The organism is Pseudomonas imperatae (assembly GCF_057128625.1).
In genome coordinates this window covers 118,815-172,999 of record NZ_JBSKHP010000004.1, presented here as the reverse complement: position 1 = coordinate 172,999, position 54,185 = coordinate 118,815, and the positions used below count along the sequence as shown (strand labels likewise).

At 60.2% G+C, this 54,185-nt stretch carries 60 protein-coding genes and 3 pseudogenes (2 of these 63 cut by a window edge); 14 read left to right on the top strand and 49 right to left on the bottom strand.

What is annotated here, in order from left to right; genetic code table 11:
- Window positions 1–451 carry the 3' end of a putative bifunctional diguanylate cyclase/phosphodiesterase gene (locus ACWKWX_RS07190; protein WP_483827348.1) on the top strand. It extends 1,652 nt beyond the left edge of the window, so only the last 451 of its 2,103 coding nucleotides appear in the window; the start codon falls outside the window, past its left edge; the stop codon is at window positions 449–451.
- 49 nt (window positions 452–500) lie between these two features.
- Here ACWKWX_RS07190 and ACWKWX_RS07185 read toward each other — a convergent pair whose 3' ends face one another.
- The 9 genes from ACWKWX_RS07185 to ACWKWX_RS07145 are packed head-to-tail and all read right to left on the bottom strand — an operon-like array spanning window position 501 to window position 8,197.
- A complete protein-coding gene (locus ACWKWX_RS07185) occupies window positions 501–3,380 on the bottom strand; it encodes a conjugative transfer ATPase (RefSeq protein WP_483827347.1) in 2,880 nt (959 codons plus the stop codon).
- Window positions 3,380–3,814: a TIGR03751 family conjugal transfer lipoprotein gene (locus ACWKWX_RS07180; protein WP_195314625.1), complete on the bottom strand. Its 435-nt coding sequence runs from the start codon at window positions 3,812–3,814 to the stop codon at window positions 3,380–3,382. The genes ACWKWX_RS07185 and ACWKWX_RS07180 overlap by 1 nt, the downstream gene beginning before the upstream one ends.
- Window positions 3,795–5,234 (bottom strand): TIGR03752 family integrating conjugative element protein, encoded by a 1,440-nt coding sequence (locus ACWKWX_RS07175; RefSeq protein WP_195314624.1) that lies wholly within the window; start codon window positions 5,232–5,234, stop codon window positions 3,795–3,797. The genes ACWKWX_RS07180 and ACWKWX_RS07175 overlap by 20 nt, the downstream gene beginning before the upstream one ends.
- Window positions 5,224–6,132 (bottom strand): TIGR03749 family integrating conjugative element protein, encoded by a 909-nt coding sequence (locus ACWKWX_RS07170; RefSeq protein WP_483827346.1) that lies wholly within the window; start codon window positions 6,130–6,132, stop codon window positions 5,224–5,226. The genes ACWKWX_RS07175 and ACWKWX_RS07170 overlap by 11 nt, the downstream gene beginning before the upstream one ends.
- Entirely contained in the window at window positions 6,129–6,821 is a 693-nt protein-coding gene (locus ACWKWX_RS07165; RefSeq protein WP_483827345.1) for a PFL_4703 family integrating conjugative element protein, read from the bottom strand. Before ACWKWX_RS07165 ends, ACWKWX_RS07170 begins: the two co-directional genes overlap by 4 nt.
- Entirely contained in the window at window positions 6,818–7,219 is a 402-nt protein-coding gene (locus ACWKWX_RS07160) for a TIGR03750 family conjugal transfer protein (protein ID WP_483827344.1), read from the bottom strand. Before ACWKWX_RS07160 ends, ACWKWX_RS07165 begins: the two co-directional genes overlap by 4 nt.
- 9 nt (window positions 7,220–7,228) lie before the next feature.
- Window positions 7,229–7,594 carry a TIGR03745 family integrating conjugative element membrane protein gene (locus ACWKWX_RS07155; RefSeq protein ID WP_483827343.1) on the bottom strand — a complete coding sequence of 122 codons (366 nt, stop codon included), beginning with the start codon at window positions 7,592–7,594 and terminating at the stop codon, window positions 7,229–7,231.
- 16 nt (window positions 7,595–7,610) lie between these two features.
- Window positions 7,611–7,844, bottom strand: coding sequence for a TIGR03758 family integrating conjugative element protein (locus ACWKWX_RS07150; RefSeq protein WP_023100970.1), 234 nt, complete (start codon window positions 7,842–7,844; stop codon window positions 7,611–7,613).
- Complete coding sequence (locus tag ACWKWX_RS07145; protein WP_483827342.1) at window positions 7,841–8,197, bottom strand: integrative conjugative element protein, RAQPRD family; 357 nt, start codon at window positions 8,195–8,197, stop codon at window positions 7,841–7,843. Before ACWKWX_RS07145 ends, ACWKWX_RS07150 begins: the two co-directional genes overlap by 4 nt.
- Before the next feature lie 334 nt (window positions 8,198–8,531).
- On the opposite strand from ACWKWX_RS07145, the gene ACWKWX_RS07140 reads away from it, so the two are divergent.
- The 3 genes and pseudogenes from ACWKWX_RS07140 (at window position 8,532) to ACWKWX_RS07130 (ending at window position 10,179) form a co-directional block, all read left to right on the top strand.
- Window positions 8,532–8,900, top strand: coding sequence for a helix-turn-helix domain-containing protein (locus ACWKWX_RS07140; RefSeq protein ID WP_483827341.1), 369 nt, complete (start codon window positions 8,532–8,534; stop codon window positions 8,898–8,900).
- A pseudogene (locus ACWKWX_RS07135) lies at window positions 8,897–9,154 on the top strand (hypothetical protein); the annotation flags it as partial. The gene ACWKWX_RS07140 and the pseudogene ACWKWX_RS07135, both read left to right, overlap by 4 nt.
- A gap of 389 nt (window positions 9,155–9,543) precedes the next feature.
- Window positions 9,544–10,179 carry a type II toxin-antitoxin system HipA family toxin gene (locus tag ACWKWX_RS07130; protein ID WP_483827340.1) on the top strand — a complete coding sequence of 212 codons (636 nt, stop codon included), beginning with the start codon at window positions 9,544–9,546 and terminating at the stop codon, window positions 10,177–10,179.
- A 50-nt stretch (window positions 10,180–10,229) separates the two neighbouring features.
- On the opposite strand, the gene csrA is transcribed toward ACWKWX_RS07130, so the two are convergent.
- The 15 genes from csrA to ACWKWX_RS07055 all read right to left on the bottom strand — a co-directional run bounded on the left by csrA (window position 10,230) and on the right by ACWKWX_RS07055 (window position 24,179).
- A complete protein-coding gene (csrA, locus tag ACWKWX_RS07125) occupies window positions 10,230–10,427 on the bottom strand; it encodes a carbon storage regulator CsrA (protein WP_483827339.1) in 198 nt (65 codons plus the stop codon).
- Between the two features lie 496 nt (window positions 10,428–10,923).
- Entirely contained in the window at window positions 10,924–11,970 is a 1,047-nt protein-coding gene (gene ftrA / locus ACWKWX_RS07120; RefSeq protein ID WP_483827338.1) for a transcriptional regulator FtrA, read from the bottom strand.
- 120 nt (window positions 11,971–12,090) lie between these two features.
- Window positions 12,091–13,071 (bottom strand): phytanoyl-CoA dioxygenase family protein, encoded by a 981-nt coding sequence (locus ACWKWX_RS07115; RefSeq protein ID WP_483827337.1) that lies wholly within the window; start codon window positions 13,069–13,071, stop codon window positions 12,091–12,093.
- Between the two features lie 37 nt (window positions 13,072–13,108).
- Entirely contained in the window at window positions 13,109–13,936 is an 828-nt protein-coding gene (gene proC, locus ACWKWX_RS07110) for a pyrroline-5-carboxylate reductase (RefSeq protein ID WP_483827336.1), read from the bottom strand.
- The gene (locus ACWKWX_RS07105) at window positions 13,933–15,087 is read right to left on the bottom strand and encodes a zinc-binding dehydrogenase (RefSeq protein ID WP_483827335.1); all 1,155 of its coding nucleotides are present in this window, start codon (window positions 15,085–15,087) and stop codon (window positions 13,933–13,935) included. The genes proC and ACWKWX_RS07105 overlap by 4 nt, the downstream gene beginning before the upstream one ends.
- Entirely contained in the window at window positions 15,084–15,875 is a 792-nt protein-coding gene (locus tag ACWKWX_RS07100; protein ID WP_483827334.1) for a 2OG-Fe(II)-dependent halogenase WelO5 family protein, read from the bottom strand. The genes ACWKWX_RS07105 and ACWKWX_RS07100 overlap by 4 nt, the downstream gene beginning before the upstream one ends.
- A gap of 51 nt (window positions 15,876–15,926) precedes the next feature.
- Window positions 15,927–16,820 carry a DMT family transporter gene (locus ACWKWX_RS07095; RefSeq protein WP_483827333.1) on the bottom strand — a complete coding sequence of 298 codons (894 nt, stop codon included), beginning with the start codon at window positions 16,818–16,820 and terminating at the stop codon, window positions 15,927–15,929.
- Between the two features lie 261 nt (window positions 16,821–17,081).
- Entirely contained in the window at window positions 17,082–17,831 is a 750-nt protein-coding gene (locus ACWKWX_RS07090; RefSeq protein ID WP_483827332.1) for a TIGR03747 family integrating conjugative element membrane protein, read from the bottom strand.
- On the bottom strand, window positions 17,828–19,996 hold the full coding sequence (traD, locus tag ACWKWX_RS07085; protein WP_483827331.1) for a type IV conjugative transfer system coupling protein TraD: 2,169 nt from the start codon (window positions 19,994–19,996) through the stop codon (window positions 17,828–17,830). Before traD ends, ACWKWX_RS07090 begins: the two co-directional genes overlap by 4 nt.
- 10 nt (window positions 19,997–20,006) lie before the next feature.
- Window positions 20,007–20,558, bottom strand: coding sequence for an integrating conjugative element protein (locus tag ACWKWX_RS07080; protein ID WP_483827330.1), 552 nt, complete (start codon window positions 20,556–20,558; stop codon window positions 20,007–20,009).
- Window positions 20,555–21,085, bottom strand: coding sequence for a transglycosylase SLT domain-containing protein (locus ACWKWX_RS07075; RefSeq protein ID WP_483827435.1), 531 nt, complete (start codon window positions 21,083–21,085; stop codon window positions 20,555–20,557). Before ACWKWX_RS07075 ends, ACWKWX_RS07080 begins: the two co-directional genes overlap by 4 nt.
- Before the next feature lie 38 nt (window positions 21,086–21,123).
- Entirely contained in the window at window positions 21,124–21,864 is a 741-nt protein-coding gene (locus tag ACWKWX_RS07070; protein WP_483827329.1) for a TIGR03759 family integrating conjugative element protein, read from the bottom strand.
- A 9-nt stretch (window positions 21,865–21,873) separates the two neighbouring features.
- Window positions 21,874–22,521, bottom strand: a complete 648-nt coding sequence (locus ACWKWX_RS07065; RefSeq protein ID WP_483827328.1) for a hypothetical protein — start codon at window positions 22,519–22,521, stop codon at window positions 21,874–21,876.
- The gene (gene pilL2, locus ACWKWX_RS07060) at window positions 22,518–23,102 is read right to left on the bottom strand and encodes a PFGI-1 class ICE element type IV pilus protein PilL2 (protein ID WP_483827327.1); all 585 of its coding nucleotides are present in this window, start codon (window positions 23,100–23,102) and stop codon (window positions 22,518–22,520) included. Before pilL2 ends, ACWKWX_RS07065 begins: the two co-directional genes overlap by 4 nt.
- A 90-nt stretch (window positions 23,103–23,192) precedes the next feature.
- The gene (locus ACWKWX_RS07055) at window positions 23,193–24,179 is read right to left on the bottom strand and encodes a LysR family transcriptional regulator (protein WP_483827326.1); all 987 of its coding nucleotides are present in this window, start codon (window positions 24,177–24,179) and stop codon (window positions 23,193–23,195) included.
- Window positions 24,180–24,274: 95 nt separating this feature from the next.
- Here ACWKWX_RS07055 and ACWKWX_RS07050 point away from each other — a divergent pair, with 95 nt between their 5' ends.
- The 3 genes and pseudogenes from ACWKWX_RS07050 (at window position 24,275) to ACWKWX_RS07040 (ending at window position 26,433) form a co-directional block, all read left to right on the top strand.
- Window positions 24,275–24,907 carry an alanyl-tRNA editing protein gene (locus tag ACWKWX_RS07050; protein ID WP_483827325.1) on the top strand — a complete coding sequence of 211 codons (633 nt, stop codon included), beginning with the start codon at window positions 24,275–24,277 and terminating at the stop codon, window positions 24,905–24,907.
- Between the two features lie 101 nt (window positions 24,908–25,008).
- Window positions 25,009–25,778: pseudogene (locus tag ACWKWX_RS07045) on the top strand (2OG-Fe(II) oxygenase).
- A 1-nt stretch (window position 25,779) separates the two neighbouring features.
- Window positions 25,780–26,433: a LysE family translocator gene (locus ACWKWX_RS07040; RefSeq protein WP_483827324.1), complete on the top strand. Its 654-nt coding sequence runs from the start codon at window positions 25,780–25,782 to the stop codon at window positions 26,431–26,433.
- Window positions 26,434–26,547: 114 nt separating this feature from the next.
- Here ACWKWX_RS07040 and ACWKWX_RS07035 read toward each other — a convergent pair whose 3' ends face one another.
- Together ACWKWX_RS07035 and ACWKWX_RS07030 are read right to left on the bottom strand one after the other, a co-directional pair.
- Entirely contained in the window at window positions 26,548–27,180 is a 633-nt protein-coding gene (locus ACWKWX_RS07035; RefSeq protein WP_483827323.1) for a LysE/ArgO family amino acid transporter, read from the bottom strand.
- Window positions 27,181–27,192: 12 nt separating this feature from the next.
- Window positions 27,193–28,011 (bottom strand): 2OG-Fe(II) oxygenase family protein, encoded by an 819-nt coding sequence (locus ACWKWX_RS07030; RefSeq protein ID WP_483827322.1) that lies wholly within the window; start codon window positions 28,009–28,011, stop codon window positions 27,193–27,195.
- A gap of 233 nt (window positions 28,012–28,244) precedes the next feature.
- Between ACWKWX_RS07030 and ACWKWX_RS07025 the strand changes: the two genes are divergently transcribed.
- Window positions 28,245–28,934, top strand: coding sequence for an NBR1-Ig-like domain-containing protein (locus ACWKWX_RS07025; RefSeq protein ID WP_483827321.1), 690 nt, complete (start codon window positions 28,245–28,247; stop codon window positions 28,932–28,934).
- A 147-nt stretch (window positions 28,935–29,081) separates the two neighbouring features.
- Here the strand turns inward: ACWKWX_RS07025 and ACWKWX_RS07020 are convergent, their stop codons facing one another.
- From ACWKWX_RS07020 to ACWKWX_RS06925, 20 genes are all read right to left on the bottom strand, one after another.
- Window positions 29,082–29,750: a hypothetical protein gene (locus ACWKWX_RS07020; RefSeq protein ID WP_483827320.1), complete on the bottom strand. Its 669-nt coding sequence runs from the start codon at window positions 29,748–29,750 to the stop codon at window positions 29,082–29,084.
- Window positions 29,751–29,870: 120 nt separating this feature from the next.
- Window positions 29,871–32,144 carry a DEAD/DEAH box helicase family protein gene (locus tag ACWKWX_RS07015; protein WP_483827319.1) on the bottom strand — a complete coding sequence of 758 codons (2,274 nt, stop codon included), beginning with the start codon at window positions 32,142–32,144 and terminating at the stop codon, window positions 29,871–29,873.
- Window positions 32,145–32,246: 102 nt separating this feature from the next.
- Window positions 32,247–32,492: a plasmid related protein gene (locus ACWKWX_RS07010; RefSeq protein WP_483827434.1), complete on the bottom strand. Its 246-nt coding sequence runs from the start codon at window positions 32,490–32,492 to the stop codon at window positions 32,247–32,249.
- A gap of 191 nt (window positions 32,493–32,683) precedes the next feature.
- Window positions 32,684–32,989 (bottom strand): hypothetical protein, encoded by a 306-nt coding sequence (locus tag ACWKWX_RS07005; RefSeq protein ID WP_483827318.1) that lies wholly within the window; start codon window positions 32,987–32,989, stop codon window positions 32,684–32,686.
- A gap of 89 nt (window positions 32,990–33,078) precedes the next feature.
- Window positions 33,079–33,405: a methyltransferase gene (locus tag ACWKWX_RS07000; protein ID WP_483827317.1), complete on the bottom strand. Its 327-nt coding sequence runs from the start codon at window positions 33,403–33,405 to the stop codon at window positions 33,079–33,081.
- An 82-nt stretch (window positions 33,406–33,487) separates the two neighbouring features.
- On the bottom strand, window positions 33,488–34,594 hold the full coding sequence (locus tag ACWKWX_RS06995; RefSeq protein WP_483827316.1) for a DUF6094 domain-containing protein: 1,107 nt from the start codon (window positions 34,592–34,594) through the stop codon (window positions 33,488–33,490).
- 66 nt (window positions 34,595–34,660) lie between these two features.
- Entirely contained in the window at window positions 34,661–35,311 is a 651-nt protein-coding gene (locus ACWKWX_RS06990) for a hypothetical protein (RefSeq protein ID WP_483827315.1), read from the bottom strand.
- 137 nt (window positions 35,312–35,448) lie between these two features.
- Window positions 35,449–36,276 (bottom strand): DUF932 domain-containing protein, encoded by an 828-nt coding sequence (locus ACWKWX_RS06985; protein WP_483827314.1) that lies wholly within the window; start codon window positions 36,274–36,276, stop codon window positions 35,449–35,451.
- 231 nt (window positions 36,277–36,507) lie between these two features.
- Window positions 36,508–36,849 carry a hypothetical protein gene (locus tag ACWKWX_RS06980; RefSeq protein ID WP_483827313.1) on the bottom strand — a complete coding sequence of 114 codons (342 nt, stop codon included), beginning with the start codon at window positions 36,847–36,849 and terminating at the stop codon, window positions 36,508–36,510.
- A 77-nt stretch (window positions 36,850–36,926) separates the two neighbouring features.
- A complete protein-coding gene (locus tag ACWKWX_RS06975; RefSeq protein WP_483827312.1) occupies window positions 36,927–37,538 on the bottom strand; it encodes a DUF3275 family protein in 612 nt (203 codons plus the stop codon).
- A 106-nt stretch (window positions 37,539–37,644) separates the two neighbouring features.
- Complete coding sequence (locus ACWKWX_RS06970) at window positions 37,645–38,193, bottom strand: STY4534 family ICE replication protein (protein ID WP_483827311.1); 549 nt, start codon at window positions 38,191–38,193, stop codon at window positions 37,645–37,647.
- Between the two features lie 499 nt (window positions 38,194–38,692).
- Complete coding sequence (locus ACWKWX_RS06965) at window positions 38,693–39,034, bottom strand: hypothetical protein (protein ID WP_483827310.1); 342 nt, start codon at window positions 39,032–39,034, stop codon at window positions 38,693–38,695.
- A gap of 303 nt (window positions 39,035–39,337) precedes the next feature.
- Complete coding sequence (locus ACWKWX_RS06960) at window positions 39,338–40,150, bottom strand: GTPase (protein WP_483827309.1); 813 nt, start codon at window positions 40,148–40,150, stop codon at window positions 39,338–39,340.
- Between the two features lie 253 nt (window positions 40,151–40,403).
- Window positions 40,404–41,543, bottom strand: coding sequence for a hypothetical protein (locus ACWKWX_RS06955; protein WP_483827308.1), 1,140 nt, complete (start codon window positions 41,541–41,543; stop codon window positions 40,404–40,406).
- On the bottom strand, window positions 41,533–42,246 hold the full coding sequence (locus ACWKWX_RS06950) for a DUF5983 family protein (protein WP_483827307.1): 714 nt from the start codon (window positions 42,244–42,246) through the stop codon (window positions 41,533–41,535). Before ACWKWX_RS06950 ends, ACWKWX_RS06955 begins: the two co-directional genes overlap by 11 nt.
- Before the next feature lie 87 nt (window positions 42,247–42,333).
- Window positions 42,334–43,008 carry a hypothetical protein gene (locus tag ACWKWX_RS06945; protein WP_483827306.1) on the bottom strand — a complete coding sequence of 225 codons (675 nt, stop codon included), beginning with the start codon at window positions 43,006–43,008 and terminating at the stop codon, window positions 42,334–42,336.
- Between the two features lie 137 nt (window positions 43,009–43,145).
- Entirely contained in the window at window positions 43,146–43,538 is a 393-nt protein-coding gene (locus ACWKWX_RS06940) for a hypothetical protein (RefSeq protein ID WP_483827433.1), read from the bottom strand.
- Between the two features lie 31 nt (window positions 43,539–43,569).
- A complete protein-coding gene (locus ACWKWX_RS06935) occupies window positions 43,570–43,794 on the bottom strand; it encodes a hypothetical protein (protein ID WP_483827305.1) in 225 nt (74 codons plus the stop codon).
- A 342-nt stretch (window positions 43,795–44,136) separates the two neighbouring features.
- On the bottom strand, window positions 44,137–44,694 hold the full coding sequence (locus tag ACWKWX_RS06930) for a hypothetical protein (protein WP_483827304.1): 558 nt from the start codon (window positions 44,692–44,694) through the stop codon (window positions 44,137–44,139).
- 321 nt (window positions 44,695–45,015) lie between these two features.
- The gene (locus ACWKWX_RS06925) at window positions 45,016–46,581 is read right to left on the bottom strand and encodes an ATP-binding protein (RefSeq protein ID WP_483827303.1); all 1,566 of its coding nucleotides are present in this window, start codon (window positions 46,579–46,581) and stop codon (window positions 45,016–45,018) included.
- 404 nt (window positions 46,582–46,985) lie between these two features.
- Between ACWKWX_RS06925 and ACWKWX_RS06920 the strand changes: the two genes are divergently transcribed.
- From ACWKWX_RS06920 to ACWKWX_RS06895, 6 genes are all read left to right on the top strand, one after another.
- A complete protein-coding gene (locus ACWKWX_RS06920) occupies window positions 46,986–47,264 on the top strand; it encodes a type II toxin-antitoxin system TacA family antitoxin (RefSeq protein WP_200560351.1) in 279 nt (92 codons plus the stop codon).
- Window positions 47,264–47,791, top strand: a complete 528-nt coding sequence (locus ACWKWX_RS06915) for a GNAT family N-acetyltransferase (RefSeq protein ID WP_200560352.1) — start codon at window positions 47,264–47,266, stop codon at window positions 47,789–47,791. The genes ACWKWX_RS06920 and ACWKWX_RS06915 overlap by 1 nt, the downstream gene beginning before the upstream one ends.
- A gap of 129 nt (window positions 47,792–47,920) precedes the next feature.
- Window positions 47,921–48,757, top strand: a complete 837-nt coding sequence (locus ACWKWX_RS06910) for an AraC family transcriptional regulator (protein ID WP_195314585.1) — start codon at window positions 47,921–47,923, stop codon at window positions 48,755–48,757.
- A 378-nt stretch (window positions 48,758–49,135) separates the two neighbouring features.
- Window positions 49,136–49,786, top strand: a complete 651-nt coding sequence (locus ACWKWX_RS06905; RefSeq protein WP_234471841.1) for an AzlC family ABC transporter permease — start codon at window positions 49,136–49,138, stop codon at window positions 49,784–49,786.
- The gene (locus ACWKWX_RS06900; protein WP_195314583.1) at window positions 49,783–50,094 is read left to right on the top strand and encodes an AzlD domain-containing protein; all 312 of its coding nucleotides are present in this window, start codon (window positions 49,783–49,785) and stop codon (window positions 50,092–50,094) included. Before ACWKWX_RS06905 ends, ACWKWX_RS06900 begins: the two co-directional genes overlap by 4 nt.
- A gap of 24 nt (window positions 50,095–50,118) precedes the next feature.
- Window positions 50,119–51,276 (top strand): hypothetical protein, encoded by a 1,158-nt coding sequence (locus ACWKWX_RS06895; protein ID WP_229044368.1) that lies wholly within the window; start codon window positions 50,119–50,121, stop codon window positions 51,274–51,276.
- A 49-nt stretch (window positions 51,277–51,325) separates the two neighbouring features.
- Here the strand turns inward: ACWKWX_RS06895 and ACWKWX_RS06890 are convergent.
- The 3 genes and pseudogenes from ACWKWX_RS06890 to ACWKWX_RS06880 form a co-directional block, all read right to left on the bottom strand.
- A pseudogene (locus ACWKWX_RS06890) lies at window positions 51,326–51,697 on the bottom strand (DNA cytosine methyltransferase); the annotation flags it as partial.
- A gap of 946 nt (window positions 51,698–52,643) precedes the next feature.
- Window positions 52,644–53,693 (bottom strand): tyrosine-type recombinase/integrase, encoded by a 1,050-nt coding sequence (locus tag ACWKWX_RS06885; RefSeq protein WP_483827302.1) that lies wholly within the window; start codon window positions 53,691–53,693, stop codon window positions 52,644–52,646.
- Window positions 53,686–54,185, bottom strand: partial view of a tyrosine-type recombinase/integrase gene (locus tag ACWKWX_RS06880; protein WP_483827301.1) — the 3' portion only. Its footprint extends 496 nt past the window's final position; 500 of the gene's 996 nt are visible here — the last part of the coding sequence; its start codon lies beyond the right edge, outside the window; it ends in the stop codon at window positions 53,686–53,688. Before ACWKWX_RS06880 ends, ACWKWX_RS06885 begins: the two co-directional genes overlap by 8 nt.

Sequence of the window (54,185 nt, the reverse complement as noted above, 5' to 3'; positions counted from 1 at the left end):
ACTGGAACCGCATCGGTTGCTACTGGAAATTACCGAGTCGACGGCCATGCGTGACGTCGACAGCAGTCAGGCCATCCTTCAGAAACTCCATGACATTGGCGTTCGCATTTCTATCGATGATTTTGGGACAGGCTATTCCAGCCTGTTGTACCTCAAGCGCTTGCCGGCGACGGAACTCAAGATCGATCGCTGCTTCGTGCATGACCTTGCCTGCGGCACAGAGGATGCTGCCATCGTATCGGCCATCGTCGCCCTGGGGCAGAGGCTTGATCTTCGGGTGGTTGCCGAAGGCGTGGAGACGGCCGAGCAGCAGGAATTCCTGACCAGTCTCGGCTGCGATACCCTTCAGGGGTATCTGCTGGCGTACCCGATGCAGGCGGATGAGGTGATTACTCTGTCGAACAACGGCGAACTGTCTGACGGCAGGCCTGCGGCCCCAGATGAAATGTGAACTGGTCTGATCGGCAGGGCCAATCCGAAGCCACCGGGCAGTTCGCCGTTCAGTCCAGTGCGTCCAGGGGTAAAGAGTTGATACCGCGCGCCCGGTCGATTTTTTCCGCGACCTTGAAGGCGGCATCGAGTTCGCTGATGCCGAACTGCTGCATCAACTGGTAGCGCTCGGCTTTCTCTTCGGGCTCGGTCATGGCGAGCGCCAGGTACAGGCTCGGTGGCACGGCGCGGAACAGCAGTTCCATCGATTTGGACAGGATCACCCCTTCGGTGAATTTTCCGGCTTCTTTCCTCGCCGAGAGCATCAGCGCTTTCTGCGATGGATTGAGCTCGCGGAAGCGGGCGATCTTCTCCACTTCGTCGGGCGGCATGCTGAGGCATACCCACCATTCGATCATGTTGAGCATGGGCTCCGCCGCCTTCGGCAGGTCGTCGAGATTCTGTGTCGCGAGCCAGTACCAGGCCCCCAGCTTCCTCCACATTTTCGTGATTTTGACAACGTAGGGAGCAAGCAGCGGGTTCTTGGTGATGATGTGGCCTTCGTCTGTCACGTTGATGATGGGGCGGCCGAGGAACTGATCACGTTCGGCGATGTTGTTCACCGTGTTGATCAGGCTGATGTAGGCGATGGAGAGCTGCGCGTTGTAGCCCTCCCGCGCGAAGGTCGCAAGATCAACGATGGTGATGTCGGCCTCCGGCCACGGTGTGCCGGGCCTATCGAACATTTCTCCATCGATCCCCTGGCAGAACATGTCCATCGCATCCGCCATTTCCAGCAGGCGCGTGCGGCGCGTTTCGGGCAAGGTGGGATCGCGGCCGCGCTCGCGCAGCGCATCGCGCACGTCGCGCGTCAACACCGTACGCTTCTCCGACACGCAGCGCTGCGCGGCCTCCAGGATGCATTGACGGATCAGGCTGCGATCGGCCCGCGTCATTCGAGCCTCTTCCTTGTCCTCACCGCCTGTGATCATCAGCCGGGCGGTAATTTCCAGTTCGCCCAGCACGTCACGCTGCTCGTCGCCTTCCGTCGATTCCTCTTCTCCAGTGTCCTCGTCCAGCGCATCAGCATCAAGCGTCTGCACCTGGCTCGGCGTATCGACAAGACGCCATGCGTCGGCGAACGGCGCGAGGCTTACGCCGGCACCTGGCGACAGCTTGACACGATGCACGGTGAGGCCCAGCCGCGCCGCAAAATCACCGAACAGGCCGAAGCTGTTCCCGGCCTCCACGATGAACATCCGCGGCCGGTAGATCGCGGTGACCTGGTTGAGGATGTTGTTAAGGGTCGCGCTCTTGCCCGAGCCCGTGGGCCCGAACAGGAACAGGTGCGCATTCATCTGCCGATCGAGCCGGTTCAGGGGATCGAACGTGACAGTGCCGCCGCCACGGTTGAAGAATGTGATGCCCGGATGGCCGGTTCCCTGGCTGCGTCCCCAGACCGGCGCCAGATTGGCCGCATGCTGGGCAAACATCAGCTGGGTGTACCACTGCCGCTTGTCCTTGCCGGGGTCGTAGACGCAGGGAAGCCAGCGCAGGTAGCTGTTGAGCGGCGCAACTTCGTCTTCCTCGCGCACCGGCTGCAGGCCGGCATTGAGCAGGACATTGCCGAGTTGCAGGCCGCGCATATCGAGATCGGCGAGGTCGCGGCCACGCAGGTAGAACGCCAGCGAAGCGCGATAGAGCTTGTGCGAGCTGCCGATCAGCCCGCGCGCCTGCTGCACGTCCTTCAGCGCCTGTTCCGATGCCAGGGTTTCGCCGACCGCTTTCTTCGCCAGATGGTTCAGATGGGCTTCGAGAATGTCCTGCGGGGTGATCACCAGCGTGAGGCACATGGTCGTGTCCTCGGGCATCTGGTCGAACAGGGCATTGATGGCGTCGCCGCCTTTGCGGGTTTCGCCGGTCAGATGGCCGGTTGCCGGCGGCGTGCGCAAGCGGTCAAGCACGATGGTGCGATGGGGCATGCCGTCGAAGAACCAGAGGCCGTTGTCGACATCGGATCTCGGCTGGCCGAAAAACAGCCGCTGCGCGAAATCGGTGCCGCTGGCAAGTTCCAGTTCGTCTTCTCCGGTCGCTTCCGGATAGGAAGCCAGGCGATAGAACCGTTCACGGTCTTCGTCTGTCGGGCCCAGCAAGCTTGGTCCAGGATTGAACCAGGGCAGCAACCAGGCATGGATGGCAGCGGCATCGAGGCGGTGCGCCTGCACGCCGGCATTGGCGAGGCCGCCGGCCAGGCGTTCGCAGACGACATTCAGCGCCTGCTCGGGCGATTGCCCGCGTCGGGCCGGCGTATTGCCGACGCGCCGGTAGACGACCAGCCGAACGCGCCGCGTCTGCCCGCGCCAGGGCAGCCGTGTGACCGTGCGGTCCTCGAACAGCCCTCCCTGCCTGGAGACGGCGCGCAGATGGTGGCCGAAGAAGCGCAGGTAGAACTCCGTGAACGCGCTTTCCTTGGCCCGGGGCTGAAGGTAGTTTTCAAGGGTGGAAAGATAGCGGTTCCAGTCGGCGTCATCCTGGGCATACAACTGGAGCACCCAGGGGGACTCGTCCAGTTCATCGAAACTGTCCTGGATCGCGTTTTCCAGCGCATCACGGACCTGTGCCAGCCATGAGGATTCCCGGCCTTCCGTACCGATCGGCATCAGCTCGAAGAATGCGGCGACAGAAGCTCCGTCCTCCAGCAGCATGCACCTGGACTCCGGCAGATACTCTACCCACGGCAGCAGATCGGCAAAGGACGGCGAAACGTCGTACAGCGCCTGCTCGTCGGCCAGCGTCGCGGACCTGCGCCTGGTGTCCCGCTTGCCGGGTTCAGGGATGCCGTGCGCCTGCAACTGCGCGAGGTAGCGCTCCCATGCGTCCGGTGGAGCATCTGGCGAGGAGCCATCGGTATCGGGCGACGAAGCATGGCGCTTGAAGAACGGCCAGTCCATCAGTAATCCTCGGTCCGTTCGCCCGGCATGGCGTATTGCACGCGCTGGTACAGCGGGAAGACGGTGGTGTAGCCGGGGACAGGCACCGGATCGGTGCCCGCGAGATGGGGAAACACGTACATCACCAGATCGGGATTCGGCAGGCGTTGGAACTGCCGGTAGATTTCGTTTTGCGCCGTGCGGGTGTAGCTGGCATTGACCGCCGGCGCGGCCTTCACATCGACTTCGGTCAGCGGGCGGCGCAGCGACTGTCTTGCATCGAGCAGCTGCCGGGCGGTCTGGCCGCCGCGGGCGTTGCCGCCGGTTTCCTCGTTCCAGATATCCAGCATGCTCTGCCCATCGTGAGGCAGCAGCTTTTCTTTGCTGGTCGAGCAACCGCCAAGCGCCACGGCGATGACCAGCACCGCCAGGCCGTTAATCCAGATCCTGTGCATCAGAAGCACCTCCGAGACGATGATCGACCTTGCGCCCCTTCGGGTCGTAATCGATGGTGAGGGGTTGTTCGAGATGAACCGCGACTTTGGCGCCGGGCTTGACGTACACGGCTGCGAACGCCTGGCCATAGAGCTTGTTCACCCACTGCGACATGTCCTGGACGCCACCGGCCAGGATGCGGCCCATCGCTTCGTTGCCGGAAATGCCGACCGTGCCAAGCGAGCCGTTGTTGTTGGCGACCACCGCCACGCTGCCGTTGTCCGACTTGATCAGCGACGCCGCACCCGCTCCGGCCGCGGTGATCAGCGCCTGGGTGCCCAGGTATTGCTGGGCGTTGCTGCGCCGTTCACCGCTCACGCAGGGAATGCCGTAGGGATCGCTGATCCAGCCGAGGCCATCCTGCGTGCTGTTGCCATTGGCGTTGCTGTTCTGCTGGCGGTTGCCGCCACGCTCGCCGTCCTCCGGCACCGTGCGGATGGTGCCGTCATGGAACACGAAGGTGACCGAGCGGATCTGCCCGCGCACGCAAGAGAGCGTCCAGTCGCCCGACGCCGTGCCGCTGACGACCGCGCCGGCGACATCGGGAATATCGATGCCGTTCGCAGTCAGGTTGTCCGGGCCGATCAGAACTTTGAAGGGATACGGATCGTTCACCGTCCCGTCGATCGGGACGCGCCCGATCAACGCCGTCATCGAAATCGAACCCATCAGCGTCGCGTTGGTCGGTACGGTATAGACCGGCCTGGCGGTGGAAATGCCGGCCGCCTTGGCTCCGGCATCCGCGACCGTCTCCCGGGTGGTGTCCAACGTCTTCTGTGCCGGGCCGAAGCTGTTCGGGAATGTGAAGCTCCCCGCTGTGCCGGGGCTGCGGCTTTTGCCATCGCTGCGCGCATCTTCCGGCTCGATCCAGCGCACGCCATCGGTTCCGAGCCCGGCGCCATCGCCAGGTTCAAGGCCAAGACCGACAGGCAGATCGGCATGGCCGTTCTTGCCGCTCAGGTTTTCGAACTGGCGCTGCAGGTCCTGCAGCAGGCCCTGGGTTTGCTGGCGTTCGCTGGCGACCTGTTCGCGGTCATTCTTCAGCTGATTGCGCTCGGTCTCCAGGGCGCTCTGGATACGGCGATCGATGGCGCCCTCGCGCTGACGCAGGCGTTCGTTCTCCGCCTTCTGGGTCTTGTTGTCCGTCAGCGCCGTCTGCAGTTCGGTGCGCAACTGCCGGACCTGACCGACCAGGGTGGCCACCGTATCCCGCGGCGTGTCGCCTTCGATGCCAAGTGCTCTCGCTTCTTCCGGTGTGAGCTGGGTTCCGCCGTCCCGGCCAGGCTGACTACCTCCGCCGGAAAACAGCTTGACGCCGACGAACACCAGCAGCAGCGCCATCGGGATCATCAACCACTTGAGCAGGCCATTACCTTTCATGACGGCCTCCATCCTTGCGGGCCGGTGTTTGGGGTTCCGGCAGGTTCAGTGCGGCATTGACCGGACTGATCGTCGGCAGCAGCGATTCGGCCAGACCGTGCCCCTTCGTCACCAGATAGACGACCGAGGTGTCATCGGGGGTGCCGGCCGGACCCAGCGTGTTGTGCTGGAACGCCCCGGTCATGAAGTCGCCTTGCAGGTCGCGAGGGTCGAGAGAGAGCCAGCGCTTCGAGGTGTTGTTCAGCCGTACCGCCGTGACCCACAGGCCATCGAGCCGCCAGGCAGCGAGCGCACGCGCACGCACCGGCAGGGTCGGCAGCAAGGTATCCAGCGGCAGGTTGCGTTTCAGATTGACGCGCGTGATGCCGGACACCGGCTCGACAGTACGCAGCGGCGCATAAAGGTTCTGGGCCGCATAGCGCGTCAGCACCACGGGAACGGGCGTCTCGCGAGCCGTGCGGGACACCGCTTCCTGCGTGCCGTTTTCGTCGCTCTTTGCCGCCGCCGCGAGGTCGCCGTAACGGGTCGGCGCGCCTTCGGCTTCGACGATGCGCACCGGCTCCAGCGGCGCTTGGCCGGCCGGTGCAGGTTCGGCTTCAATGTCCAGCAGGATCAAGGCGCCGCTGTCAGCGTCCTGCAATTGCAGCCGGGTGGGCTCGATCGGCTCGCTGGCCCGCAGGTAGATCGCGCCGCCGGCGCTCTGGACACGCAGGCGGCCGGCCAGCGATGCGGGGACGCCGACGCGGACATTGCGGTCGATGAAGACGACGCGCTCCTGGTCCACATGCAGGGACACCGCCAGCGGTAGCCGCTCCCAGCGCAGGATTTCCAGCGCCTGGGCCGTGATCGGCAAACTCGTGGTCACCAGCAGTCCAAGGGCATAAAGGACATGTTTCATGGCGTCTCTCCCAAAGCGCCGCCGGGCCCGCCGGATGTCGTACCGGTCGGTGTCACGAGGTCGGGGGTGGTGATGCGCTCCGGCGCACCGTTGTAGCAGTCGATGGCCAGACCGAATGGGTTGCGTTCCGGATCGAGGTCCGAGCGCACGACCTTGAGGGGGTAGCGCACCAAGGCGCGTTTGACCTGTTCGGAGCCGTAGTATTCGTCCGCGGTGACGTCGAGCGTGACGATCCAGTCGCGGTCCGAGACCGCCTTTACCCGCAGCGTGGGGTCTTCGCCGTAGCCTCGTCCGGGGATCTCGTAGATCCCGCGTACCCGCTGACGCAGCTCGCCGGCCGTGCGGCGATACTCGTAGTCGTGGCGCAGGAAGCTCTGGCAGGATGGCGTGAAGTACGGTGACAGCACATGGATGTTGCGGGCGTAGTCTTCATCACCGTTGACGGGCCAGCGCTGGAGTTGCTGCCAGATATAAAACGAGAAGGAATAAACTGACTCTGGCGGCACCTCCCACCATTTCCGGGTGCTGCCCGAGCGCAGGTCCGGTGGCACGTGGATGGTCAGGTCGCGCGGTGCGTTCCACCAGCCGACCCCCATCACCAGGGCTACCAGGAGCAAAGCGCCCGCGCCGAGGCGCAGGGTCTTGATGTGCGCCTGCAGGTGGGTGATCTCGTTCTTGAAGCGGCTCACGAGGTGGCCCTCCGCCGTGTGGTCCAGTAACCCGAACGGGTCACCAGGTCGCGGCCGCCGATGAACTGGGCCAGGCCCGGATGCCGTTGCGCGATCCACCATTGGATTTGCCGGTACAGCCAGGTGTCGGGCCTGCCGCGCTTCTGGCGGCGCAGCATGCCGCCGCCAGCGAAGACGCCGACGGCGATGCCGAGCACGATGGCGGTGGGCGCGATGGCGATCATCGAGAAGACGAACGCCAGCGGAATCCCCACGGACAGGCCGGCCGCGCCCGACAGGCCGGCGCACACCCACAACTCATCCGCCGTGAGGCCGCGCACGACCACGGGATGGCGATTGAGGCGATGCGGCAGGAACGCTACCGTTCCGTCAGGCCGGACGTCCTGATGCTCAGGCATGTTCGACCCTCACAGAACGCCGGTGGCTTCGGTGAGCAGCCAGATGCCGACGACCAGGAGAACGGCGCCAACTGCAACGGTCAGGCCGAACTGTCCCCACGTTTTGCGGCCTGTGTGGATTTCGGCATACGTGCCGTAGGCGTGGTAGCACACGCCCACGAACATCGACGCGACCACCAGCAAGGCGATCAGCATCACGATGTCGTAGCCGTAGTTGCGCAGCGTATCCATGATGCCCGAGCCCGTGCCGCGCGACGGGTCTTCAAGCGTGGGCAGGCCCTGGGCCTGGGCGAGTGAACTCAGCATGGCAAACGCCGGCAGGGACGCCAGGACTGCGATGCGCGTGGAGCGGAAGGGATGCGAAACCGGGTTCATGATGTGAGCCTTTGCGTTACGAGAGGAGGAAAAAAGTCAGCACGACGTACATCGCGACAAAACGCACCGCGACGCCGAGGAACTGACGCTGGGAAATCCGCTGCTCCGACCAGCCGACATAGGCAGTGCGCAGCGCCCACACGCCCCACAGCAGCAGGACTGCGAACACCGCGCCGACCAGCACGACGGATACGGCGGATGGGGTGAAGCCGCCGTTGGCCTGGAAGGCGGTGATCTGGCTGGCATTCATTTCTTCGGCTCCTGTTCGGAGTCCTGTCGGTAATCGCCCTGCAACGCCGCGGGGTCGCGCGGCTGGGCGCGCTGCGGCGTCAGGTAGTCGTTGATGCCGGCCCGCATGCGCTGCAGGTCAGCGGCAAGGCGCGTGTAGTCGAAGTGATAGCGGGCGCGCTCCTGCGATGCGGTCGCCGCGGACTGCTTCGCGAGGCGATCGAGCAGGTCCAACTGGCGAACGACTGCCGCCAGATGTTCCTTCTCATTGCTGTCGTCGGCCGCGGTCGCCGGCAGAGCCGTCGACAGGCCGGCAAGCAGCAGCGCCGCGAGCGCGCTGCGCCTTGCAAGTGCCGAGCGGTTGGACCGTGCCATCGTGCTTTCCCCGTTGATGCGTAATGGCTTTATGCTGAGGCGGAGAGCGCGTGAAAGCCGCAAACAATGGGAACTGGCGACTCACCACATTCTTGGGATGCCGGGGTGTGCGTGCGTCTGGAGGCGCACATGAGGTATCGGCTACGGTCGGTTCTGGGTGCTCTGCAAGGTGTCGGAGCGCGGCGGGGGGATCGAATGCGGCTTGTACGCTCGCGTTGGAAACAGGCACGCAGGAAACGCATAAAAGCATCCTGATGAGGGTGCTAATCTGGCAATTTCGCTCTGTTGGGAGCGGTTATTGAAAGTTTTGGCAAGGAGTGCAATAATCTATCTCATGAAGACAGATAACGAAGATAGGCGCTCCCATGAGAGCGATAAATTAGATGTGCCACTGCCGTTGCCTGTCGAGCGTGCGATCCGCAAGCTCGGCAGCGACGTCGCGCTGGCGCGCAGGCGCCGCCGGATTTCGCAGGCCTCGCTGGCCGAGCGGATGGGCGCATCCGTGTCTACCGTCCGGCGCATGGAAAAAGGCGATGTGCGCGTGCCTATCCACTTCTTCGCCCGCGCCCTGCATGTCTTCGGCGAGATACAGGCTCTGGCCGGGCTGCTGGATACCGCGCGCGACGACATCGGCCTGACCTTGATGGACGAACACCTTCCCAAACGCGTGCGCAGCAAGCCGCCGACATCGGGGGCACTATGAAATCCGCAGTTTCGATACGCCAGCAGATCCAGGTCTGCATCGGCAAGGCCAGCACGCCTGTCGGCACCCTCGCCTATGTCAAGCAGGGGCGCCGCGAAAACACCACCTTTGCCTACGACCAGGGCTGGCTGGCCAACCCGGACGGATTCAACGTGTCCGCCGACCTTGCGTTCCATTCAGGCTATCAGCCCCGCCGCGCGCCGTCAGCGCACGATTCGGTCTTTCACTTCGCCATTGCCGATACGGCGCCGGACGCGTGGGGACGCCGGGTCATCGCGCGGGACCACGCCAAGCGCCGCAAGGACAACGCAGCACTCGCACCGCTGACCGAGCTGAACTACCTGCTGGCGGTCGACGACTTCAGCCGGGTGGGCGCGTTGCGTCTGCGCGATCAGGATGGGCGCTATTGCAGGACGGTCGATGAAGGCCGGCGCAGTACGCCGCCGCTTCTGGAGCTGCAGCGTATCTACCAGGCCAGCCGCGCGGTCGAGCAGGGCCAGGAAAGCACCGAGGATCTGCGCTACCTGCAGGGCAAGGGCACCTCGCTTGGCGGCATGCGTCCCAAGAGCACGGTGGTCGATGAGGATGGCGCGCTGGCGATCGGAAAATTCCCGAGTGTGGGGGATGCGCGCAGCGTGGCGAGGTGCTGGCCCTGTGCCTGGCGCAGCGCGCCGGCATCGATGCCGCGCCTGCCCGCATCGTCGAGATCGAGGGCACGCCGGTCGCGGTCATTCGCCGCTTCGATCGCGATGGGGTCGATGGACGTATTCCGTACCAGTCCGCTGCATCCCTGCTCCAGGCCTCACGAGAAGAGGACCGGAGCTATACCGAGATCGCCGACGCCATCCGTTCCGTGGGACATTCACCAACTGCGGACGTGCAGCAATTGTGGCGGCGGCTGGTCTTCAACCTGCTGATCACCAATGTGGATGACCACCTGCAGAACCATGGTTTTCTGCACGTCGAAAAGGGGCTTTGGCGGTTGGCGCCGGCCTTCGACATCAATCCCTTCCCTGATAAGGATCGGGAATCGAAGACCTGGCTGTCGGAGCAGGATGGACCGATCACCGACCTTGAGATGCTGCTGGCCCGAAGCGCCTATTTCTCATTGAGCAGGAACGATGCGCTGGCTGTGCTGGCGGAGGTGCATGCCGCCGTGCTGGATTGGCGGCAGGTTGCGCGGAGTGCGGCGGTGGGACTGCGCTTGAACGAGCTGGATGACTTCGCGCCGGCGTTCGAGCATGAACAGATGTCGCTTGCGAAAGCATTGCTCGGCTGATTCAGTCTGGAGGATATGGGCGCGAGCAGAAGCGCCCGTTTTCGCTGCGTCTAGTAAGGGTACTTGCCCGAGAAATTCAAAGCACTTCCGGGATGAATTCGCTCGTAGATTTCTTGCCGATGAACATCCACTTCCCTCGGCGCGGTCGTTCCGAATTTAACTTGCTGGCCGTTGATGCCAAGAACGGTGACAGTGATGTCGTCGCCGATATGGATGGTCTCGCCAATGCGGCGCGTCAAAATGAGCATATGGCCCTCCTTGCTGGCGATTTATGCTGCTTTTCGGAAAATCCGTCTGCGACCGAAAGAAAAAGCCCGCCAATGAAAGCGCGGGCGGGGGGCTCTGGTGTTGGTCGCTGTTCCACTCCGGGCTCCCTTGTTTTGAAGTACCGGGTGGAATTTCATCATGGCAGAAGTATTTGGTTTTTCATAAATGTTTTCACAGATCAATAAGTGGAAATTGATCGTTATAGCCGATCAATTTTTCCGATGAAAGTTGAATCGGTTCTATACGCAAACGACGCGACTACAAATACTTCTTGAAGTTACCGGCTGCGCTGTCTGTCCATGAGCGCCGTGCTAGACAGCAAGATGAGCAAGAGGCTACGCTCACTGGTGGCGTCAGGCAGATCACCCATGGCGGCACTGCCAGAAGCATCTACGATGCTTTGGCGCGAACTCCAAGGATCTGCGTCACCTGGAGGACAAGGGCTGCTATTTGACGACTGGATGTCGATCTTGTCAGTCAAAAAGAAACCGCCAATGGATCTCTTCTCACCAACTGCTCATATGAGGCCCCGATTTCTTTCCGTGAAGAAACACCAGAATATAGCTTTTGATAATTTCGGGGACTGGTGTTCAATACGTTCCTGAAGTGATGTCGCATGGTCGGTAGGCTACCAAAGCCGCTGCGTTCAGCAATTTCTTCCAGAGAGAATTCGTCTTGTTCGAGGAGGTCGCAAGCGATACGAAGACGCTCCCTTAGAAGCCAGGTGCTGGGCGGCATTCCAGTCAATGCTTCGAACCGTCGCTGGAAGGTTCGAAGGCTCATGCCCGCCTGCGCGGCGAGATCTTCAACCAGGTGGGTTTGGCTCAGATTTGCCCGCATCATTTCGATAAGGCTTCCTATGCGGCTTGCTTCATAAGCCTTGGGAACCGGCTGGGGAATGAACTGGGATTGCCCGCCTTCCCGATGCGGGGGCATAATGAGTCCTCTGGCCACTGTGTTGGCACGTTTCACTCCAAAATCCTGCCGGACGATATGAATGCACAAGTCCATACCCGCTGCGCTGCCGGCCGCAGTAAGCACGTCGCCTCTATCCACGTACAGGACATCCGGGTCGAACTCGATCAGAGGAAATTTCCGTGCGATCGTATCGACGAAACGCCAATGAGTCGTTGCTTTGCCATTATCCAAAAGTCCCGCCTCAGCGAGAACGACAACGCCCGAACAGAGGGATGCGATGCGCGCTCCGCACTGATGAGCCTCTTGCACAGCTTCAACGACGTGGCGATCGACGGGAGAGGAAATATCGGGCCAGCCTGGCACCACGATGAGGTCGGCAGTCTTGAGCGCATCCAATCCATGTTTGATGAAAACGGGTAAGCCGCCGCTGGAACGGATGGTGCCTGGACGAACCGCCGCGCACCCGAAAGTGTACCAGTCATCACAGAAATCCGGTCGCGGAAGCCCGAACACCTCGTAGGCGATCCCGAATTCGAAGGCCAGCAATTCGTCTGCAATCAGGCAGACGACGTTGGGTCTCGCTCTTCTCGCATGCTTACCGCTCATACTGCCACCCTCTTTGAGAATATCCCCAGCTTGACTGTTCTGCATTGTCCAGAACTGATTTTGCGATCTTAACGGTTGTCGCGCCGCGAGGAAACGCAGCGCGACGCTGCGACACGCAGATCAAGCGGTCTCGATACGTTCGGTCTTAACGGCCGAGCGGTCCAGCCTGCCCCATCTGTCGACCGGTTTCCACTCCTCCTCGAACTTGCGGTTGCCGATGGTACGAGCCATTCCCGGAAGGAATACCTTCATCTGGCCACCGTGAGGATTGGTGTTGCCATACCAGCGCTTATCCAGCGGATCGCTGGCTAACTGGTATCGGGTGTCGGATGTAAGGCGGCAGCGATTGACGCGGGAGCGATTATCGAGAGAAGCATGCACGAGCCGAACATCGAAGCACAGAATATCACCCGCGCTGAAGGCGGATGTGAGCCAGCGCCCACCGATCGACTCCTGGACGGCCAGCGGGTTCTCGCTCAGCCAACCGACCTGGTCCTTGTCCGCATCCTTGCCCCAGTATTCCGTCAGCTTAGGCGATTTATGGCTTTTTTCCAGCAGTACGATCGGCCCTTCGTCGAGAGCGACGTCGCCGATCGGAATCCAGGTCGTCCAAACATTGCTGGTGCCCCCCGAAACATAGATATTGTCGGAATGAATCCCCGTTCCCTCACCTGGACGGACGAAACGGGGCCACTTGAAGTCGAAGGTTCGGACCTTTCCCCCCAGAAGCTTCTCGTAGATCCCCATGATACTTGAGTCCTGCGTCAGTTCCTCATAGGCGACGCCCCGCCTAACACTCTCCGTGAAGGCAATGAGATTGACGTTCCCAATGAAGCTATACTCTTGGAGTGTCGCATCCATGACGTCATGGTTGACGCCGTCAATCTCGCCAATGATGGCGTACTTGAGCAGTATTTCCCTGCGCGCCCGCAGGACCTTCTCGCGGTCGACGAGACCGCGGAAGAGCAGATAGCCATCTTCGGCCATTCGTTCCCGCAGGTTCGCTTCGTTCCCGACGATATCGGTCGAATCCCGCAGGTCGCCGAAGCGGGCCGGATCGGCGTCCAGTTTCATGCCCCTGCAATACAGTTCCTGTTCCATCGCTATGTCCTCTTGGTTGAATTAAGCCTTTCCCGGGTCACACGGTATTTCGCCGCATGCCGAGTTCCATCGTCTTGGAATGCCCGGCCCTGACGGCCTCCAGCACCGCGGTGCGGACACCACCCTCTTCGAGTTTGGCTATGCACACGGCAGTGAGCCCGCCGGGGCTGGTCACGCGCTGTCGAACCAAGTGAGCATCGTGGTTCTGGTGCCTGATGAGTTCGCAGCTTCCCTTCAGGGATTGCAGAACGAGCCGCCCCGCCATGTATCTCGGCAAACCAAGGAAGACGGCGGCATCGACAAGGGACTCCATGAACAGCCCCATAAACGCCGGGGCGGCGCCGCTGATCGGAGTTGCAAGGTCGATATGATCCTCATGAGAGACCTCGATCGAGATGCCCACCGCCTCCCAGAACTGACGTGCGAATTCCATGAAGTCTTCCGGCGTTTCCTCGCTAGCCGTCCACAAGGTAACGCCTTCGCCGATCTCGGAGGAGATGTTGGGGATCGCTCGCACGAGACAGGGCTCGGGGAAGTGGTGCCGGAGCGCCTGCATGCCGACGCCTGCGAGCGTGCTGATCAACAGCTTGCCGCTCAGGGAGATGCGTGACATCTTCTCGGCTACGTCAGGAAGATCCCGCGGCTTTATGCAAAGGCAGAGGACGTCATTGCTTTCGGCAAGGTCCTCGACGCAATCATCACGACGTACGTCAAATCGTTCCTTGATCTGCTCTGCACGAACTAGTGTCTTGCCCACGACGCTGATGTGGGTGGGCGGGAACCGTCTGCTTTGAATAAGCCCGGCCAGTATCGAGCTACTCATGGCGCCCGCCCCGACAAAACCGATTCGGTGAAAAGCGGTCATGGACTTGCCTCCACAGACGATATTGCGATGACGGCCTTCACCACACGCCGCTGCCGCACGGCTTGCAGAGCGTCTTCTACCTTCTCTAGAGGGTAGACCGAGACCATAACCTCTTCGAACTGGATGCCCGGATCGCCGGCGGAAAGGGCGCTGAGGAGGTCGAGTGCCTTGTGAAAATGGTGGTATTCGATCCCCCAGGTTCCTCGGATTTCGAGGTGCTTTCTATTGATGTCACGATGGGGGTTGAGCGGTATTTCACCCGAATCCGAGTAGTGACCCACGATCACATATCTACCGCCATCCCGAATCATCGCAGTCCCTTCTGGAATGGCAGCGGCAACGCCGGTCGCCTCGATGACGACATCTGCCAGACGACCGGACGTTTTACCAAGCAGGTGCCTGCTGGCCGGCATACCTCCATCGGAGAGGTCGATGACCCGGAAACCCAACCTGCTTGCGGCGTTCAGCCGGATCGCCGCCATGTCGCAGAGGATCACATCGGCTCCGGCTCGGCGCGCCGCAAGGGCGGCGCAGATGCCCACAGGCCCGGCGCCTTGGACGACGACCAGGTCACCCAATGTGACTTGGCCGCGCTCGAGTGCATGGATGGCGGTCGGCATGGCACATCCGCCGGCCATGAACGTGAGCGGAGCCAACTTGTCAGGCAGATGCGTAATGGCGACATCGTTTTGCAGCAGAATGATTTCGGACCATCCGCCCAGAGGTCCTTCCCCGGAGGTGTGCGTGACGCCGTAGACCCTTCGGGATGGACACCGCGTTGGTGTCTTTGCTACCAGGCATTGCCAGCATCTGTGGCATGTACGATGCACATCCAGGAACGTTATGATTTCTCCTGGAAGGATCGGCCGGCCGGTTACGGAGACGACCCTTCCGCCGACCTCCTCGACCACGCCGACCGAAAAGTGGCCGGGAATAATCGGGAAGGGAATGCCATCGAGACGCCCTTCCTGAATATGGACGTCGGTTCCGCAAACCTCAGAGTAAAGTGTGCGCATGATTACTTCGCCTGGCGCCGGCCGCGGAGTGGGGAATCGCCGGATTTCGAGCGGAGCCTTCGGAGCAGGCATGACCGCGGCCCGGAATGTCGAGCCGACGGCTTCTGCCTTGTTCAACACAAGCTGTTCCATCATGACCAGAGCACCAGTTCGTCGGATTGCGTCCGGCCGATTGCCGAGGTGAACGCGACACGTTCGCCTTCCGTGGGTTCGACGTAGTGGAAGTTGCGGGTATTGAATATGACGACATCGCCGACATCGGGTTCGAAGATTGCTTCCTCTATGCCTTCGACGACAAGGCGGTTGTACCCATAGATTCCCTCCTTCATTCCCTCGTCCGAGGGTTGCCACTGCCGATTGAAGACATGAGTTCTGCCGCTTTGCGGATGAGAGACGCGCAGGTAGAGATTCCAGACTAGTTGCTGCTGGACGGCCGCGACCTCCCATTCCGGTTGCTCGCCGGGTGCGAAATCGACGTGTAGGAGAGTCCCTTTTTCGATGCGCCGGGTGAGGCCTGCATAATATGGCTGGCCGGCACTGTTCGTTGCGACTCCTACAGCTTTTCCCACGTGTTGTTTCAACAATTTGGTGAAGCGTTGGAGTGGATTGAACGAGTTTTCGAATATGCGCTGCTGAGTCTGAAGCAGAGCTTTGTTCTTCTCGAAATATTCGTGTTTCGAGATGCTGTTATATTCGAAGACCGTATTGCCAATGCGGTTGATGATGGGTTCGACGCCCCGATAGGAGCCGAATCCTTCTTTGACAGCGCCTTGGACCAGCGCTTCGCATTCACCAGGGGACGCGAAATTCCTGACGCGAATATAAGGGATCTGACCGCTGAACAGTCGGCACAAGGCGCCGCCGTTCAGCTTGTCTTCGGCGAGTGTGTTCCAGTTGATACGAGGCTGTATGCTGATGTTCATGGGGCAGTTCCTTTCGCTCAAGTTGCGGGCATTGATGGTCCTTTGATTGATTCAGGTAATCAGGTGCTTCCGACGGATCGCGATCAAGCCCGGCATGGACATGCCGAGCGCCATAGAAATCAGGCCGCCAATCTGGACGATGCTTATCGGTTCATTCAGAAGGAGATGGCCGGCTATGGTGGTGATGATCGGAACGCTGGGCATGAGCAGGGACGCCCTTTGCGGCCCGATCTTCTGAACGATGTACGTGTATAGAAAGATTGCCGCGGCGCCGGCCAGAATGCCTTGTGTGAACGCTTGGAAAAGAAGTTCCGTAAGAGGTGCGGCGCCAAAGCCCGTCTGCATGCCAGCATGAGCGACGAACGAGGGCAAACACGATGCGAGCGAAACGGCAGCCGTTCCAAGAACGGGATCTACCTGCCAGCGTTTGATCAGAACCCCATAAAGGGAAAACATCAGGCCCTGGATCACGAAGAGCGCGGTCCCCACCGGAGAAAGGCCCTTCACCAGGAAGGTGTTGTATATGAAGAGAAGAATTCCGAACGTGATCAGCGCCGTACTGATGACCGATGCGGAGTCCGGTTTCCCTCCCAAAAGAAGCAGCGGCAGAAGAAACGAGAAGAGCACGATCGAACCAGGACCCACGGTCGCAACATATCCGGCCGATGTCAGGGATATACCGGTGTTGATCACCAGAAGGTAGGGGAAGCCCGCGAGCACTGAGAGGGTGACGATTTTCACGAACCCAAGTCTCGCGATGCTTTTTCTGGTTTTCGCCAGGCAGACATAGGGAATGAAAAGCGCTCCTGCTGTATAGAAGCGCAAGACTGTCAGACCGGCGGGCGTGATGTTTCCTGCAAGGCTCGCGCGTGCGGCCAGGAATTGCAGGGCGTAGATCAGGACGAGGAATACCCCCGCCCATACGACATGTCGTTCGTTGGACATTGGAAACCCACTATTCTTTTCTGAAGACTCGGCTGTTGGGCTAGCTCAATGAGCCATTGCAGCCTGCATGATCGATTATCCGGAAGGTTCGATCATCAAAAAAGTGGCATAGATGCCAATGAGCGTAAAAGATATGCCAAAGTGGTCATTGAAAATGGTGTTGCTGGTTCAACTGGAACAAAAGATAAACGATTGCTAATGAGGTCAGGATTTCCCGCTTTCTATAAATTGCGGATACCGGCTATCCGGTGGCCAAAGCCCTCAAAGGTATTTTTTGAAGCTCCCGGCTGCGATGTCCGTCGCCAATCCCAGCAGTACCGCACTGGGTAGCAGGATGAGCAAGGGGCTGACACTCAAGGGTAGCGCCAGGTAGATCACCCATGGCAGCACGGCCAGCGGCATCAGCGATGCTTTGGCGCGATGATAGATGAAGCCGGATTCGCGCCCGGCACCGAAACGGCGGATGTCGCGGCGCACCAGGCCGTCGAGCAGCCCCACGAAGGCGGCCATCAGGAATAGCGGCAACGTCAGCACCAGCACCATCAGGCGCACGAGGAAGACCAGGGTCGTGAACGCCGCAGCGATCAGGTAGCTCTCTATCCAGACATATGCCTGGCTGATGTAGTACCGGAAATCGCGCGTTCCGCTGTGGCTGGGGGCGCTGGCCTGGTTCGCGGCGTTGCGCATCCACTCCAGTAAGCCGGTCTTGACGAAGATCCATTCGTAGGCCTGTTCGACCAGCCAATGCGCGGTGCGGCCCGGTTCCTGCACCAGAGCGCTGCGGGTGAAGTGACCGGAGAACTGGGCCAGTTCATAGTCGAGCATGCCCTGTGCGTGCCGCCATCCTTGGTCTGGCCAGAACAGGTGCATGCCCACGCATTCGATGACGATGCAAAGGAGCAGCGAGCCGCACAGAACGCCGAACAGGCGAAACGGCATCGTGATGATGCTGGCGATCAGACCTTGCTGGCGGTTCTGCTGGCGTTGCGCGGTGGCGGCCGGATCGCTCATACAACCGCCTCGCCATCGGCCGCGGCCGCGGTGATGTGCCGGAAGTCGTCCAGCAGGTCGTCCGGCAGCGGTTCATCCTGCAGTCCGGGAAGCCCTTGGTTTTCCCACCAGTCGCCAGCCTCCACGTAGTGCTGACGCATGTACCCCGCCAACTGTTGCAGATCCCTGGGCATCGCCTCGTCGGGGTCCGGCGCCGGCAACGGCATGCGCACCTTCCAGAGGTTTCCGCCTTCCAGCAATGCGAAGGCCTGTCCTTTCGGTAACGCCACGACGTGCGCCGGCTCGATCAACGGCACGCTGGTGGTCGTGATCCTGTCCTGGGTGTTGCTGGTGAAATCCGTCTGCCCGCGAATATCCGAACTGTCGGTAGCGCCGCTCATCAGGGACGTGGTGTAGACCTCGACCTTTGGAAGCTGCTTGGTCAGCAACTCTGCCGTGGCTGTTTCGCGCACGCGCAACATGAAGAGATTATTGAAGTTACCGACCACCTGGCCAGCCTTGGCACGGTTGCCGATCCTCGCTTCGATATCACTGAGGGTCTGGGTGTAGGCCGTGACTTGCAGGCCGGCGCCGCCGCCCTTGTTGACCATGGGGATGAATTCATCGCCCATGAGTTCGTTGAATTCGTCGGCATGGACGTTGATCGGTAATTTCACGCCGGAGGCCGCACCGGGAAGCCCGTCATCGATCCCGAATTTGTAGATGTGTCCGGCCACGGATACCAGATCGCTGAACATCGAGTTGCCGACCGCTGCGGCGACCTCGGCATCCGACAGCGCATCCAGGCCAACGTAGACGACCGCCCTCTTGCGGATGATCTGCATCCAGTCGAAGATCGGCCGCGGATCGTTCAGGTCGGAATAGTTGGGCGCGAGCAGCTGCGCAGTTTTGCCGGTCGTGAGCTTTTCAAGCAACGGCAACAACGACGCGACGATCTTGTCGAAATAGGTGCGGTCATAGCGCACTGCCGAACGCAGGCCATCGAGCACGGGATCGTACACGCGCACCTGGGAGAGATATTGCTCCAGCGCCACCACGCGCTTCTCCCTGCCCATCATGTGACGGGGCGTGTTCTTGTCGTTGATGCGGCCTTCGAGCTGGACGATGACCTCCCACGCCTTCGGCTCATGGCTGGCGAAATAGTGTTGGGCGTATTCGATGAACAGCGCATCGATGTTCACCACATGGCGCTGGATCAGCAGATAGTCAGGCCGCTGCCCCAGTTCCACCAGGGCCCTTGCGATGATGTTGACGAAGCGCCATGCGAATTCGCGGAATGCCGCACTGTTGCCTTCGCCCGAAAGCTGCCCTGCGATGCGGGTCGCCACTTCACTGATGCGGCCGAAGCGCCCCACGGCGTTGTAGCGCGCCGAAATGTCGGGCCATCCGAGATGAAACACATAGAACTCGCCCTCACGCCCGGCGCGTTTGGCCTCGACATACATCCTCTTCAAAAGGTCTGCGTCACCCTTGGGGTCGAAAACGATCACGACCTCATGCTCGCCGACGGCGTTCCTGCGGCGGATGTCCTGCGTGATGAACAACTCGGCCAGCCGGGTCTTGCCGACGCGCGTGGTGCCCAGCACAAGCGAGTGGCCGACCCGTTCGCCAAGCGGCAGGGTGACGTCGATCTCATGCGGCTCGATGCCGTGGAGGCGTGGCATGCCTCCCACTGGCGGCAGCGGCCGCGCGGGATTCAATGGGTTGTCCCATGCAACCACCCGGGCGAGCTTCGAAAGCGGGAACGGTGCGAACTCCAGGCGCTCTTCAACGCGCCGGGCAAGGCGGTAGATCGGTGTCGGCTCGACGTAGCGCCGGAATTCTGGCCGATAGGTCTGCATCAGCCGGTGCGTGTGGCGCTGGTCCCAACGAAAGCCGCGGCCGATGAACAGGCGCTGCCGGCTGACCGGCACCTGGCGACTGGTCATGACATAGCGAGGCAAGCGGCGGATATTGCGGCGGTATCGCAGGATGGTCATCGCCTCGCGCAGGCGGATGCCGCCAAACACGAGGAATGCCAGAGCGCTGCCGAATCCCAGTAGCGGGCTTAACGCGAGCGACCATGGTGCCACCATGCACACCAACGCGGCGCCGGCGCAAACCGCAACGGTGTATAGCTCCACCGCTGGCCGCAGCAGAACTTCGACCGCATGAGGCTGGGCCATGACAGCTTGCTCACTGCTCGATGCCGCTGGCGGTGATCAGGACCGGGTAGTGCCGCAGTCCGAGCCGCTGAGCGAGGTCGTCACCCGATACGGGGGACAAGGTGAGCTCGGGCGCCAGCTTGCGCAGTCCCGCCAGAGCCTCCGCCGATCCGACATTGACCACGAGACCGATGGCGCTGATTTCGGTCAACGCCGCCCTGCGCTCAAGCAGCCAGGCGCGTGAGCGTTCGTCATCACCGATGAGGAAGACCGGCGTTAGGCCCGGAGCCTGGATCACCCGGCGAGGCTCATCGCCGGGCGACAACCGCTCCGAGCGCACGGGCAGCATATCGGCTTCGCTGAAGGTCTTGCCTCCGGACGGCGGCACGTCGATCCGTGGCGGACCCGGTTGATCCCTGCGTGGCGGCAGGTCCAGCGCCTGGTAGTAAGGCAGAGCGGACGTGCCTCCATGGTCCTCGACCACGATGAGAGGCGGCTGGCCCGCAGCTAGGGCAGGCAGACCAGCGGCGCACAACAGAGCGCAAAGAATCGGCCTCACGGTGACGACGAAGGCAGGTTTCATGGTGTATTCCTCCTTGTGGAAGCGTCAGCACGGGAAGGACCGACCACGCGCGCCAGGTGCTGGCTGACGCTGCGCCGGTAGCGCGCAGCGGGTGCGCCGCCGGCTGGGCGGTGATAGCGGCCGATGGCGACCAACCAGTCCTCGCCGGGCGTGTGTTGTTCACGCAGGATTTCGGCCGCGATGGCGAGGTTGCGGTATGGATCGAGCAGATCGCAGGGACGGCTGTAGCGGTGCTTCTGGTAGCCTAGGTTGATTTGAGCCAGGCCGGCATCGATGCGGGTTGGCGGAACTTCGCGCAGCGCCTTGCGCAGCCCTTCGCAGGCCGCGGCGTGGCTGCTGAAGCGACGGGCCGCGCCAGCCACGTTCAGGGTCCAGGGCCAGGGAACCAGCCGGCCGCCACGCTGCAGGCCGCTTTCCTGCAATGCCACTGCATACAGGACCGGGGACGGAATATCGGCGCGTTGCGCTGCGAGCTGGTAGGCAGGTGGCGGTATCTCCTGGGCTTTGGCCTGGGCGGTTCCGACCATGAAGCCGGCCAGCAGCGCGAGCAGGCGTGCGTAGCGGTTCACTGCCGTTGCCATTGATCGCCAACCTGCCGCACGACGGCTGGCAGATCTCCCTGCAGACCCAGTGACAACCAGCGGCCTGCGTCATGGTTGAGGGTGATGGAGCCGTTGCGAACACGTGAGGGGTCGATACGTGCCCGCTTCGCCCAGTCGCGGATGCGGGCATCATCCTGGCGGCTTCCGACCATGTAGAGATCGAATTCGGTTCCCGAGGCCTGCAATTGCTGGACAAGCTGACCGCACGGGGCGCATTCGTCCTTGACGAATACGGCCATACGGCGCGCTTCGCTTGATGCGGCACTCGCACTGGAAGCGGTGTTGGCTCCCGGCAGATTGACGCGCTGCATGCCCGGATGCAGGCGTTGCCAGGCGGCGTCGTAGGCGCGCTGGTATGCCAGTGTTTTCTCGACGCGGCGTGCCTCGACCTGCACTTGCAATTCGGCGTAGCGGCGTCGTTCGTCGTCCGAACGCGCCTCGATACCTAGTGCTGTCAACGGGTCGAGATTGGGCGAGAAGATGCCCAGAGGCCCCCGCATCACTTCCCGGTAGCGCGTCCATTCCTCCGGGCGAAGTCCCCAGTCGCGTGCGTTCTGTTCATCGCTATTGGCCGTAATTGCCGGCTGTTCCTGGCTGGGAACAACCGGAGTAGTGGCTGTTCGTGCGTTCTGCGCCGTTGCCGCGGAGACGGCGCCGACGGTCAAGCTGGTCGCCAACGCAAGCGAAATGATCCTGCGGTTCATCTGGCCCTCCTATGGCGCGACCACGCGAAGAACCTGGCCGCCGTTCTGGAACACCGCGGTGTGGTCTTCGATGGTTTCCAGCCGCCAGCCGGCCTCCGTTTCGCCGGGCCGCAGAACGCCTGTCAGGGGCGATGCAGCGGCGCCCGTAGGCAGGATCGACAAAAAGCGTTCGCCGCCGCGCATTTCGAGGCCGATGACCTTGAATGGAGGCACTGCCGCTTTGGGCTTGGTGGCCTGGTTCTTCCGCGTCCGGGCTGGGGTGGGAGCGACCTGGGCGGCTTTCGACAGTCGGGCCTCCAACTGCTCGATGCGGCTATGCAATGGAGAGAGGCTTTCGGCCGTCAGCCGTTCGCCAAGCGCCTGCTCGATCCTGGAAACCCGTTGCTCGATGGCCTGGCGCTCGGTTTCAAACTGCGCGGTCGTCAACGTGCTGGGCTGTTGACGCTGCGCTTCGAGCTGCTGCCCCAGTTCTGCCAGCCTGGCTTCCAGGGCAGCGACTTGCGTACTTTGTGCGCTGCCGCCGGCCTGTGTGGCGAGGTTGGACAGCACCATATGATTTACCACAGCTCCCGCGCTGATCAGCAAGACCCAGGTGATGGTGGCCACGCGCAGCAGCGGTACGCGCGAGCGGCGGCCGGAGCCGGGGATGATGGTCATGGCCGGACCTCCGTGGTGAGCGGGCGTTTTTCAACGTGACCGGCCGCCTTCGAAGCAGAGTGTGCGGCCGGTTGGCTCAGGGCAGATGCTGGCTGGGGAGCGCGGGTGAAGCAGACGCGGCGGGCGCCATCGTCGACTTTCAGATCCCACGCGGGGCCTGCCAGCGTCAGCAGGGCATCGCGCAGAAGCATCGGCCCCAACCGATAGTGGGATGCCGGCAACGGCAGCGAATTGAGAGAGGTGATGTCGCCCACCGAGCAGAGCTGGTAGCCAGAGCGCAGCAGGACGTGGCGCAACGCATCGCCCACGGTCGCTGTGCGCGTATCGGGTATGGCGACATCGACCACCTGCAACAGCAGGTCCTGCTGTGCCGATGCCGGAGCCAGTTCGACCAGGGTGTAGCGGCCATAGCGAACGACAGGAATGAATTCCGGCTTCTGTTTTGCCGGTGCGATCGTCGGCTTCGCGATGGGTGCGGCCTTCTGCGGAGGCGTCGTCGTGGCGCAGCCGGCCATCAGTGCGGCTGCGATCAGCAGGCCGCAGCCCGCCAGATGGCGATGGAAGTGGCTGAATGGTTGCATGTGTCGGTTCTCTGAAGCGTTGAACCGTCACAATCGCCGTTCATGGCCGGGGCATCAGCAAACAAAGGGAACTGCTTGCTCCCCCTATTTCTATTTGTCGACCTCCGGCGACTCGTATGGCGAAGCTGCGGACACTGCCCTTCGCGCCGGTCTGCTCAGGGTCGGCTCTCCACTTAGGCGTTCTGCCATGAAGTCAATGAAAGCGCTGAGTTTCGGGGGGAGATGCCGGTTCGGCGGATACAGAATCCAAGCCTCGCCGCAGTAGTTTGTTTTAAATTCCCACTCCGGGAGCACCTGAACAATTTGACCCTGTTGTAGTGCGTGCCGTGCGGTGAAGTATGGCAGGCTTCCGATACCAAGATGATGCAGAACGGCGTCGAGTCGGGCCCCTGTGTGGTTGACCGCGTAGCGGCCATGTACGCTGACGCTTACCCGCTTGTCGCCACGCAGGAACTTCCAGCGAGAATCGCCAGGCTCTTCACCCAAAAAGATACAGGTGTGCGCCTTCAGGTCATGTGGATGCGCAGGCATGCCGTGGTTGGCTAGGTACTCCGGCGTCGCGCATAGCATATGGTCAATGTCGAGGAGCCGTCGGCCCATCAACCCCGGAGAGGGGCGGTCAGTAATTCGGATCGCCAGGTCCACCTCGTCGTCGATGAGGTCCACATAGCGGTCATTGAGTTGCAGTTGCACATCGATCTTTGGAAAGCGCGCCAGGAAGTCTGGGATGTGCGGGTGGATAACGAAGCGGCCCACTGCCTTAGGAACGCTGACCCGTACCAGCCCTTGGGGTTCAGGACTGAACTGCCCGGAGACCTCCATCACCGCCTGCGCGGCGCTCACCATGTCCAGGCATCGGGCATGAACCTCATGTCCGCCTTCACTCAGTCGCAGCTTGCGAGTCGTGCGCTGCAGCAACCGCGTACCTAGCGCTTTCTCAAGGCGAGCCACTGATCGGCTGATTGCTGAAGGTGCCGCCCCCAGTTGGCGTGCCGTTTCGGAAAAGCTGCCTGTCTCGACCACCTTGACGAAAACGGCCATCTCACCCATCAGGGCGATCATCTTATTTGTGCTCATGAGGCAAAGATTATTTGTGTTTGCATTGGATTATCGCAGCCCTCTCTATTTAATACAATCGGGAACATAAGTCGAGATAAAACGAACATCACAAAATGACGCGAAGACTCTATTGGGAAAGCAACGCCACGGAATCCGAAGTCGAGGTTTTGCATTGCGAGCAATTGGCTGACGGCGAATATGGCGTGCGCTTGAATGCCACACCGTTTCATCCGCAAGGCGGCGGGCAGCCTGCTGATGTGGGTTCGATCGGGAATGCGGAAGTGTTCCAGGTCGAAGTGTCCAACGGCGAAATCATCCACTACACCCGTCAGGCGGTTGCGCTTGGCGTGACCAGCGCCAGGGTGGATGCGGAGCAGCGTCAACTGCATTCCAGATTGCACTCCGCGGGTCATTTGATAGGCCACGCGCTGGAGCCGCTCGCTTGGAGACCCATCAAGGCACACCACTGGCCCGGGGAGGCACGTGTGGTCTTCAAACCTGCGGACGGCGCGCAGACTGTCGATGTGGCCGCAGTGCAAGGCCGGTGTGACGACCTGATTGCAAGCAATCTGCCGTGCAGAGTCCAAGTGGACGAAAGCCAGTTCCGGCAAGTCGGATTCGGTCATCTGCCGCCCTACGGGTGTGGCGGGACCCATGTCGAAACTACGGCGGATTTGAATCGTCTTCGGGTTCTATCGGTTCATGTAAAGAAAGGCCAACTGATCGTTCAGTACGACATTCAATGACGCAGTAACAGCCTCCCCCGGAGCGGGAGAGGCTTCCGGTGCCAGTGAGCCTTGCTGGCCTACGGCCTGCGACGAGGCATGAAAACAATCGGGGGGGAAATATGGTGATCGAACTGGAGCGCCTGGAATACGGTGCGATCGAGAGACTTGTCCGTGGAGACGCCCTGGCCATCTGCGTACGCAATTTCATCGATAAGGATATTGCCGCCAAGCTGCCGGGCAGATTATGGGGCATGGCTTTCAGAAGTACCTGAATGCACCCAGCATCGGTCGGATCGGGATGGCCTTCTACGAGGCAGAGAACCAGCCACCTCTCATGGCCGATTACTTCGAGAGTGTCTTCGACAATATCGACGAATTGAGAAAACGCTGTACACCTTATGTTTCTCCAGTCGACCTGCTCAGGTGCGTATTGGATGAAGTGTGGCCGGCGGGTGCCCAACTCGAAACGCTGTATGGCCGCAAGATGTACGTCGGACTGTCGCGTGTCGTCAAACCAGGCGTGACCTTCCTTGCGCATCACGACATCTTTGCCAAGGATGCGCCGGACAGCTTCCAGGCTCACAGTCTGCAGGCGCAGATGGCGGCAAACATTTATCTGTCCATGCCCAGCGAGGGGGGCGCTCTGCAGATATGGGATCAGCAACTGTCCCCCGAAGCCTTCGATCAGATGCGCGGCGATAGCTATGGTATTGACCCCGCGCTGCTGGGCGAAGCGACACTGGAGGTACGGCCAAATTCCGGCGACTTGATCCTCTTTAACTCTCGCTGCATGCACGCCGTGACGACGGGGTTAGACAACGTTCGACTCAGCCTGTCGTGCTTCGTCGGCTACCGTGGCCCAGCCATGCCACTGTCTTTCTGGAGCTGACATGGAGCTCGATTACTTGCGGGAGTTTCTTGCCCTTGCTGCCATCCATTTTCTCGCGGTCGTGGCTCCGGGGCCGGATTTCGCTGTCACGATCAGGCAGAGCGTCCGTTTCGGACGCCATGCCGGCATCGGCACCGCCGTTGGCATCGGTGCGGGCATATCTGTGCATGTGATCTACACCCTGCTGGGGGTCGGCGCGCTGATGCATGCCACACCCTGGCTGTTGAGGGTGGCAGAGTTGGTGGGCGGAGCCTACCTGCTTTACCTTGGTGTCATGTTCATCCGACAAGCGGGTAAGCACACAGCCGACCTGCCCTTGGATTCCGGTGACGGGACAACACGGAGCTTTCGTCAGTCGTTCACGTTGGGGTTCCTGACCAATGCGACCAACCCCAAGGCGACGCTGTTTTTCCTGGCGGTGTTCACGACGGTGGTGAGCGCTTCGACGCCGCTGCGCATTCAGATGCTCTATGGCGGCTGGATGTGCTTCGTCAATGCTGCCTGGTTTGTACTGGTCAGCCTGGTATTCACCAGCCCTCGCATCCGCGAGCGATTCCTGCGCATCGGTCATTGGTTTGAGCGGTTCATGGGGCTGCTGCTAATCGCCTTTTCGATGCGGCTGCTGTGGGAAATCGCTGGCGTGTTCCTCACCTAATGAGGGAAAAGCCATGCTCCGTTTCGATGCGAAGTAATAGAATCGCGGGCACGGCTGCGCTGGATTCCATGTTGCCGAATTAGGAAATGAATCAATCCAAATCAAGCTGATTTGTCACAGCAGGCGTATGAAGTCCTGTATCAGCCCGAAGGTCAGGTACGCCATCAGTAGTGCGATTCCAGCGTCGAGCCAGCGCCAGGCTTGTGGCGACTGGAAAAGACCGGTCAGCTTCTTGCTGCCAGCGGCCAACAGCACGAACCAGATGAATGAAGCGGCCATCGTACCTGCCGAGAACGCCGATTGCTGATCGACAGGCTTAGCCGCACCCATCGAGCCGATAAGCACCACGGTATCCAGCCACGCATAGGGGTTTGCAAAGCTGAGGATGAAAGCTGTGCGCAGCAGGTGGCGCTGCGTGCAGGTGCCGGCATCCGCGAGGCGTGGCATGGACTGATTGCGGATACAGGCGACCAACCGCTGTCCGCCGAACCAGACCAGGTAGAGCGCGCCGGACAACAACAGCACCGCTACGATACGGGGATGGCTATCGAGCAGCGTGCCGACACCCGACACGCCGATGGCAATGAGAATGGCGTCGGCAATCACACAGATGGCAACGACGCCCCAAATAGCGCCCCCGCTGACACCCTGGCGGATGACCAGGGTGTCCTTGGGGCCGGGAGCTGAAAACAGAGCAACCCCCAGCAGCAGCCCTTCGAAAAACAGCGAATATACGAATGAACTCATCTGGCCCTCGTGTCAGGCGGTTTTCGCTGCAACAGCAATTGGAAGATTGCCGAAGCCAGTGTGATGAGCATTCATCGCCGCGGAGAGGTCGATCGGTTTCCTGCGGCGAAAGCCGATAAGCGCATCTGCGCTGCTGGGATTGGCGAAATACACGAGCGAGCTTCGCTGAACGGGTTGGCTCGGCGTCAGGACGGCATGGTAGGTTGCTGGAATAGCGCAGTCGGATAGCTGCGTCAGCAATGAACCCGAGAGGACGGCCAGTTCGTTTTCCAGCAGGCGAACCGGCTCCAGAGCGCTGCCTCGCAAGATGACCAGACCATCGCGGTTGGGCCGGATGAATGTGAGTAGATGCCCGTCCTCGTGCGGGTCTTGTGCAAATTTCCGTTCATGCGGTGGCGGGTTCTGGCCGTACACGCACAGTTGCAGGTACGAACTGTCGCGGATGGAAGCCAGCGACGGTGCACCGAACTCGTGGCATATCCCCTTGATGACGCCCTGAGCCAACTCGCTGATTTCACTTTCATAGGCTGCGGCTGCTCGCAGATAGGGACTTTGGCTGAAGGGATGATCCTGGCGCCTGCCGCTGTGAGCGTGCCAGTAGCAAAAGCGTTCACACAGATCGGGATTGTCCCTGACATGGGCATATTCGGAACCGAACGGCAGGAAGCCATCGGTATCCGCGGCGAAGCTGTAAGTCTCCTTTGTCTCTTGTGCTATGCCAGTAAATCCATCCAGCAGCAGCGAATAGTTGTCTCGCATTGCCGCCGTCATCGGGATGATCCCGAAGCCAGTTCGTGCAATCGCTTCAGCGCAATTCTTGATATGAGGCATAAGGGTTACCTGTCCGTCTGGTTCATGGGTACGGCCACTCGGTTACTGCCATCAGGCTTCATGCGTACAACATGCTCGCTTGGCGATATCGCTGTTTATTTGGCAATCATCTGGCCGAAGACAGATTGCCTTATGAATTGAATACTGGCCGATGATTGGTTTACTGTGGCACTCAGACTGTCCTTTTTAGTGGACAATGCGCAGTGGTCGGGAGCGCGGCCACGGGGAACGAGATGAAATCAAAGAGAGAAACGCTGCGCGCGCTGATCGCGCGACGTGGCCGGGAGCTTGGCAAATCCATGACCGCGATTGCCAAGGAAGCCGGGCTGTCCCGGACTTACCTGTACGGACTGGCGGGTGGCGCATCGCAGGACCCCTCCGTGCGAACGCTGGTCAAGCTGGCCAAGGCCATCCAGGTCTCGCCGCTGCTGCTCTTCCGCTACTACGCCGATCTTGGCGGTGCGCCCTCGGCCGGCGCGCCATTGGCACCGACCAACCGTGCGGTGGGCTTGAGAGATCGGGGCGACATTGCGGTGTTCAACGCCGATGTGACGACGCCCGACCATGCCATCGTCCTGCCTGGCGAGGCCTTCCATAAGATATGGGAGATCCAGAACGTGGGCCGCAAACCCTGGCATGGGCGCAGGCTGGTACGTGTGGATGGTGAGTACGTGATCGCTCGCCGCGAACCAGGCAAGACCGACCTTCAGGTGGTCCTGAATGCCCATCTCACCAGCCTGTACCAAGAGGTTGCCATTCCGGACACGCTGCCAGGACAGCCCGTGCGTATCAGCATTGAATTTGCGGCACCGAAAGAGAGCTGCACCGTGGCATCGATCTGGCGGATCGAGGACAGCGAAGGCAATCCCTGTTATGGGCCGTCCTTCATCTTGCATGTGGTGGTGACGGTCATGGCGCGATGACGTCTACCACTGGTTCATGCCCGCATGACTTCAAGAGGATTTCTGTTTTGGGTTGTGTTCGAGGACGCGTGATGCTGTGGCTCTCTGCCACAACCAAGAAAAAGGCCCCCAAGTGGGGCCTGAAGAAGTGGATGAGCACCTGCTGGATCAATCCTCACGGACAGAACCCAGTTTTCGTGCGGCCGAAAGGATGGCGTCCTGCTCTGTCGCATCGAAGCAGACGAATGGCTCTTCGTATCTGGCTTCTTCGGCCAGATCTTTGGCCTTGTCGTAGTGAACACCCAGGTCAAATTCCGCCCGGGTGATCCTGACGGTGAAGATTGGCATGTCAGACATGCCCGAGGCGTTGACGCAGGCGACCGCGATTCGCATCTCGAATTCAGCGTGATCCGAAGGAGCAGCCGATACGGCCACAGTGGCTTGGGCTTCAAGATCATCGCCTTCATCTATATCCATGCGTTCGCGCATTTCTGATATGAACGCTTCGGGGGCCATCAGGCCATAACGCGCCAGGCGGACGGGGATGTCTTCCGCGTCGAGGTTTCCGTCCTCGATGCGCTGCCGCATGAAGGTGGCAATCCCGGCTTCCAGTGCCTCATTGTCGGCTGCCGAGGGCGAAAGGGAAGCGTCGATTGACCAGGCGTCCACTTCCGCGGCGGTCTCGCCGGTCAACATACCTTCGCCGATGGCGCGTTCGCACATGCCGCGCATGCGTTCCAGCATTTCCGATACCGACTCGCCGTTGAGCAGATAGGCCACGTCCAGCGTCAGGCGGGCGTTGATGATTTCGGGCGTAGCTGGGGTGTTGGTGTTCATGGAAATCTCCTTGGGATGAGAAAGAACACAGCCATGCCCACGAAAAACGCGGGCATGGCTGCAAGGTGGAAGAAACGAGAAAGCCGGCGGCCCGATGGGACGCCGGCATGGAGAGTTGAATCAGGCGGCGACAAGTTGCCTTGCCATCGCCACTTCTACGGAATCGCCGTCCGTGTTGAGGGCATCCAGGCCAGACTCCGGCACGTCTCCCGACGTGCTCTGCGAGACGAGGATCTTCTTCGCCATCAACGACAGGCATGTCATCTGCGACGTGGCTGCGTAGCCGAGATAGATGACCTTCACGGGCAGCTTCTGGCCGATCCGCCATGACCGACGCGAGGCTTGCTGGAGCGTATACACGTTCCAGCCAGACTGCATGAACACGATCGTTGGGAACTCCAGCAGATCCAGCCCTGTTTTGACCAGTTCGGGATTGGTCAGCAGCACATCGATGCCTCGGTCCAGTTGCTCTGCAATCCAGTCTTCGCGCCGCGAGGTGTCCACGCTTGCGCGCAGCACCGCAACCTTCAGACCTTCCTGCTCCAGTAGAACCTTCAGCCTCGACGTGGTGTCCCGCGTCCCGGTATAGACGGTATAGGCCAGGACCTTGCGGCCCTCGGCTTTCTCTGCCTTGCAGATGTCGATCAGCTCACGCTCTTTCGGCGTGATTTCCAGCTCGTTGAACTGCGACGGTGTGAACGCCAGCAGCTCGCGCGTGCGGGGATGCGTCACCGTCTCGGGACGGAAGCACGTGTCCGGCCAGGCCAGAAGCACGTTGAGGACCACACCAAGAAGCGTCGTATCCCGCTTACGCAGGGCTTCCTTGAGAGCTGCAGTCAGACGTCCGGCCAGATCACGATAGGCGCTGGCCTGATCGGCTTCCATCGCGACCTCACGAAACTCCTCCTCGTAGGGAGGAAGCACGTTGCCGCCAATGTCCCTGAGTTTCAGGAACACGGTGAACGGCAGCACGCAGCGCAGGATGCCTTTCGGCCCGAAGCCCGGCGCTTTGACGGTGCGCACCGTGATCTTGGTGCCCCTGGCCGTCTTGTGCGCGGTTCCGGTGCTCTCGGAATAGATGTCCTTCAAAACGCCGTGTTCGCGCATGAAGGCCATCGCAGCCGACGTCATGCTGCCGGTCCTGGAGGGCCGGTAGCCGTCTTCGATCATCCGCCCGGTCAGCGTCCGGAACAACAGCGCGAACAAATCGTCCGCGTAGCCGCCCATCAGCGTTCCGGTCAGCAACAGGGTCCTGCGAGCCTTCGCGGCAAGCACGCCCATCGCCTGTCCCTGTGCGGAGCCCGACCCCTTGTATTCATGGCCTTCGTCACACACGAGGAGATCGAAAAAGCCCTGTGGAAGATAGCGTTTAATGAACTCACTGGCTTGATAGCCACCTTCACCAAAGCCAAATTCCATGGAGGCCATTGCACGTTCCATGCGCTGAGCCTGCCGGTCGCTGAAGACAAGATCGCCGTTCTCGTCCATCAGGTTGATGAACTCGAACAGGTTGTCGCCCAGGATAGATACCAGGAACGACTCGCCGAACTTTTTCATCAGCCGCTGGGCCGTGGCTTCGCCGATGGTGGGAATACGCTTGAGCGCCTTGATCACAGCCGAGGACTGGTCGGTTGCCGAAAGCGAACGAGGACGTATCAGGGTCCATAGCGCAGATGCGCACTGGCTGCACTTGCGCCGCGACTCTTCGGCTTCGAGCTCGACCGTGTTGACGGGCTCTCCATCGAGATCGGTGATGACGTGACCGCAATGTGGGCATGCTCCGACGAAACCGCCGGGAATGCGGCGACGGGTGAACACGGGTTTCCAGTGGAAGCCCATGCGCATCCTGACCCTGCCGAGTACGAAGAACTCCTGGCCGCTGGCCGGTACGCCGAGTTGCTCGCGCAGCTTCAGCAGCTTGACCAGCGTGTCGGGGCCGTTGAGCACCCACACCTTCGCGCCAGGAATGGTTTCGAGGATTTCCCGGCGCCACTTGTAGACAAGGTGCGGCGGTGACAGGACCAGAGTGCGACGGTAGCCTTCGGCGTTGAGCACGGCGGCGACGGCAATTGCCATCAGCGTCTTGCCCGTTCCCATTTCTGCGTTGATGATCGCGGCGCGTTCACCGCGGTCGACCAGCAACTCGCTGACGGCGTGGATGACTTCGGCCTGAGCCGGAAACGGCAGCCGCTTGAGACGTGACAGAACCTGTTGCCGGTGCGGGCGCGCTTGTCCGGTGTAGACCGGAGGGTTGGCGCGGTTGAGGCTGTCCAGCAGCTCGTCACCGAATTCGGAAACGAAGTCGTTGAGGCTGATGGTCAGCGGCGAGGATTCCGCTTCAAGCAGGTCGCCCTGCACGGCGGAATCGGGGATGGTTTCAAGATCGAGGGACATGGTGATGCTCCAAAGAAAACGGGGCATGCACCTCCCCCTGCGGGGCGATGGACATGCCCCAGGGTGGGAAGATGAAAAGCGGCGACAGCCGCCGGATGAAGATCAGTATTCGTTAGGCAAAAGCAGCGTGGTGACGCTGCGATTCCACTCGGTGATGATCCAGAGGTTCAGGTCAGGCTCGACCTGGTAAGACGAAAACAGGCGATCCTCACCGGTGCGCAAGGCGGTGTCATTGGACTGCCAGTCGCTATCGGAGAGATCGCCCCAATCGGCAGTGAGATGGCGCGTGAGATATCGGCCTGGATTGAGCCGGCCCTGTTGGGCCAGTTCATCGACGCCGGAGGTCATGACCAGTTGCCCGGTCAGGAATCGGGGTTGCGGAACAACGCTGAGGAAAAGCGCTTCATGTGCCATGGTGGTGACTCCAAATGAAATGAAGGGCCATGGCACCCGATCGGGGTGATTGGCCCCGGTGGGTGGATGATGCGGACGACAGAAATTACTGGGCTGTCGCGGTGGAGGAACGACGCTTTCGCGCGTCAGGATTCGGATGGCAGCAGGACATGCGTCGCGCTGCGATCTGCCTCGGTGAAGATGCGAATGTTCAGTTCGCGGGTGACCGCATAGAGCGAGTCGAGACGCGCGTTGGATTTCAATGCGGCATTGTTTTCCTGCCACTTGTCGTCCGTCACATCGCCCCAGTCGCCGCGGATGTGGCGCTGGAAGTAAGGCATCGGATCGAGCCTGCCTTCCCGCATCAGGCGGTCTACGCCTTCGCTGAAAATCAATGCGCCGATCGGGAACAGCAAACGGCGGTGATCACGAGGTTTCGTGTCGGAGGTCATGGTGTTTCTCCTGCATGTTGAGGAGGGTCATGACACCCCGTTGGGGCAGCATGACCCCGTTGAGTGGAAAAGGCTGAAGATGCAAGTCGTCAGTGCGGCTCGTTCTCCTCGGGCAGTTGGATCACGGTCTGGCTGTGATCCTTGCTGGTGGTCACCAACAAGGACAGCCGCGGTGTCACCTGGTAGCGCGAGGTCAGAGTTCCTTCTGATCGAAGAGCTGCATCGTTCGCGCGACGTTCGGTGTGATCCAGATCGCCCCAGTCACCACGCAGGTGGCGATGTAGGAAACGATGGGGATCAACCAGCCCCTTGCTGTCCAGCCATTGCACCCTGGCGCTGAGCGTCAGGGCACCGCTGGAGAACAGAGGGATGGAAGCCGGCGTGGTGCGCTGGCGTGAGAACAGTTTGAAGGACATGGTTGTAGCTCTCCTGTTGCGTTGATGAAAACCGAAGCCAGCGCCTGGTCCAGGCGTTGGTTTTCGGGGGATGGATGAAGAATCAGCGGATGGTCAGCACTTCTCCCCGAGTGGGGGAGCCGGGCGTCATGTCCCATGCGCGAATGACCGGCACGAACTTGTCGGTGAGGATGCGCGTTTCGGCGATCGAGCCGTCGTCGCGTTCGTTGTATTCGACAGCGGCGGACTTCTCTTTGTGGGTATCGCCTTTGACGACCATCACCTTGCCGGTTCTGGAACGGACCACACCTGAAATCGCACCGGCGGCGAGCGCCAGGGCGAGATGCCAGTGAGACAAGGCACGGGCCGGCGGCCGCAGCGATTGCTGCGAAGCGCCGAGATGCGTATCGAGGGAAGGCCACAACCCTTGAAGGCGATGAACTTCGGCCGCGAATTGCTCCGGCTCCATGGTGACGCGATAGAACTGCTCCGGCTCGGCCTGTGCGGCCGGGACGGAATACGGGAGGAACGGCCATTCGACCGGCAGTTCTTCCGCTTCGATATCACCTGCGCCGATCTGCAGCAGCCGGTTGCGGATGGCTTTGGCATCGCTTGCCAGATCGCGCTGGCGTGAGCGGGTGCCGAAGATCACCACCTGCCTGAACTGCTGTTCGACCGCACGGTAGATGCGCAGTCCGGTGAAATGGCGTGTCAGCCAACCCACCAGTTCGGCGTCGAGCGTGTAGCTGGGAATGATGAAGACCAGTACGCCACCGTATTGCAGCAGCGGCAAGACACGCTGATAGAACAGCTTCTCCAGCCTGGCGCGGCCCTGTCCCTGGTAGCCGATGTTGCCATCGGCATCCCTGGACAGATCCCCATAGGGAGGATTGAGCCACATCAGTCCAAAGCTCTGCCGGCTAATCAGCGTATCCATCAGGTCGCTGTGCAGGCAATGGTCGACAAGACCTCGGGCATGTCTGGCGCGCTCTTCGTCGAATTCGACGGCATAAGCTGACACCAGATCACGGCCAAGCGCATGTGCGGCTTCCGCGATGGCAACGCCTTCGCCCGCGCAAGGATCGATGATGGTGACTTGACCGGCGGCCGGCGCCAGCGCGTTGAGCGCCCGCTCCAGCGTGGGTTCGTCGGTTGGGTAGTACCCGTTTTTCGCAAAATTCCGGGCAAGCCGGGGGAACATGAGAGCCATGTGAATCTCCTGATTCTGGTTGGGAAAAATGAGGGGCATGCAGCTTGCGCATGCCCTTGCGAGACTTCAGGCGACGCGCCGCAAAGGCATGCCGGAAGCCAGTTCATGCGCCGTGGCGCTGAGGGTTCCGTTGCGGATCAGATCGCCGAGTGTCTTCGTGAGCACAGGAACATCCAGCGCCAGGCGGTGCCCTTCCAGTGGCCCGTAAGCCATGGGAAGACGCGCCAGCATGGATTGCTCCATCAGCAGGTCCAGCACGATGTCGCGCCAGTGATCGAGGAGTGGCAGAGGGCACGTTTCCTGTACCAGTGTCCACAAACGATCAAGCCGATGGTCTGAGTCCCTGGGAAGCAGCATCAGCGCGCTGGCGTTGGCCTTGTCGGGCTTGACGCAGCGCTGGTCGAAGAGCCACAGGTTGACCATCGAACCGAACAGGGTGCGGCGGAAAAGGCGCGTGGAGCGCTTCTCCAGCCTGTCGACGTTTCCGATGAAAACCGGAATGGAGCCGCCTGCATCGGTGATGAGGTGGAACTGATCCAGGCCATCGTCGTCACGACCCAGCGTGAGCCGGGCCAGAAACTGTTGAATGGCCGTATCGCGTGCCCAGATGGACAGGAAGATCAGGTCGCCGCTTTCGTCGCCGATGTAGCCGTCGGCCATCAGGTCGGAGCATTCATCAATGCGAAGAAGCGGTTGCGAAGATGTTGTATCGGGCATGGTCGTGTCCTTTGGAAGGTCCAGGGACAGCACCAGCCCGTGAGGCTGATACAGCCCCTGGGGGTGAGGAATGCTCCGTCAGGAGCGGTGGGAGAAAACCGCGAGCATTGCCCGAAATGGGCACAGTCCGCGTCAGATCAGTTTTTCAGTTGCCGCAGGCCTTCGGCCAGCAGCCACAGCGCCCGATTGAGACGGACGTTCTGATCGATGCCTTGCACAGGGCGCGTGCGTTGATGGCGGCCATTGGCAGTCCGACCGGACAGACCTCCTTTGACGAGGTTTTCCTGCACCCGGTTGAACACCGACCACAGATCCGGCCGGTTGTCATCGAACCGGCGCGTTGCCAGAACCTGGCTTTCAGTTATCGGCAGCACCTTGGTGTCGCTGTCATACTTGAGCGTCAGGGCCGAGCGTGCAAAGACTTCCGCCTCGCCATCATCGAGCGTAACCGCTCGCATGGCTTCGCGGGAATCCTGCACCTGGTCGAAGCCGCTCAGGACCTCATAGGCGCCTTCGATTACGTGGTCCGTGACATTGCCCTTGTGAGGCACACGAACGTCTCCGACGATATCGCCGTACACCAGACCGTTCTGGCACACGAAACGGAACATGCCGGCCAGCATCTGGTAGCTGCTGGTGCCATCATGTGAATTGAGCAGGATGATCTCATTCGCCTCTTTGCCGTTGATCTGGCTTGCATGGCGAAGGCGGAGCATGTGTTTCGTGAACTCGCGACGGTCTTCATGACGCACGCGGGTCTGGCACACCATGAAGGGCTCGAACCCTTCATTGCGTAGCTTCGCCAGAACGGCGGAGGTCGGTATGTAGCTATACCGTTCGGAGCGGCTTTCGTGCGGTGTATCCGCAAAGATGGAAGGAGCGACTGCGCGGATCTGGTCATCCGACAGGGGATGATCGGCACGCAGGATCGGGGAACGTGATGCGAAACGAGATGCGAGTTGCATGTCTATCTCCTTGAGGATTGGGCAAGCGACATCGACGGCTGGCACAAGGCCAGGCGCGCACGCGCGCATGGAAAACCTGCGATGCAGGGTCAGTCCGAAGACTGGTGGACGGGAATTTCAGACGACTGGAACGGCGGATACCGAACGCGCTGTGCGTCTGTGATCGTGGTCCGCGCGTAGAGCACGCTCCACAGGGCGGTGAATGCCCGATCATGGAAAAACGTGAGCCTTTCAGAGCCCCAGTTCAATGAAGGAACCATCCGCCTGATGCCTGGTGACACGGTTGCCGACATTCCTTTCGGCGTCGGATTGCGCCTCTCTGAACAGGCTCTCGGGCACGATGATCTGAAAATACCGCAAGACCTCGCGGTAGTAGTCCAGGTCATGACCGAAAGGATCGGTCTCGTGCAGATTGCTGTACAGGAAGTGGTCGTCCTCGACCTGCATGGCGTCGTCGATCAACTCGACAGGCTTTTCGATGGTCAGGAAAAAATATTGCATCGGCCGGTCCCAGCCGAGCACAACGATGATGGGAAATCCCTTGTGGGATGTCTCGAAGCAGTGCCGACTCATGATGAAGCTCCTCGTTTGAAATCATCGGGAGCCCACCCATCGGGGAAGCGGCCCGATGGGTGAAAGATCAAGGCCAATCAGGCGCTGGCGAGGTGCCAGTCCTGGGACAGAGGTTCAAACCGATAGCCCATCGCATCGAGACGGTCGCGCTGCTGACGCAGGACGCGGCGGTCGACGGTTGCGTCGAGTTTCACGATTTCGCCCAACGGCCAGAGCATGCCGAACAGTGCCGCGTCGTCATCTTCAGCCGAAGCGTCGGAGGGCGATGCTGCCGCTGGTTCGCTGCCGAACGGCGTGGTATCGACCAGTGGATCGCGCGTGCTGCGGGCCTTGGTCCTGGCCGGAGGCCTGGCGGCGGCCGCTGGAGCCTGCGCTTCCTCATCAATGGGATCGATTTCCTGCGGGCTCAGCCGCTGGGCTTCGTCCTTGCTCAGGCGATCGCTGTTCGAGAGGGTCATCCCGCCCAGGTGGGCGCGGATTTCGATGACCATCCGCCCACTGGTGTTGTAGGTGGAAGGTCGGATTTCGGCGATAACGAAATCACCGTCGTATTTGCCTTCGTCGTACTGGTCCAGCTCGGCATTCTTGATGACGAACTCACCAATGCTGGTCGAAAGGCGGCCGACATTGAAGTCGCCATTCCTGCCGTGGATTGTCTTGATGGCCAACTGGCCCGGAAGGGTGATCATGGAGTGCTCCTGGTGAAGAAAGGACGACCGGGCTCCGCCGACAGCGCTGTGTCAGGGATGCTCGGCTGATGAAAAGAACAAGGCCCCTGTAAGGGGGCCTTGCGGATCAGAACGACTCGGCCAGTGCCGGTGCTTGCGCATCGGCGGCTTCGTCTGCAGGTTCGTTGACCGGCTCGGAGGTTTCCGGAACCGGCGCTTCCTGCAGCGCAGGAGCAGGCGCAGCGGATTGCTCCGCAGCATCCTGTTCGGACTCGGCCGGCTTGGGCTCGGCCTTGTACTTCAGGACGCCATCGACCTTGATCCAGCTGACGAACAGCAGGCGGGCCTTCAGGCTGACGCCCTGTTCGCCGGCGCGCTTCCCCTTGGAATAGGTGAAGGTGTCGGTCCACAGGTCGCCCAGGCGGAATCCGATCATCACTTTCTTCTCCGCCTCGACGGCATCGATGCAACGACGAATGAGGTGCTGGGCGTCGGTGCCCGAAACGCGCGTATCGAAACGCACGTACGAGACATCGTTGCTTGGACCATTGAGCGCTGCGATATCGCAGGCCAGGAACGGTTCACCTTTCTTCGGCTTCACTTCGCGGATGCGATTGAGGTAGCCGAGGCCGGTGATGTGCAAGTCAAAAAAGGACTTTTCGGTGGAAGTGGTCATGGTGATCTCCAGACTTGAGGACAAGAAAGCGGAGACACACCGACCCCATACGGGAGGTGTGTAACCCCCGCGTGGGTTGATGGATCGTAAGATCCGGCAACAACTAGGTTGGCATCACCGCCGATTGCTCGACGGTCGTTCGCGCTGGGATGCCGAGTGCGAACTGGTGTGATCACGCGGACGGAACCGCGCCGTAGCCTTGAAGATCGTGGCTACCTGGGCATGTTGCTGACCGTGGTCAGCGCAACATGGCTGTAGCGTGGCATCTGCTTCTCTGGACGACCATCCGGAATGGGTACTGGCCTGTCGCCTTATTGTTCGGCCGCTGAACGTGAGTCGTGCGCGCATGCCGATTGCCGCGTAGAGCGCACGGCGTAACCCGGTTGTATGCTGGTTCTCAACAGCGGCGGAGCCTGGTGTGCGGTGTCGGGGTGCTGAAAAAAGAAGCCCCCGAGGCGGGGGCTTTCTGGGTGATAAGCGATGGAGCAAGTGCCAATCCCTATGAACCGCAACCGGCCGGGCAGCAACCCAGCTCGATTCCGTGTGTGCAGTAGCCATTCTGTGCGTTCCAGTTCCGGGTTTCCCGCCTTTCGACAGGTGTTGCGTAGTCCCATTCCTGTGCTATCTGCAGAGCCTGCGCGCGCTGGCATTCAGGCAGGAGATCAATGTGTTTTTCGATCTGTGAACTGAAGCGTTCGACGTAGTAGTCATGAGACAGTCCGCAGCCGTTGTTGGCTTGCACGGCGAACTTCTCGCAGACAGCCCGCCACGCGGTTTCATCGAACGCGGGATGGGTCTCCCCGATGGGCTGTGAGGATGTGCTGCAAGTAATTTCTGACATGACGGATACCTCAAAGTTGAAGAAAAAAGGCCCTCCATCCGAGCGGATGGAAGGCTTGTAGGGGGCAAGTCGTCGCCAGGCTGCGGCGTCAGCCGTAATACCGCTGGGCTTCCTGCCATGGAACGAAGCGCGCATCACGGCCAGTCGAGAGCGGAAGCGGTAAGCTCCCGGCCTCTTCCTTCGAGAAGCGTGTCGCCTGGTCGAGCAAGACCCAACCGAACTCGTTGGACCAGAAGCCAGCACTGTCGCTGACGGCCGACTCGTTGGGTGAATAAACCACCCAGGAGTCGCTTGCCTTGGACGTCACGCCGACACCGCCTGGCGTCGCCGTGAAGCCTTGGCGTCGATCACGCTCACGTCGATCAGGCGCCAGCGCCCGTCATCGATCAGATGCTCCAGCACTTCGCCGAGCATGTCGAAATACACCTCGTCGTGCCGATCGACCAGTTCGCCATCGCGATGCAGCTCCACCACGTAGGTGTCGCCCGCGCGGTCATAGAGGATCGTCACCCGGCCCTCGAACTTCCCGGTCGAAACCGCGAAGCTGATCGCCGGAGGCGTCTCGATGATCCGGGACGGCTTTGGATCGACCCAGGTGAAGTCACGGGCGCCCGCATCGACCAGCATGTGGGTGATCCGCCGGAAGCCATCGGGCGCCAGCATTTCCTCCAACTGCTGGATGAGCTGGCCCAGTTCCAGGCACTGTGGCGCGGGGATGGGCAGCTTGGCCGGTGCGGAACCAAGGACATGCGTTTTGACGGTGTAGGGGATGCCGTCAGACGTCATCTCCGTACGCTCTTCCGGGGTATCCGCACGCAGACCGTCGAACCGGCGCCGCGCGTAGGGTTGAACATGCACCTTGGCACCTTCGTCGGGGACGGAAGTCACCAGGCTGGGATCAAGCACCGCGAACTCGGTAGGTTTGACCTTGACGATGATGGCATCGCCGGTGGTCGCGACCACTTTGCCGTCGAAGGCATCGGGGTCGATAGAGAAGCCGAATGCCGACACTTGCGGCTGATCGTCGAATACGCGGTACTTGAAACCTCGCGCATTACGCGGCACGTGAGCTGCGACAAGCGAGGGCATCAGGGACTTGATGAGGGAACGATCCATGGGGAACTCCTTGAGAAAAGGCAAGGGATTCCCGCCACAAGGGAGGGCGTCCCTTGTGGGTTGAGTGATTGGCGCGGAATGCGCCGGTAGAGCAGACCAACCAGTGCAACGAGGCACCGCAGTCTTGAAGGTCTCGACTGCCTGGGCATGCAGCCGGCAACGCCAGCAAACATGTCGTCAGGTTGATCTATGGACGTGCGAATTGTTAGCGCCTATCGGAGCTGCCTCTTCACCGTATTACGTCATGGCGGGATCACGGATCGTCGCGTCGCAGGTGCTTGCGACGAATCTGCATCCAGGGGAACATCAAGCTCGCGACAAACCCGCCAATGACGCCGGTCGTCAGAAATCGGATCTCGCTATCCCAGGGCTGTGGCAACGCCATGCTCAACACCAGGCAGCCGAGAGAAATCGCGCTGAATGATGCGATCCACCGCCACCGGGTTCTGAGCAGGCCACCTGCCAGGGCGTCCAGCAGGCTGAGCTCGGCGAACGTTTCTCCGGAGGCTATTTCCGTAATGCGCCCGCGGAGCACGTCCAGGTCGATATCCGGGCTGTTCCCTGAATGGCGCTCCTGCTGCTGAAGTGCGTCGGTAATCATGTGAGGCGACGGCAGGTTGTCTGGCCAGGTGCTCGCGGGGGTGACGCCATAGGCTGTCAAAAGTGTGTGGGTCAGTTTCGGCAGCGTTAGACGCTTTGCCAGGCGGCCGTCCAACACACACCACATCTCCTCCCTTCCAGCGACGGCCAGGCGGTAGAGCGCCAGCCGGCCGGCGGCAGGGTAATCTACAGTGGTCACCATCGCAGGCATCTCGACTGCACCGCTGGAGCGCAGGAAGTGGACGCGGTTCTTGCCTTCGTGGGCGAACCACAATCCCAGCGGAGCAATCTCAAACACGATGGCCTGGTCGCGGTCTCCTGGTGCTGAGCGTTCATCTCGCGCCAAATAATCGGCAAGTTCGGTGGCGGAGAGTTTTGAGGAATATGCCTGTCGCCACCGCCAGGATTCGCCCAGCAACCTATCGAGCGGAACGCGAGCGCGCTGGCTGCGGACCGATTGCTGTAAATCCAGAAAAGGCACTATGGCTCTGGTAAAGGCGGAAACGCCGATAGCGGAGCCGGCTGCATTTGCCAGTTCAGGCGGAACAAGAACAGTCGCGGCAGGCGTTCTGAGCGATTCGTCTAATATGTCCTTTGCAGCCACGATGTTTCTGACGGCTTGCATCAGATTCACCTCGGCAGAAGCGGCATGAGGCCTCTGTGCAGGGGTAATTTCTGTATTCGATGGCATCGTCGCTGGGTTTCCGTAAGATACAAAATCTATCGAAACGGAACTATAAGAAAAAAGAGCCTCGCGAGGAGGCTCAAATTTCAATCTACAGTTATTCTTCATATTGTGGCAGTCCATCCAGGATCGGAGCATCGGCATCGAAGATCACGATGCGGATGTCGGCCAATGCCGCTAGATGGAGAGTATCGGCCAGGGACTCCGGCATACCCTTGTCCAGGTGTTGCTGTCGCAGTTGTGCAGCGGTTATGCCCTCAACGTGCAACAAGTTCTCATCTGTCCATGGCGTGGCGATAAGTTTTACGCCGATTGCCGGGCTGTAAGGAATGCGGAACGCGATGAACTGGAAGGCTGTCGGGGTGGCGATATCTGCCAACTCGGCCAGATAATGGGAAGCCTCTTCGGTAATGTGCGCCGTACTGATTTCCCAGCACCGGCTGTAAAAGCCGGTCTCGAAGCTCAGTCGGTGGATCACTTCCTTCGCAGCTTCTGCGGAGTAGGTGTCTCCGATATGAACGACCTGACCGAAGTCATCGCCGGTAACAGCGTAGGCTACGATACGCACAATTCCATCGGTCTGGCATTGGCTTTCCAGTTCCTCCGGAATTTCTTGGCCCTCGGTGATCAGTGCAAAGTCGCTGCACAGAAGGCAGGGAAACTGCGCGATCTGTTCGTCAGGCAGATGCTCCTGGCTGGGATGCAGTGGCCGCCAGACTGGCGGGCTGTCGTCTGCATGCGTGATGCAGAGGGTACGGACGAAATGCAGGCCCTGATAGCCGCGGATGAAGGGATTGAGTGTCTGGGACATGAGATTTCTCCAGCGAGTTAGGCGGAGCGCCCCCTCCGGGGATAACGCCCCGGTGGGTGGATAAAATGCGCAGCCTTGGTCGAAAGCTCAGTCCTGATTTTGGAGCAGACCCTCGGCTATGCTTTGCCGCAGTTTTTGGCGGCTATTCTGATCTTGAACCCCGGCAAGCAGTCTTGCCGTTTCAAGAGTTATACGGGCGGCTGCTACAGTCAGATCGCCCTCCCGCAGCGCCCTATGCAGATCAGTTGCGAGATCCAACGCCTGAGCGGAGTTCCCGAAAAGCCTGATCTCCCGACTGATGAAGCAAGCGTGGCCACCGAACTCAAACAGCCGCGGTTTGCTGCAGTACCAGCAACCCTCGAACTGAATAGCGACAAGGTTATGGCCATCGTTGAAGCAAGAGGCGATCAGGAACAAGGCTTCAAGGTCTGCGTCACCTTCAAACGGATGATGTTCGATAAGGTTTTCGAGATCTTCGTCCTGATCGGCATGGAAATGCCTTGCGAGTGCTTCAAGAACCACATCGATTGTCGTCTCGGGTTCCTCGCCTGGTGAAATGTTGAACTGAGTGGACAGAACGATCAGGCCCTCCAGAACATCATTCCATTGCGGATCGTTGGTTTCGGCGATCCTGGCGATGAATGCCCGTCCATTCCCTGGATAGCTGGCGTCGAGATTGAAGGCGCCGAACAGTGCAGAGATGACAGGCGTAACGCATTCCAACATCAGCACGCCGGTAGCTTCGTAATAATTATTCGCCATGATGATGGCTCCTCTCAATGAATGAGCGGAGCCACGTCCCTGCGGACATGAGCATCCGCATGGGGAGTAGAAAGGATACGCCCAGGATAGAGACGAGGCGTCCCTTCCGGGGTTGGTCGGAGAACGATAGAGCCGATTCACCAGCCGCTGTAGTTGAGCACCAGTTGCGCGATCACTTTCCTGCGTTCCAGATCCAGCCCGCCAAGATCGGCGAGCCCTTCGAAGCCGATACGCTTGAGCACCGCAGCGCCCTCGCGGGTGTTGTAGAAGCTGACCATTGCAGAAAGAAAGAGCCGCTGTCCGCCGCTCAGGACGCCAAGGGCATCGTTGAGCAGCAGCAAGTTGGGCCTTAAATCCCATTTGCTTGCAGCACTCAGAAATCCCTCGCGAGTGCCGTTGCCAAACCACTCGACACCGGCGATTTCCACGCCACGTTTCCAGGCGCGGAAGAACGCGGACGGTGCCAGTGCGAAATGTGCTTCTTCAAGCGCGATCTGATCGATCACCTCTTGGGGGAGAGAAACTTTCAGGTTCATCGCTATGACTCCTGTAGATGTACGATCAGGGATGCGAACGCTGTTGCCACTCTCCGTTTTCGAGAGCGGTGGCGGCAGCTTCGCTACTGGGGAAATATTCGATGGACTCGCGCGAGACCGGACCTTCTTCATCGGTCGTGCCGATGTAGTGGCCTGCTGCGCTTCTCAGCACTCGCAGGGGCAAGCGCTTGCCGACCCAGAACAAGGCCAGATGACCGATCCGGGGTTCGGGATGTAAAGCAATGGACATGGTGTTTTCCTGACAATGGCGGGTGGCACCACATCCCGACGGAAGTGGAAGCGTCCCGTGGGTGGATGGAAATGCATCGACGCCGCGATGGCGTGCGTCCGCGAAGGTGATGCGTGGCGGACTGGTGGGTCGGCGCGGAGAACTCCGCGGCACAGCCGGAACGACCCTGGCTGCTGGCATGGCGCTGACAACATCAGCAACACATGTGGCCAAGCATCAAGCAGGCGTCGTCGATCGTCATGCCGAAATGAGATACCGGCCACCCCCCGATTGAGAGACGTGAGCGAAAAAAAGCCTCGCAAAAACTGCGAGGCTTCTTGATGGCGTCTCGCCAGCGGGCGATCAGGATGCGTCGTCGTTGCCGGTGTGCTGTTTCCAGAGGGCGAAGGCCTCATCCGGTGCGAGCTCGGCGAGGATGACGATTGGCTGCTTTTGCGCGGCACGCAGCCTGGCGAAGTAGGCGGGCCTGTCGGTGATGGTCTTGAGCTTGACGCCCTTGAGGAACAGCAGTTTGCCGTCCTTGACGAACAGCACCTTGTTGCCGATGTCACGATTGAAGGCGGCACGGATTTTCTTGTCCGCGTGCATCGTGTTGGCGAGATGGTCGACCAGGTAGTCCAGCGTGATCTCGATGGTCAATTTGCGCGAACGATCCTGGGGATCGTCGTACTCTGTGACATCCGGTGGCAGGCTTGCCGCGAACTCCTCCGCTTCAGTGAGCTTCGACCGTTTGCCGTCGCGTGCGCGGACGAAGGTCATGCCACCGTGGCCGTCATTATTGGCGTCGGCGATGGGGTCGCCGTCGAACAAAACGGTGGCGGTGAAGCAAAGCGTTTCCTCGCTGGCGAAATCGGCAACCTTGAGGTTTTTCAGGCTGACGCGCTGTTGATGAATGCTCATGGGAACTCCTGTGAAATGAGGCGGGAACGGCCTCATCCCGACAGGACGTGGCGAGTGTCCCGCAGGGGTTAGGGAAGAAATTGCATCAACGCCGGCTATGGCGTGCATCCGCGGAATCGATGCGAAGCGGACTGGTTCGGTCGGCGCGTGGGAACCGCGGCGCAGCCTGGAAGACCGTAGCTGCTGGCATGGTGCTGACTCATCAGCAACGCATGGGAATGAGCATGGCGATCCAGTGCGGCTTCGTCCTGCGTCAATCGGAATGCAGACCTGGCCCTATTGCCAAGAAAAACGCTCCCGAAGGAGCGTTTGTGAGGTGGATCAATTGGTGATCGTATGTAGCTTGCCTTCATCATCGAAGACCAGCCGCACCGTCGCGCCTGCCAGTTTGGGCTGAGGCGTATAGCGCAGCATGTCCGGCAGCAGGGCGCTGATGACGCGAACCGGGTTCTGCGAGGAGCCTATGGCGATGAAGGTGTCGATGGTCCGCTCGTCCTCGGCCTCGCTGGCTTCGTCGTAACGGTCATCGAACATGTAGTCCGAAATCAGCCGGGTGACGGAGCCCACGTCTACGGTGAGGTAAAGGGTGTCGGCCCTGCGCACGGCTTGTACCGGATACTCGCCGGGTTCGCCTACCAGGCTGACGCGCAGGCCTTCGACCAGAACCAGCGAGAGTGCGCCGTCCGCCAGGCTGGGGTGATTGTCTTCATACAGCCTGGTGGCATGCTGGACGACAACCTGCTCGGGCCTGATCGTTCGGACCATGGACATCAGCCAATGCTCAGAATCCAGCCGTGTTTCCTCCAGCAGAAACCCTTTGCGAGCGCTAAGGTAGACCTCGGCGGTCGACTGATCATCGTCCTCGCTGTCGATGCACCAGACGCCGACCTCCTTCAGAGCCTCACTGGCAGATATGCCGATGCGGTGATAGCGTTCCCAGAAGCGGCAATGTCCTGGAGGAGTGTCGTGCCAGTCACGGAACCATGCCAGCGGAACAAAGGGGATATCGTTGAGCAGGTCTGCATTGGATGAGGTAAGGCACCTTTCGGCGTAGTGCTCCGCGAACTCGCTGCCCGGCAACTGCTGCCTGGATTCGATCAAGGCCTGACGGTAGGCTTGATTGATCGCAGCCTGGATACGGACGTATTCGTCAGCCTCATTGAGCAGATGCTGCCGATCGGGAAGCCGGGCGATCATGTCGTCACGCAGCACGACCACGTGATAATTCGATGCTCTGGGCGGAAGACCGATGGGAAGCCCCTGCAGGAAGCACTGCCACTGGACGCATGAAGCCTCCAGGTTGAGCAGAATCCGGCCGACAGGCGTTTCGCGCCATTGCAAGGCAGGATTGGCCAACGGTCGAACCAGTTCCGTGCCATTGAGGAAGACAGGCACCGGAAAGGCCTCGCATAGCCTCTTGAGTTGCTGTGCCACCCAGGTCGGCAGATTGACGGCGGCGGTTGGAGATTGCACGCCATCAAGACGAATCTCCGTGCCGATACGTGCTTCTTCAGCATGGACCTCAATGCCATCGCCGCGGATGATGGTCGCGGTGCTGGCACTGAACGCCTGCGCACCCGAATGCACCGACAGGTGCGTGGAAAAATACAAGGTCGAAAGCACGCCCATGCCGAAGGCGTTCTCGCGCGCCTGCAGTTCCGGGTCCCAGCCGGATTCGGCGATATGAATCAGGGATTGCATGTCGGCGATGCCGGCGCCGTCGTCGCTGACGGTGATCGAGGCGTCGTCCACAGTGATGTGGATCTGGTTTGCACCGGCTCGCCGTGCATTCTGCAGCAGTTCGCCGAGCATGGACTGCGGATTGAAGGCATGTCGCAGGTTGGAAATCAGACGGTGCTGATTGGTCTTGAGACGGATAGTGCCCATGGGGGCCTCCTGAAAGTCGTGCGCCGCAGTGGACGCGAAGGAAGAAAGCGCGAGCGAAGACGCGCCGCGGCTGGCCGCCTGGCGCCGGGCGTGAACTGGAAGAGCGGTGATCGCGCGGGGACGAAGTGCATCGACGCCGGCTGTGGCGTGCGTCCGCGAAAACGATGCGAGGCGGACTGGATCGGTCTACGTGGTCGTTCCACGGCGCAGCCTGAAGACCTGGCTGCTGGCATGGCGCTGATCGGGATCAGCAACACATGCCGCAAGACTGGCAGCGGAAGATGCATCCGTCCCGCGCCAATCCGCGTGCAGGGTCAACCTTGTTGTCCTGCGCGGCGGGGCTGGCTTTTGTACGCCTGTTGTGCTAACGTGTCGTACAAAATGCAACTTTCGGAGATGCTCCTATGGGTACTTCAGCAACGAAAACCGCGCGCTTCGGGCTGCGCGCAACGCAGCAGCAGGAAGCCGTGTTGCGACGGGCGGCCGACGTCGCTCACAAGTCGATGACGGACTTCATCCTTGACAGCGCCTATCAGGCGGCTGAACAGACATTGCTTGACCAGCGCCTGTTCGTGGTCTCGGGCAGCCAGTCGCACGCGCTTCTGGATCTGCTGGATCGACCGGCGCAGGACAATGCCGGGCTGAAGGATCTGTTCTCGCGTCCCACACCGTGGAGTAGCTGATGGCATTGACGGAGCCGTCAGCGCTCGCCGCAGGTCATGCGCTCGACGAATTCGATTGCGGCAAAGCCAGTTTGAACGACTGGCTGGTGCGGCATGCCCGGCAGTCACAGTCCAGCGGCTCAGCCAAAACCTATGTCGTGGCCGACGAACAGCGGGTCGTTGGGTATTTCAGCCTGACAGTGGGCCAGATCGATACCCTCGAAGCGCCTGATCGTGTGCGAAAGGGAATGGGTGGATATCCCGTCCCCGTTGTCATCCTGGCGCGGTTGGCTGTCGACCAGCGTATGCACGGGCGTGGTATTGGCGTGGGGCTGCTGCAGGAAGCAATCCGGCGCACGGTCATCATCTCCGAGCAAGCTGGCGTGCGGGCCATGCTGACGCATCCGATCGATGATGAGGCCGCACGCTTCTACCAGCGCTTCGGTTTCGAGGCATCACCCGTACGGGAGCAGCAGCTACTGCTGTTGTTGAAGGATGCACGCAAGCTCCTGTTACCCCAGAGCGCGCAAACCCGATCGATTTCATAGTGTCGGCGTCGACCCTGCCGCCTGCCGTGCGACACCACTGAATGCCCTGGAAGCGCATCTGTCGCGATCAATCAGAGCAATTTCTTGCTGCCCGGATCAGCAATTTTGTACAAAAAAAGGAGCGCCCGGATGGCAGAAAAAAAACGTCCCAAGGAACAAGCCCGATATCGTTACCTTAGCGAGCTGGGTGGGCTGGAGATGCTTCAGGCCCGTTACGTTCGCCAGCGCTTTCCGCGGCACGTTCATGAGACCTATTGCATCGGTGTGATCGAGGAAGGAGCCCAGCGGTTCTATCGCTCCGGAGGGGAACATGTGGCCCCCAGAGGGGACATCATTCTTGTCAATGCCGATGACGTGCATACCGGTTGCTCCGAGCTGGAAAACGGCTGGGCTTACAGGGCCATTTATCCTCATCCCGATTTGTTCAAGTCCATTTCCAGGGACATCCGCCAATCGGAGGGAAGTGTGCCGTGGTTTCCCGACGCGGTGCTGCACGACCCGGGACTGGCGCAGCAGCTAATGATGACCTTCACGTTGCTTGCGCAGCCGGGAAATACGCTATTCAAGGAAACGTTGTTGATGTCGTCACTGACCTGGCTGATGATGCGCCACGGCAAGACGCGGCTATCCCCGCGCGAGCTGCCGTCCGCAGAGCAGCGTGTCATGATGATCAAGGAAATCATCGACAGTTGCCCTGAAAGGGATTTGTCCCTGCTGGAGCTTGCTGAAATCGCCGGGCTGAGCCCCTGGCATTTCCTGCGGCAGTTCAAATCGGCGGTCGGTATACCGCCTCACGCGTACCTTGTTCAGGCCCGAGTCCGGAAGGCAAAAGAGTTGCTGCTAAAAGGGCACCCCATAGCCACCGTGTCCACGCTATGCGGCTTTACGGATCAGAGCCATCTCAGCCGTCACTTCAAGGGATCGGTAGGCATCACGCCGGGCGAGTTTGTCCGAAGCGTCTCGTAAGTTTCCGGCCGGGCGCGATCATCCCGGCCCGAAAATCAGATTCCCGAAGAACCGCCCGGTAGCTTCGGAACTCACCACCGCCTCGGTGTGTGGCAGCAAGCCTCCTGCCCATCATCGCGCCGGGAACATCCGGCCGCGTGTCTGCTTGCGCTGAAATCTGTGGCCATGTAGCCCGCCACCACTCTCGCCAGAAGTCCAGTCGTTACCGCCGATGTGATGAGCAAATTCATCCAATACACCGGCATTCCACGTTGTTAGCCTCAGTCAACTTCTAACTTTCAGACTGACAAGCCAACAATGGAAAAAACAATACCTGATGAACATTCATCAAGGCATCAGCATACATGGCGACGGGAGTTCTTTAGCGGTGTCATAGAGATGCTGCCGCTTTGTGTGTCCGTGATTCCATGGGGAATACTCGCGGGTTCGATGGCGGTTCAATCCGGTCTCGATTTTTGGCAGAGCGTCGGTATGTCCGCGATCTTCTTTGCGGGCGCCGCTCAGCTGGTCACCCTGGGACTGCTGATGTCGGGAGCAAATGCCCTCACGATCATCATTTCGGTGTTCTTCATCACCTCGCAGCACCTCATTTACGGATTGAACCTTCGGAAATTCGTTTCAACGCTACATCTTCGATTCCGGGTGCCGATCGGCTTTCTGCTGACCGACGAACTGTTCGCGTTGAGCAGCAAGGAGGATCGGAAGCGCGATCTGTCGTTCAGTTATTTGCTGGGCGCAGGGATTACGTTCTATATCGGATGGGTTGCGTTCAGCCTGATGGGTATCGCGATGGCGACGTCCATCCCGAACCTCGATCAATACCACCTGGATTTCTCGATCATCGCGACCTTCATCACGATTGTCGTGCCAATGATCAAGAACATCAGCACGCTCGTCGGCGTCATCTCCTCGCTCCTGCTTTCCATGCTGCTCACGTATCTGGACGTGGAAGGCGCGATTGTGATCGCGGGCTGCGCGAGCATGATGATTTCAGTCTTTGTATCCCGTATCGCGAAGGAGCGGCAATGACCTGGGCTCTCTTGTTGACGTTGGCCGCGGTTGTCTTTGTCAATCGCTACGTTTTTCTCGACCCGAACACGCCGGTGAAGATGCCGCAGGTATTCCACGATGCATTGCGGTATTCCGCGCCATGTCTGCTTACCGCCATTTGCGGCCCGATCATTCTTATGGAGAACGGCATCGTAAGGGCGTTCCCGGGGAACCCATATTTTCTGGGCGCTATCTGCGCCGTGGTGATCGCCATATTCGTCCGGCAGATGGTGGTCTCGGTACTCGCGAGCCTGTTGGTGTTCTACATGCTCGTTTATGTGTTGTAGCTGAAGGAATACAAGGGAGGCGCCATGGAGACATTAACAAAGGGATACGATGAATCTACGGAAATAAGAGAATCATACGAAATACTTCCCCTTCAAGGGGTGTGGACATGGTTGACGGGAAAGGAAATTCTTAATCGGGACCAGCTCTGGCGGTCCAGTTCGGCGGAAATGGTTGCGTGGTCGCTGGTTTGGGTGGCCGTAGGTGTCCTGCTGACCGTGTTGGCGGTTTACTATAGTGAAAACATTGTCGTCTCCGTCACGGCGTACGTAATCGGGGTGATATTTTCTGCATCAGGCGCGCGGTATGTGGTCGCGACGATCATTCACCACGGGGTTCACGGGCATCTGTTCAGAAACAAGCTTGTAAACAAGGCTCTGTGTGAAATCCTGTCGACGGTGTTCATCGTGCAGCCGTATGAGCCATATCGCAGATTTCATGTCTACGAGCACCACGGTAAGGATTTCTCTACATTCCAGGACAAGGACCTGGCCGCCATCTACAAGCTCGGCTTCACTCCGGGGAAAAGCAAGAAGGCGCTATACAGAAATCTCCTTCTCACGCTGATAAATCCATCCTTCCATCTGTCATATCTGTGGGGACGGCTTCGGTCCAACTACGCGGGCGTGGCTCTTTATCGGCGCATCATGTCGTTGGTCTGGATGGGATTCCTGGTCGGTGTCGGGGTGAAATATGGAGCGCTGTTCTTCAGTCTCATCATCGCCGTTCCTTTTGTCATCGTGTACCAGATGGCGTCATTGCTGCACCTTCTTACCGAGCATGTATGGCTGCTGCGTCGTTCGGACGAGACTGTTCGCGATAGCCATGTGAAGAATTGTCTGGCACGTTTTTGCGGTTCCCGATGCCCGGCGGATTTTTCTCTGCGCAATAGCGGTCGCTGGCTGAAATGGGGCGTCGCGCACCTGTTCTTCCATTTGCCCTGCAGAATGCTGGTCGTCCAAGGATCGCTGGTCTGTCATGACTGGCATCACCGCTTCGGGAGTGCTCGTGAGTGGTATGCATACGCGCAGTTGAGGGAGAAGGATGCCCGGAAAATGGCGCTCCGTGGCACCTATGACTATGTGGATATCTGGGGGCTGCATAACTGTCTAGATTATGTATTTACGATGATCAGCAATGCAGACCCGGTAGATATCCATAATCTGGAATACCGTCTCAACTAATGTCGACGTCCGATGGAACCCTGAGTGCCACGATCCTTGTGGCATGGGGCTATGCGTTCATGAAGATGGAAAGCCGTTGGCCAAGCCAGGCCACGCAGGGGACGGCCATCGAATTACCGATCGCCTTGTAGCGCGGCGCGTCGGCGGCAGGCTTGCCGCGATACGGCACCAGGGTGTAGTTGTCGGGCATTCCCTGAAGACGCTCGCACTCGACAGGCATCAACCGCCTGACGCGCCAGCAAGCCCATTGCGACCAGCCGCTTTCATCCGGCGGGAGCAATTCGCCACGGAAATATGCCTCGAATGAGGGCAGCAGGACATGGGCCTTGTCGCTGCCGCCCCCGCTTGCGCGCAGAGCGTCAGCGACCGCACCGCCCAGCTCGGCCGTTGCGCCGCCCTCCCGCCCACGCACCGCGACGGAGCGTGCGATCAGATCCGGCCCGAGGATCGTGTCCGCATTCTCCTGCCTCTTGCTGTAGTGACTGATCAGCGTTCCGGAGATGTCGTAGTTGAAGGTGGCCCGAAGCGTCTTGAAGGCGATCGCCGGCACGACGCCGGCATTGGCATGGCTGTCGGCGTGCCCGCCAGCGCGAAGGGTTGGAGCAAGGTTTTCGAGAACATCCGCGCCGCTGCCCTGGGCGGTGAATCCCAGCATCGGCGTCTTCTCATCGCCCTGGTCAACCGATGCGGCGTTCCGGGCAGGAACATAGGCGATGGCAGGCAGTCCCTGGCCCGGCTTGCCGCCGCCAACCGACAGCGCACCAACGATCTGTCCGTCACCGGCTTCAAGGCGAACCTCGTTGCGGCTGTTCTGGGCGAAGGCCACGGGCATTGCGGACCAGGGCGTGAGCTGGGTGACGATGGGTACACCGCGGCCGGTTCCGTCCTCACTACTGCCTTTGCCGCCGTTGGCAGTGTTCAGGGCATGGGTTTGCTGTCCCGTGACCGACTGAGCCGCAAAGGTTTCGACCTCGAAATCGCATTTGTGCCCGCGTGCGGTCAGGCAGGCCGCTTTGTCGATCGGCCCTTGCCGGTTTCCGCCGCCGAAGCAGACGGTGACGGATACCCGTTGGTAGGCTCCGGCCAGAGATCCGGGAAAGCTGCCTGCGCCATCAGGGCTGCCTGCAAAAGGTCCGGCGGCGATTTGCCACGTTTGCTCGCCCGGCGAAGAATCCCCGTGCAGGCAATCGGGCTCAAAAAGTACCGCTGCGGGATCGAATCCGTCACGACTACTTGCCACAAGAAACACGCGCTTGCGGCGTTGGGCGACACCGAAATGTTGGGCTTATGGATAGCGCAGCGTTATGAAAAGTCGGCGCAACGCAACCAAGGATCGCAGGCACTTGCGCCGAAATTACTTCACATAATTAACCTGCTGGCCGGTGATCCTTTCCCAAGGATTGAAGCCAACTGAGCAGTTCGCCGTCCTGGCTCCACGCCGGATATGGGGTCCTCGACTTACTTGGATAGGCCATTTCCAACGCAGCTTTCTTGCTGTCCAGATCCGCCCGCGCATAGATCTCTGTCGTCTTAATATCGGAGTGGCCAAGCAGGTCGCGGATGTAGATCAGATTCACGCCAGCCTGCAGCAGGTGCATGGCTTTGCTGTGTCTCAATGTATGCGGGCTGATTTTTGACCCCAGTAAGCCCGGATTTTTCTGCGCGGCCTCCTGGGCATACTTCTGCAGAATGTAGGAGATGCCTGCCCTTGTTAGCCGCTTCCTGACGTTGTTGCAGAACAAGGGCTTATCTTTCTGCTCCGGGTACTGCCCGTGATGCTCCTGCAGATATGAAACTAAAAGAGCCGTCGTCGGCGCCAGCAGAGGGACCAAACGGACTTTGGCTCCCTTGCCCAACAGCCGTGCTGTTGCCGGTGCTGTCAGCTTCAAGTCGCTCACGTTCATGTTCGCAAGCTCCTGAACTCTGGCCCCCGTGTCATACAGTACGCTGAGCAGAACCAGATCTCTTCGTCCCATAGGTTTCCGTGCATTGGGCTGCTGGAGCAGCACTTCCACAGCCTCAATGGACAGGTAGTCCACCGTTGAAGACTGCCGCTTCTTGAATTGGATATTGAGGATTTGTTGGCATAGGAGGATATGCTCTGGATAGATCGACATCACGAAGCGAAAGAAGCTCGTTATCGCGCTGAGCCGTTGATTCCTGGTATTGACGGAATTGCCCCTGTCCTGCTCAAGCCATCGGAGAAACGCTTGTATTTGCTTCTGATGCAGATCCGCAATGCAAATCCGCTCGATCTTCACGCCGGTTTGGTGCTCCATGAATTGCAAGAGGATGGAGAACGTATCGCGGTAGGACGCTACGGTGTTCGTGCTCATCCCACGCTGCCCGACCAGGTACTCTCCCAGGAATTTTGACAATGCGTATGCGAAGTCAGTTGGTTGGCGATGCTTAGTCATCTAATGCCTCCGCAGTCAAGTAATTGATCTGGGGGAAGATGTGTCCAAGTCTCTCCTCAAGCGTCGCGGTTATGTCTGGATATACCTCGGCTGTCAGCCTCAAATAGTAGTAAGTCGAAGTGAGGTTGGCGTGTCCCAGGTAGGCAGAGAGCACGGGCAACAGGGCATTCATATCCGCGTTTTCTTTAGCCCATTTGTTAAGCCGATGGCAAACGAACGTGTGCCGCAAGTCGTGAAGCCGCGGGCCACGGTCTTTGCCGTAATAAGGTATCCCCACCTCCCATAGTATTTGTCGAAAGCGTCTTCCAAAGTCTCCTGAGCTGCACGGCTCGCGCTTTCGATTGAAGAAGAATGGGGCGAAGCCATCTGCATCTATCAGCGCTTGTACTGCATATGCTCGACATGTTTCGGTCAGCGTGGCCGACATGGGAACAAGCCGCTCATGGTCGTTCTTCCCATGCCTGACATGCAGAACGCCGTGATCCAAATCGA

Coding starts and splice junctions, on each gene's coding strand:
- ACWKWX_RS06960 (WP_483827309.1), bottom strand. CDS start 40,150: ATGGATCGTTCCCTCATCAAGTCCCTGATGCCCTCGCTTGTCGCAGCT.
- ACWKWX_RS07035 (WP_483827323.1), bottom strand. CDS start 27,180: ATGAGTTCATTCGTATATTCGCTGTTTTTCGAAGGGCTGCTGCTGGGG.
- ACWKWX_RS07090 (WP_483827332.1), bottom strand. CDS start 17,831: ATGAGCGATCCGGCCGCCACCGCGCAACGCCAGCAGAACCGCCAGCAA.
- ACWKWX_RS07030 (WP_483827322.1), bottom strand. CDS start 28,011: ATGCCTCATATCAAGAATTGCGCTGAAGCGATTGCACGAACTGGCTTC.
- ACWKWX_RS07040 (WP_483827324.1), top strand. CDS start 25,780: ATGGAGCTCGATTACTTGCGGGAGTTTCTTGCCCTTGCTGCCATCCAT.
- ACWKWX_RS07150 (WP_023100970.1), bottom strand. CDS start 7,844: ATGAATGCCAGCCAGATCACCGCCTTCCAGGCCAACGGCGGCTTCACC.
- ACWKWX_RS07050 (WP_483827325.1), top strand. CDS start 24,275: ATGACGCGAAGACTCTATTGGGAAAGCAACGCCACGGAATCCGAAGTC.
- ACWKWX_RS06970 (WP_483827311.1), bottom strand. CDS start 38,193: ATGACCACTTCCACCGAAAAGTCCTTTTTTGACTTGCACATCACCGGC.
- ACWKWX_RS07020 (WP_483827320.1), bottom strand. CDS start 29,750: ATGAACACCAACACCCCAGCTACGCCCGAAATCATCAACGCCCGCCTG.
- ACWKWX_RS07065 (WP_483827328.1), bottom strand. CDS start 22,521: ATGACCATCATCCCCGGCTCCGGCCGCCGCTCGCGCGTACCGCTGCTG.
- ACWKWX_RS07070 (WP_483827329.1), bottom strand. CDS start 21,864: ATGAACCGCAGGATCATTTCGCTTGCGTTGGCGACCAGCTTGACCGTC.
- ACWKWX_RS07005 (WP_483827318.1), bottom strand. CDS start 32,989: ATGACCTCCGACACGAAACCTCGTGATCACCGCCGTTTGCTGTTCCCG.
- pilL2 (WP_483827327.1), bottom strand. CDS start 23,102: ATGCAACCATTCAGCCACTTCCATCGCCATCTGGCGGGCTGCGGCCTG.
- ACWKWX_RS07180 (WP_195314625.1), bottom strand. CDS start 3,814: ATGCACAGGATCTGGATTAACGGCCTGGCGGTGCTGGTCATCGCCGTG.
- ACWKWX_RS06955 (WP_483827308.1), bottom strand. CDS start 41,543: ATGAAGAATAACTGTAGATTGAAATTTGAGCCTCCTCGCGAGGCTCTT.
- ACWKWX_RS06905 (WP_234471841.1), top strand. CDS start 49,136: ATGCTGCCGCTTTGTGTGTCCGTGATTCCATGGGGAATACTCGCGGGT.
- ACWKWX_RS06900 (WP_195314583.1), top strand. CDS start 49,783: ATGACCTGGGCTCTCTTGTTGACGTTGGCCGCGGTTGTCTTTGTCAAT.
- ACWKWX_RS06945 (WP_483827306.1), bottom strand. CDS start 43,008: ATGGCGAATAATTATTACGAAGCTACCGGCGTGCTGATGTTGGAATGC.
- ACWKWX_RS07115 (WP_483827337.1), bottom strand. CDS start 13,071: ATGGAACAGGAACTGTATTGCAGGGGCATGAAACTGGACGCCGATCCG.
- ACWKWX_RS07170 (WP_483827346.1), bottom strand. CDS start 6,132: ATGAAACATGTCCTTTATGCCCTTGGACTGCTGGTGACCACGAGTTTG.
- ACWKWX_RS06935 (WP_483827305.1), bottom strand. CDS start 43,794: ATGTCCATTGCTTTACATCCCGAACCCCGGATCGGTCATCTGGCCTTG.
- ACWKWX_RS07105 (WP_483827335.1), bottom strand. CDS start 15,087: ATGATGGAACAGCTTGTGTTGAACAAGGCAGAAGCCGTCGGCTCGACA.
- ACWKWX_RS06990 (WP_483827315.1), bottom strand. CDS start 35,311: ATGCCCGATACAACATCTTCGCAACCGCTTCTTCGCATTGATGAATGC.
- ACWKWX_RS06995 (WP_483827316.1), bottom strand. CDS start 34,594: ATGGCTCTCATGTTCCCCCGGCTTGCCCGGAATTTTGCGAAAAACGGG.
- ACWKWX_RS07055 (WP_483827326.1), bottom strand. CDS start 24,179: ATGAGCACAAATAAGATGATCGCCCTGATGGGTGAGATGGCCGTTTTC.
- ACWKWX_RS07140 (WP_483827341.1), top strand. CDS start 8,532: ATGAAGACAGATAACGAAGATAGGCGCTCCCATGAGAGCGATAAATTA.
- ACWKWX_RS06985 (WP_483827314.1), bottom strand. CDS start 36,276: ATGCAACTCGCATCTCGTTTCGCATCACGTTCCCCGATCCTGCGTGCC.
- csrA (WP_483827339.1), bottom strand. CDS start 10,427: ATGCTCATTTTGACGCGCCGCATTGGCGAGACCATCCATATCGGCGAC.
- ACWKWX_RS07080 (WP_483827330.1), bottom strand. CDS start 20,558: ATGAAACCTGCCTTCGTCGTCACCGTGAGGCCGATTCTTTGCGCTCTG.
- ACWKWX_RS06950 (WP_483827307.1), bottom strand. CDS start 42,246: ATGTCCCAGACACTCAATCCCTTCATCCGCGGCTATCAGGGCCTGCAT.
- ACWKWX_RS06920 (WP_200560351.1), top strand. CDS start 46,986: ATGGGTACTTCAGCAACGAAAACCGCGCGCTTCGGGCTGCGCGCAACG.
- traD (WP_483827331.1), bottom strand. CDS start 19,996: ATGGCCCAGCCTCATGCGGTCGAAGTTCTGCTGCGGCCAGCGGTGGAG.
- ACWKWX_RS06980 (WP_483827313.1), bottom strand. CDS start 36,849: ATGAGTCGGCACTGCTTCGAGACATCCCACAAGGGATTTCCCATCATC.
- ACWKWX_RS06895 (WP_229044368.1), top strand. CDS start 50,119: ATGGAGACATTAACAAAGGGATACGATGAATCTACGGAAATAAGAGAA.
- ACWKWX_RS07025 (WP_483827321.1), top strand. CDS start 28,245: ATGAAATCAAAGAGAGAAACGCTGCGCGCGCTGATCGCGCGACGTGGC.
- ACWKWX_RS06930 (WP_483827304.1), bottom strand. CDS start 44,694: ATGAGCATTCATCAACAGCGCGTCAGCCTGAAAAACCTCAAGGTTGCC.
- ACWKWX_RS07010 (WP_483827434.1), bottom strand. CDS start 32,492: ATGACCTCCGGCGTCGATGAACTGGCCCAACAGGGCCGGCTCAATCCA.
- ACWKWX_RS06915 (WP_200560352.1), top strand. CDS start 47,264: ATGGCATTGACGGAGCCGTCAGCGCTCGCCGCAGGTCATGCGCTCGAC.
- ACWKWX_RS07155 (WP_483827343.1), bottom strand. CDS start 7,594: ATGAACCCGGTTTCGCATCCCTTCCGCTCCACGCGCATCGCAGTCCTG.
- ACWKWX_RS07100 (WP_483827334.1), bottom strand. CDS start 15,875: ATGAACATCAGCATACAGCCTCGTATCAACTGGAACACACTCGCCGAA.
- ACWKWX_RS07000 (WP_483827317.1), bottom strand. CDS start 33,405: ATGTCCTTCAAACTGTTCTCACGCCAGCGCACCACGCCGGCTTCCATC.
- ACWKWX_RS07145 (WP_483827342.1), bottom strand. CDS start 8,197: ATGGCACGGTCCAACCGCTCGGCACTTGCAAGGCGCAGCGCGCTCGCG.
- proC (WP_483827336.1), bottom strand. CDS start 13,936: ATGACCGCTTTTCACCGAATCGGTTTTGTCGGGGCGGGCGCCATGAGT.
- ACWKWX_RS06975 (WP_483827312.1), bottom strand. CDS start 37,538: ATGATCACCCTTCCGGGCCAGTTGGCCATCAAGACAATCCACGGCAGG.
- ACWKWX_RS06910 (WP_195314585.1), top strand. CDS start 47,921: ATGGCAGAAAAAAAACGTCCCAAGGAACAAGCCCGATATCGTTACCTT.
- ACWKWX_RS07015 (WP_483827319.1), bottom strand. CDS start 32,144: ATGTCCCTCGATCTTGAAACCATCCCCGATTCCGCCGTGCAGGGCGAC.
- ACWKWX_RS06925 (WP_483827303.1), bottom strand. CDS start 46,581: ATGGGCACTATCCGTCTCAAGACCAATCAGCACCGTCTGATTTCCAAC.
- ACWKWX_RS07175 (WP_195314624.1), bottom strand. CDS start 5,234: ATGAAAGGTAATGGCCTGCTCAAGTGGTTGATGATCCCGATGGCGCTG.
- ACWKWX_RS07075 (WP_483827435.1), bottom strand. CDS start 21,085: ATGGTCGGAACCGCCCAGGCCAAAGCCCAGGAGATACCGCCACCTGCC.
- ACWKWX_RS07160 (WP_483827344.1), bottom strand. CDS start 7,219: ATGCCTGAGCATCAGGACGTCCGGCCTGACGGAACGGTAGCGTTCCTG.
- ACWKWX_RS07095 (WP_483827333.1), bottom strand. CDS start 16,820: ATGTCCAACGAACGACATGTCGTATGGGCGGGGGTATTCCTCGTCCTG.
- ACWKWX_RS06885 (WP_483827302.1), bottom strand. CDS start 53,693: ATGACTAAGCATCGCCAACCAACTGACTTCGCATACGCATTGTCAAAA.
- ftrA (WP_483827338.1), bottom strand. CDS start 11,970: ATGAGCGGTAAGCATGCGAGAAGAGCGAGACCCAACGTCGTCTGCCTG.
- ACWKWX_RS06965 (WP_483827310.1), bottom strand. CDS start 39,034: ATGTCAGAAATTACTTGCAGCACATCCTCACAGCCCATCGGGGAGACC.
- ACWKWX_RS07185 (WP_483827347.1), bottom strand. CDS start 3,380: ATGGACTGGCCGTTCTTCAAGCGCCATGCTTCGTCGCCCGATACCGAT.